Genomic DNA, 55,418 nt, shown 5'->3' on the forward strand with positions numbered 1-55,418 from the left:
GGGGGGGGGGGGGGCCCGGGGGCCCCCCCCCCCCCGGGGGGGGGGGGGGGGGGGGGGGGGGGGGGGGGGCCGGGGGGGGGGGGGGGGGGGGGGGGGGGGGGGGGGGGGGGGGGGGGGGGGGGCCGCGGGGCGCCCCCCCCCGCGACGCCCTCTCCCCCGTGTTCCCGTACGTCGCCTCCGGCGACGGCCTGTACGCCGACGGCTCGTTCATCCAGCACACCTCCGTGCCGTACACCGGCTCCTACGGCTCGGTCATGCTCGGCGGTCTCGGGCTGCTGTTCGCGCTGCTGGCGGGTTCGAGCTGGGAGGTGACGGATCCGAACCGGCAGATCGTGTTCGACGCGGTGGAGCACGCCTGGGCGCCGTTCCTCCACAACGGCCTGGTGATGGACGCCGTTTCGGGCCGGGCGATCAGCCGCGGGCTCTCGGCGGCGGACCCCGAGGGGATCCAGCAGGACGACCATCTGCGCGGCCATCCGATCCTCGGCTCGATCGTGCTGCTCGGGCAGGGAGCGGGCGCGGCCGAGAACGCCCGCTGGCGTGCTCTGGTGAAGGGCTGGATGCAGCGCGACCACTACAGCCCGCCGCTCGCCGACCCGGTGCTGAGCCTGCCACATCTGGCCCGGCTCAAGGGGGTTCACGACGACGCGACGGTGACGGCGGCGGCGGAGCCGGCCGGGCACCGGCTCTTCCCGTCCATGGCCCGCGCCACGCACCGCGGCCCGGGCTGGGCGGCCGCGCTGAGCATGGCCGACCGGCGGATCACGTACTACGAGACCGGCAACGGCGAGAACCTGCGCGGCTGGCACACCGGTTCCGGCATGCTCTACTGGTGGGGCGACACCTTCGGAGGCGGCCAGTACAGCGACGCCTTCTGGCCCACCGTCGACCCCTACCGGCTGCCCGGTACGACCGTCTCGCGCAAGGCACTGGCGGACGAGGCCGGCGGGGACTGGGGCGCGCCCAAGCCGGACGTGAACTGGGTGGGCGGCGCGACGGACGGACGGCGGGCGGCCGTCGGGCAGTACCTCAAGGGCCTGCAGTCGACGCTCGAGGCGAAGAAGTCGTGGTTCTTCCTGGACGACACGGTCGTCTGTCTCGGCGCGGGCATCAGCTGCACCGACGGCACGGCCGTGGAGACCACGGTCGAGAACCGCAACCTCGGCCCCACCGGCGGCGCCCCCTTCACCGTCGACGGCACGGTCCAGCCGGCCTGCTACCCCTGGTCGGCGACGCTCACCGGGGCGAGGTGGGCGCACATCGGCGGGCACGGCGGCTATGTCTTCCCCGGCGGGGCGGCCGTACGGGCCCTGCGCGACGCCCGGGACGGCAGCTGGAGCGCGATCAACAAGGGCGGCTCGACCACCGTCCTGAACCGCAGGTACCTGACGATGTACGTCGACCACGGCACCGACCCGGTGAACGCGTCGTACGCCTATCTTCTGCTGCCGGGCGCCACCGCGGCCCGTACGCGGGCGCGGGCCGCGGACCCCCACTGGCTGACCGTGCTCGGCAATACGAACAGCGGGCAGGGGGTGACTGTCGCCTCGCTCGGGTTCACCGGGGTGAACTTCTGGCTCGGCGGAACGGTCGGGAGGCTCACCGCGAGCGATCCGTGCTCCGTGATGATCAGCGAGAACGACGACGGCACCGCCGTGATCGCGGTGAGCGATCCGATGCGCATGCGCACGAGCCTCACCCTGACCTGGCGGCGGGCCGTCGCCGCGGTGACGTCCGCGCCGGGCACGCTCGCCTCGGCGGCCACCGGCGCCACCCTGACGCTGGCCTTCGGCGATCTGACGGGTACGGCCGGGGTCACCCAGCGGGTCGCCGTCAGGCTGGGCTGAGCACCTCCCGCACTCCCTGCACGAACCGGCCCAGGGACGCCGTGAACGCGGCGACGAAGGCGTCCCTGGCCTCCTCCGGCAGGGCCTCCAGGGACAGATAGGGGTTCAGGTCCTCGAGTTCGACCAGCAGGAGGCCGCCGTCGCGGGTGCGGCAGGCGTCGACGCGCTGGATGCCGTGGCCGAGGTCGTTCCAGTCGATGAAACGCCGGGCGAACTCCAGGTCGGCGGCGGTGGCCGCATAGGGCTTGAGCTCCCAGCGGCGCTGCGGGTCGGGGGCGTGGAGGGCGTACTGGAAGTCGTCGTCGACGAAATAGAAGGACACCTCGTGGACGAAGTCGACGCAGGGCTGGATCAGGACCTGGCCGGTGGCGAGGGCGGCGACCTGGCCGGCGGGCACGATCCTGAGGCCGAGGGAGTCGGCGCCGAGCCTGGGCTTGACGACGTACCGCTCGACCGGCGGCAGCAGGTGCAGTTCCTCGGCGCGGCCGACCGTCGGTATGACCGGGAAGCCCGCGGCGCTCAGGTCGATCAGGTACTGCTTGCCGGCCACGTCCGCCTTGCCGGTGAGCGGGTTGTAGACGCGGGCGCCGGTGGCGAGCCCTCGCGCGCGGAAGGCGTCGTACGCGCGCTGGTAGCCGAGGACGGGCCCGCTGTTGCGGACGACCACGGCGTCGAAGCCGTCCATCAGCGCGGCGGCGTCCAGGGGATGACACAGGGCGAGGTCGAAACGGTCGCGCAGCCGGGAGGTGAGGAGGATGTCCTCGTCGCAGTAGCGACGCCCGCGGGCCTCGTACGCCAGGTCGGTGACGTAGAGCAGGCGGGGGCGGGCGGCGGGCATACGGGGTCTCCTCGGGCGGTGCGGCCCCTTGGGGCGGCGGGGGCACGGCAATGGGTGCAGAAAGGTTACGTCGGAGCATGGACGCGCCGGCCCCCGGCCCGTACTCCGGTCCGTTGCGACTTCCCTCGGGGTCCCGCCGGCCTCAACTCCGCGATGTCCAGGCCCTCAGGGCCCCGGCGCAGGGTCGGGCACGGGCCGGGGCGAGCCGTCCGTGCGGGTCTCAGCGCCGCAGGAGGAGCGGATGCGCAACTCCGGGATGCGATGTTCGGCAACCTGTGCCTACAGCACTCAGTTCCCCGCCACGCCTGCTTGGACTGCACTGAGTGTCACAAGAATGGTCCGGGTGCTACGTTCCCCTTCATGAGCTCCAGCAGCGCGGCGCCGGCCGCGAAGCCGCCGATGCGCGACGCCCTCGTCGCGGCGGCCTTCCAGCTCTTCCTGGAACGCGGGTACGAGCAGACCACCGTGGACGACATCGTGGCCCTGGCCGGGGTCGGCCGGCGTTCGTTCTTCCGTTACTTCCCTTCCAAGGAGGACGTGGTCTTCCCCGACCACGAGCGCTGCCTGGCCGACATGACCGCCTTCCTCGCCGCCAGCGACGAGGAGCACGAACCGGTGCGACGGGTGTGCGACGCGGCCCGGCTGGTGCTGGGGATGTACGCGGAGAACCCGACGTTCTCCGTGCAGCGCTACCGCCTCACCAAGCAGGTGCCGGGCCTGCGGGCCTACGAGCTGTCGGTGGTGTGGCGCTACGAGCGTGCGCTCGCCGAGTACCTGCGCGGGCGGTTCGCGGGCCGCCCGGACGGGACGCTGCGGGCGGACGTCGTCGCGGCCGCGGTGGTCGCCGCGCACAACAACGCCCTGCGCTCCTGGCTGCGTTCGGACGGTCTGGGTGACGCGGGCGCTGCCGTGGACCACGCGCTGGGGTATGTGCAGCGGGCGTTCGGGAACGCCGCCGAGCCCGCCGCGGCACCCGTCCGGATCGGTCCGCTGCCGGCCGGCGAGCCGGCGGGCGGTCCGGACGACGTGGTGGTGCTGGTCTCCCGCCGGGACGCCCCGCTGTGGCGGGTGGTGCAGGAGTTGGAGACGGCGCTCGGTCGCGCCTGACACGCCACACTTTCGCAAAATGGGGGTACGCAGTGCCTTTACGAGTGACACTGAGTGCCATACCCTGTCGGCGTGCACGGTGGCGCAGCTGCCGGGCACGCGTGTGCCCGGTGCGCGCCGGACACGCGGGATTCCGGCCGAGCGCAGGGAGTTGACCAGCGTGTACCACTACTCAGCAAACGTCTCGCATCCGGCGGCCGGCTCCGCGGCGGGTCTTCTCGACCCCGTCTCCGCGGACTCCAGGGACGCCATCGTCTTCCAGCGCTGTACCTGGTGCGGCACCGCGATGTACCACCGGCTGCTCTGTCCGGTGTGCCAGGGCAGCGAGCTGCGCACGGAGCGCAGCGAGGGTGTCGGGACGGTCCGGCACTCCACCGTGGTGCACCGCAACACGCCCGCGGCGCGCAATGTCTCGCTGATCGAGATGGCCGAGGGGTTCGTCGTACGGGGCCGGGTCATGGGCCCGCCGGTCGGCATCCACAGCGGCGACCGGGTCCGGCTGTCCACCGCCCAGGATCCGGTGCGGGGCGAGCCGGTCTTCCAGCTGCTGGACGAGCCGTACCGGGGCGCCTGGACCTGAGGCTGCGCAGCGGGCGCAGGGTGAGCAGTACGCCGCCCGCGTTCGTCGGTCGGCGGGCCGGACCACGACGGCTCGGTGTACGTGGCCGGACCGGGTGGCAGGAGCCGTTCCGGTCGGCCCTCACTCCGCGAGTGTCACCCTGATGCCGACCGTTCCGTCCAGGCCGCGCCGCAGCCGGCTGCCGAACAGGGTGAGGCGGCCGACGATGCCGTACTTGCGGGCGATGAGGTCCCGGTAGCGGGCGGTGGTCGCGGCATCGGTGATCTCCGCGGTGGCCGGCACCTGGTCGCCGGTGGGGTTTCCGCGCAGGTCGCACGGGCCGACGAGGACGTCCGCGCGGCGGCGGATCCGTTTGACCTTGAAGCTGTCGGCGGCCGTCCAGACACCGAGGGTGTCACCGTCCCGGACCACCCACACCGGGGTGGCGACCGTGGTGCCGTTCCTGCGGTGGCTGGTCACGAGCAGGTACTTGCCGGAGCCGAGCCGGTCCAGCCGCGAGTCGTCCATGCACGGCAGTCTAGGAGGCCGCCCCGCCCGGCGGACCGGCTCGGTCACACGCTCGGGAGACCCGCTCGGTCAGAGCAGGGCGGCGGCCATGCGCCGTACTCCCTCGGTGAGGATCTCGGGGGAGGTCGCCAGGTTCAGCCGTACGTGCCCCGCGCCCCCGGTGCCGAAGGCCGGGCCCGGGCTGAGGGCGACCCGGCCGCGGTCGAGGAAGACCTGCGCGGGGTCGTCGCCGAGGCCGAGGGCGCGGCAGTCGAGCCAGGCCAGGCAGGTGGCCTCGGCGGGGTGCAGGCGGATCGCGGGCAGACGCTCGGCGAGCAGACCCGTGAGCAGGCGCCGGTTGGCCTCCAGCCCGGCCAGCAGGGCGTCCAGCCAGCCGGTGGCCTCGCGCAGCGCGGCGGTGTGGGCGATGACGCCGACGTGGCTGGGGCCGTGACTCACCTCCTCGGGCAGCCGGCCGAGGTCGGTGGCGGCCTTGGTCCCCGCGAGGGCGAGGGCCGCCTTGAGACCGGCCAGGTTCCAGCCCTTGGAGGCCGACATCAGGGACAGGCCGCGTCCGGCGCCGGGCACGCTCAGGTACGGCACGAAGGTGACGCCGGGGGCGACGAGCGGGGCGTGGATCTCGTCCGCGACGACCCGGACCCCGTACCGCTCGGCGAGGGCTGCGACCACGGCCAGTTCGTCCGCCGTGTGCACGGTGCCGGTGGGGTTGTGCGGGCTGCACAGCAGGAAGGCGGCGCGGCCGGTCCCGGCGGTCGCCGCCCGGAACGCCTCCTCCAGGACGGCCGGGTCGATGCGCAGGTCAGAGCCGAGCGGGGCCTCCACCACCCTGCGGCCCATGTGGGTGACGAACTGGAAGAACGGCGGATACACCGGAGGGTTGACGATCACCGGATCGCCGGGCCCGGTGACCAGTTTGATCATCTCGACCACACCGAGCATCACGTCCGGAACGATCGCGGTGCGCTCGACGGCGATGCCGTCCCAGTCCCAGCGTTCGGCGGCGAACGCGGCCAGCGCCTCGGCGTAGGCGGTGCCGGCGGGGTACCCCGTGTCGCCGAGGGCCAGCGCGTCGGTCACGGCGCGGACGACGGGTCCGGCCAGGGGTACGTCCATCTCGGCCACCCACAACGGCAGCACGTCCTCGGGGTAGGTGCGCCACTTCATGCTCGTACGCCGGGGCAACTGCTCCAGGCCGAGGGCGCGCAGCGGGTCGGGGTCGCCGGGAGCGGTGTGCGGGATGCGGGTCATGGGGCTCACGATAGGAGCCGCCGCGGGGCGCGGGAACGACCGGAACACCGGGGAGGCGAGCAGAGATCAACTCGGGCGTCTAGATTGCGTCTTGAACGGTGTATCCCTCGTCCGGCAACTCATCCGCACCCAGGAGCTGACCCACGTGACCGACAACCCGGCAGCCACCGACGACGTGGCCGTGTCGCTGCGTGCCCGCATCAACACCGGCCAGCCGCACACCGCCCGGATCTGGAACTACTGGCTCGGCGGCAAGGACAACTACGAGGTCGACCGCGCGGCCGGCGACCAGATACGCCAACTGCACCCCGGCATCGGGGAGTACGCGCGCGCCGACCGGCTGTTCCTGGGCCGTGCGGTGCGGCATCTGGTCGGGGAGGTGGGTATCCGGCAGTTCCTGGACATCGGCACCGGGCTGCCGACCGCGGACAACACGCACGAGGTCGCCCAGCGGATCGCCCCGGAGTCGCGGATCGTGTACGTCGACAACGACCCGCTGGTCCTGGCGCACGCGCGCGCCCTGCTGACGAGCACGCCCGAGGGCCGTACCGACTACCTGGACGAGGACCTGCGCAATGTCGACGCGATCCTCGAGCACGCGGCGAAGACGCTGGACTTCAGCGAGCCGGTGGCGCTGATGCTGCTCGGCGTGGTCATCTTCATCGGCGACGACGAGGACCCGTACGGCCTGGTGCGGCGGTTGACGGACCGGTTGCCGGCCGGCAGCCACCTGGTGCTGTCGCACACCGTCACCCACCCGGCGATGCCGGACGTGGACGAGGCGGTGAAGTTCTGGAACGAGCACGGCACCCCGAAGCTGACCCAGCGCACGCCCGAGGACGTCGCCCGGTTCTTCGACGGTCTGGAGCTGCTGGAGCCCGGTGTCGTGTCCTGCTCGCGCTGGCGCCCGGAGGACGACCATGGGGCCGAGCCGGAGGAGGTCGCGATGTTCGGCGGGGTGGCCCGCAAGAGCTGAGCACCGGGCCGGAGGATCCCACAGGGGCAAGCCCCGCCCGCCCAGGGGCAAGCCCCGCCCGCCGGCCCCACAAAGGGCAAGCCCCGCCTGCCGGCCACACAGAGGGCAAGCCCCGCCCGCCGGCCCCACAAAGGGAAGCCCGGCCGTCGGCCCCGCAAGGGCAAGCCCTGGCCCGCCGGGGGATCCCGCTTGAGCCGGCCCGGCGGGCGGGACCCCACGAGAACCCAGCCCAAAGAAGGGCCACCGCCGCATGACGGAGGGGATCCCGCACGAACCGAGCACGGCCCCGCAGGGGCCGACCATGGTCCGGCGGGGTCCCTCAAGGACCGACCACGGGCCGGCAGGAGACAAGCAGGGGCCCACAGGGGCCAACAGGGACCGACCGTGGTCCGGCGGGGTCCCGCAGGAGCCGAGCAGCGGCCCACACGGTCCCACAGGCGCCGGGCACGGCCCTGAAGGATCCCCCAGGGGCCCAGCAGGGGCCGACAGAGTCCCGCAGGAGCCGAGCACGGGCCCGCAAGAGCCAACCACGGCCCGGAAGGATCCGGAGGAGCCGACCATGGTCCGGCGGGACCCCTCAAGGACCGACCAGGCACCCGCAGGGGCCCACAGGGGCCAACAGGGACCGACCGTGGTCCGGCAGGATCCCGCAGGAGCCGAGCAGCGGCCCACACGGGCCCGTAGGACCGGGCACGGGCCCGCAGGAGCCGGGCGCCGGCCGGTGGGAGCGCGCGACGGCCGAGCGCCGCCGAAAGGGCACCGCAAGAACAGGCACAGGCCGCCGGAATCCCGCGGGAGCCGGGCACGGCCCCGCAGGAAGCCGCGGCGGACGAGCGCGACCGGCGGAGATCGCCGGTGTCGCTGAACGCCCGGGCCGTGGGACGCGTATGGAGGTGCGGGCCCTCGACGACCCGAGGGCTGCGCGCCGCCGCACGGGGCGGCGCGGGTTCGGTTCGGCTTCGGGAGCCCTGCATGCGGCACGCACGACGACGGATCGTCAGGCGGGTGACACGACTGGCGGCGGTCGGCGGACTCCTCCTGGGCGGTGCGATGGTCGCCCAGGAGGCCATGGCGAGCGAGACACCCACGGCCGCCGGCAGACCGTTCGCCGCCGCGTCCGGCGTGTCCGGCGCCACGGACACCGGGGCCGCGCTGGTGGCGCGGCTGGGCACGGCGCGGACGGCGGGAAACTGGATCGGCGCCGACGGGCGGCCGGTCGTGGCGGTGACCGACGAGGCGGCGGCGCGGGACGTGCGGCGCGCGGGCGCCGAGGCGAAGGTCGTGCCGCACAGCATGAACGAGCTCAAGTCGGCGACGGCCACGCTGCGTTCGGCGCCGCGCGTGGCGGGCACCGCGTGGGCGGTGGACTACCGGACCAACCGGGTCCTGGTCAGCGCGGACAGCACGGTGTCCGCGGGCGACTGGTCCAGGATGAGCCAAGTGGCCGCGAGGATAGGGAACTTCGTGCGGATGGAGCGCACGAAGGGCACGTTCACCACGCGGCTGAACGGCGCTCAGCCGATCCTGTCGACCGGCGGCCGCTGCTCGGCGGGGTTCAACGTGACCAACGGGCAGAGCGACTTCATCCTCACCGCCGGTCACTGCGGTCCCGCGGGATCGACCTGGTTCGCCGACAACCAGGGGAACCAGCAGCTCGGCCGGACGGTGAGCAGCACCTTCCCCGGCAATGACTTCTCGCTCGTGCAGTACGCCTCCGGCAAGGCCGGCGACGGCGCCGACGTCGTCGCGATCGGCGGCGGCAACGGGGTGCGGATCACCGGGGTCGCCGATGCGGCGGTGGGTCAGCGGGTGTTCCGCAGCGGCAGCACCAGCGGCCTGCACGACGGGACGGTCACCGCGCTGAACGCGACCGTCAACTACCCGGAGGGGACGGTCACCGGGCTGATTCAGACCACCGTGTGCGCCGAACCCGGCGACAGCGGCGGACCGCTGTTCTCCGACGGGATCGCGCTCGGTGTGACCTCGGGCGGCAACGGTGACTGCACGGCGGGCGGGACGACGTTCTTCCAGCCGGTGACGAGGGCGCTTGCGGCGCTCAACGTCAAGCTGATCGTGTCGGCGCAGAACGCCGGTGGTGCCGCCCGGAGCGCGCCCCCCTCCCCTGCGCCGTCCGCCGCCGCGCAGGGCGCGGTGGCGCCGAGCGCGGCCGCCCCGGGTTCCGCGGCGCCGGTGACGGGCGCGCAGAGCGAGACGCTGCTGGCTCGGCTCACGGACACCCGGAACGTCGGCCCCGGGCTGCTGGTCATCGCCGGCAGTCTGATCGCGCTGGTCGCGACCCGCTACATCCGCGCCGAACAGGATCGCAAGGCCTATCAGCGGTACTACTCCGCGACCTGGGGCTGAAACCCGGGCGACGAGCCGACGCAGACGGCATGCAAAGGGCACCCGTGCGTTCACGGGTGCCCTGGGGGGTTCGGCGCGGTCCGCGCGAGGCCGGTCAGGCGGCCCGCTGCGACCGCGGGGTCGCTGCGGCCCACTCCATCACGAGGCGCTGGTACTCCGCGCGCTGCTCGGTGGTCAGTGTCCCGCCCGACCGGCGCCACAAGGCCCTGATCTCCTCGTTGACCTCCGCGGCCGAGCGCTCGGGGGCGGCTTCAACAGTGGTGGACATGCTGTGAAGCATATGCCGATCGAGGTGAAGGCGCTGTGAGTAAGCCCACCCTATACGGACATTACGGACGTGGTGCTCATCACGTCGATCTGTCAAGCGTGAGGCGGGAGTTCACACCTGGCCCTCACCCAGGACCAGTACCTGGATCGCCGGCACCGCGGCGCCGCGGGCCCAGTCGTGGAAGTCGGAGACCTTCGTCTCCAGGCGGACCGGGTCGGCGAGCGGATGCCGGTGGACACCGATCGTCTCACGGACCGTGTTCCCGGCCACATCCATCAGGCCGACCCCCTCCCCGGCGAGCAGGATCTTCTGCGGCATCGCGAAGTTGGCGATCTGGGCGACGAGGGTGCCGAGGGCCCGGGCCGCCTCGTCGATCACCCGGGAGGCCATGGGCTCGCCCGCGGCGGCATCGGCGAGGATCTCCTCGTAGGTGCTGTCACGGCCGGTGGCGGCGCGGATCTGGTACTCGATGCTGGAGATGGTGAGCAGCGACACGGCGCTGCCGCGGGTGCCGTTCGGCGTGAGCGGGCCGTTCGGGTCGATGATCCAGTGGCGGCCGAAGCCGCGGCCCTCCTCCGCGAACGGCACGCGCCGCCCGCCGAGCACCAGCCCGTAGCCGATGCCGGCGCCGATGGTCAGGACGGCGAAGCGGTCGAGTCCGCGGCCCGCGCCGAACCAGGTCTCGGCCTCGACCAGGGCGGCCACGTCGTTCTCCACGACGACCGGGAGCCCGGTGCGCTCCCGGACCAGTGCGGCGAGCGGCACGTCCCGCCAGCCGAGGAACGGCGACTCGGCGACCACCGCGCGCTCGCGCACCAGCCCGCCCACCCCGACGCCGACACCCGCGGGGGCGGGGCGCCCCTCGGTCAGGGCGGCCGCCATCTCCGCGAGCAGCGTGGCGACGGCGTCCGGGTCGTGCGTGGTGAGTGGCCGGTCGTGCCTTCCGGTCACCTCGCTGCGCAGCGTGGTGACGACGCCGTAGACCATGTCCCCCGTGATCTTGAAGCCGAGGAAGGAACGGGCGTCGGCCACGACGTCCAGCGGCTGCGACGGACGGCCCTGCCGCGCCTGGGCCTGGCCGGCCGCCTCGGGGGCCTCGGCCAGCAGTCCGGACTCCAGGAGCGGCTTGGTCAGCCGGGTGAGACTGCCCTGGGAGAGTCCGAGGCGCCGGGCCAGCTCGGTGCGGGACAGCGGTCCGTGCACGAGCACCTCGATCGCCACGGAACGCTCCGCGGAGCTCAGCGGCAGCCAGCTGGTCATGGACCCGACCCCCCCCTTTTTCTTCTGACTCAGAAATAATCAGGCCCACCTTAACGGAGTGGGGAGCGATCTACACGACTTCCCCGCCCTCTTGACGATCGGATTCTTTCGCGTCAAAAGTAATCGGCATGACTTTTTCTCTCGGCATCGTCGGCGCCGGACAGTTCTCCGGTCAGTTCGCCACGCTGTTCCAGGCCCATCCCGGCGTCCGTGATGTGTACGTCACCGACCTGCTGCCCGAGCGGGCCGAGCGGCTCGTGGCCGCGCAGGGTCTCGCCGGCACCTTCCCGTCGTACGAGGCCATGCTGGAGTCACGGGCGGTCGACGCGGTCGCGATCTTCACCCAGCGCTGGACGCACGGCCCGCTGGTCCTGCGGGGCCTCGGCGCGGGCAAGCACGTCTACTCCGCCGTCCCCATGGCGATCACCACGGAGGAGATAGCCGCGATCATCGACGCGGTACGGGCCACCGGGCTGACGTACATGATGGGTGAGACCAGCCAGTACAACCCGGCGACCGTGCACGCCCGCAACCAGATCGCCGAGGGCGCCTTCGGCCGGCTGTTCTACGCCGAGGGCGACTACGTCCACGACATGGACCTCGGCTTCTACGAGGCGTACCAGTACAGCGGCGGCGAGAACTGGAAGGCGACCGCCAGCTATCCGCCGCTGCTGTACCCGACGCACTCGGTCGGCGGGGTGCTCGGGGCCTGGCGGACCCACGCGGTGAGCGTGTCGGCGATCGGGGTGCGCGACGATCGCGGGGACGGCGTTTTCGATCGTTCGGTCAGCCAGTTCGACAACGACGTGTCCAACGCGACCGCGCTGTTCGAGGTGGCGGGCGGCGGATCGTTCCGTACGAACGAGTTCCGGCGGGTCGGCTATCCCTCGCACATCCGCGAGTCCCGGTTCCGGTTCTTCGGTACGGAGGCCAGCATGGAGCAGCTGGCGACGGTGGCGCTGTGGCAGGACAAGAACGGGGTGAAGGACATCAGCCGGCTGCTGGAGCCCAGGCCGAGCCTGGCCCCCGACGACCCGTCCCTGGCGCACATCGCGCCCGAGCTGCGGGCCGCCTTCACCTCCGGTTCGGCGCCCGTGCACGACCGGTCCGGGCTGCCGCGGGAGTTCGACCAGCTGCACAACGGCCACGAGGGCAGCCACCACTTCCTCGTGGACGACTTCGTCACCGCGGTCAACACCCGCTCGCTGCCCTCGGTGAACGCATGGGTCGCCGCCCGCTACACCCTGCCGGGCATCGTCGCGCACGAGTCCGCGCGGCAGGGCGGCGTACGGCTGGCGATCCCCGACTTCGGGGACGCGCCGGAGGGGTGAGGGTCCGGGCGGCGACGGCTCAGGGCCGCCCGGGTGCTGCTGAGCTGCCGCTCATGCGCTGCTCAGGTGCCCGGCTTGCGGCCGTAGACGAAGACGTCGTCGCCCGTCCTCAGCAGCGACCAGTACGCCTTGGCGTCCTTGGTCGTCATGTTGACGCAGCCGTGCGAGCCCGGCGGGTTCCACATGCTCAGCTCGACCGAGTGGAAGGCCTGGCCACCGTCGAAGAACTGGCTGTAGGGCATCGGCACGTTGTAGACGGTCGAGACGTGGTGGAGGTCCCGCCAGTAGATCTTCTTCAGGCCGGTGCGGGTGACATAGCCCTTGCGGCCGGTGCGGACGGGCACCGGTCCGTAGACGAGCTTCCTGCCGTCCTGGATCCAGCTCAGCTGGAGCGAGAGGTTCACGCAGGCGATCCGGCCCTTGTTCACCGGGCACGCGCCGTCCTTGTTCGGGTTGTTCCCGACGGCCTTCTGCTTGTTCATGAGATCCATCACGCCCCAGGTGACGGGTCCGGCGTAGCCGATGGCGGGCGTGATGCCGTGCCTGTTCTGGAAGGCCTGGATGGCCTGGCAGTCGGCGGCGGACTGCCTGCCGTCGACCGGCCGGCCGAGGAACTTCTCCACCTGCTTCTGGTACGGCCCCGTCTGCATGGTGCAGCTCGCGGCCTGGGCCGGTGCGGCCGTAAGGGCGAGCGTCAGCGGCGCCACCAGTCCCGTGACGCCGAGCGCGACGACCGCTCGTCTGCGAATGTCCCCCATGTGCATCTCCGTCTCCCCTTGTCGCCCAGGGCCTGCCCCGGGTGCCTCCCTGCGCGATTCCCGCGATGTCCGACTGCTAGACCTGTGCGCCGGCGTAGGGGTTGTGGTTCCGGTCAGGCTGTGACGAAACGGTGAACTTCCTCCCCGCGCAGCCGGCCGGCCGGGAGCCTGCGGCCGTACGCGACCAGCAGGAGGTCCTGTCCACGGCCGTACAGGGGCACGCCGGAGCCGAAGGACCAGTCGAGGTCGTCCGCGCACAGCCGTACGCCGCTCAGGTCGGTGCCGAAGACCCGGAAGGCGCGCGGGTCGACGGCGTCCAGCAGGATCCGCAGCCGGTCCTCGGGTACCTCGCGACCCAGCCCGAGGGCGACGGTAACGTCCAGGCCGTGCACGACGTCGTGGCCGAGGGCCGCGGCGAGACCTCCGATCGGGGGCGTCCAGGGGTGATGGGCGTGGGTGCGCAGGAACCCGGCGAGTACGGCGTCCGGGTGGGCGGCCGCGTCGCGGCGGGCGAGCCGGTCGGTCATGCGGTGCAGGCTGCCGCGCGCCCTCACCAGTTCCCTCAGTACCTGCCTGGTCGGGTGACGGAACCCCATCGACATGTGCGCCACGACCTCCCGCACCCGCCAGCCCGCGCACAGGCTGGGCGCGTTCCACTGCTCGGGTGTCAACGCCTCGAAAAGATCGGCCAGTTCTCGACGTTCGGCGGCGATGGCGTCAGCCGTGGCGGCCCTGTCTGCTGCGGTGTGCGCTGCTTTCCCCATGCATCCAGGGTGTGGACGCCGTCGCCGGAAGTCCAAGACATGATCCGTCTCGCATCTAGCATGATCCGTTATGGAGTTGAGGCAGCTGCGGTACTTCGTGACGGTGGTGGAGGAGGCCGGATTCACCCGGGCCGCCGAGCGCCTGCATCTGGCCCAGCCCGGGCTGAGCGCGCAGGTGCGGCAGCTGGAGCGGGAGTTGGGGCAGCCGCTGCTGGACCGCTCGGGCCGTTCGGTGCGGCCGACGGAGGTGGGGGAGGCCGTACTGCCGTATGCGCGGGCCGCGCTCGCGGCCGTCGACGGGGTGCGGCAGACGGTGGAGGAGTACACCGGCCTGTTGCGCGGCCGGGTCGCCGTCGGCCTGCTCCCCGGCACCCTCGCGCACCCCTTCGACCTGGCCGGGCAGCTGGCGGACTTCCATGACGCGCACCCCCAGGTGGAGGTCACGCTCACCGAGGACACCTCGGACCGGATGCTGGCAGCGCTGCGCCGGGGCGAGCTGGACCTCGCGGTGGTCGGTGTCGCCCAGGAGACGCCTCCGCCGGGCATCGCCCACCACGTGGTGATCGACGAGCCGCTGGTCGTGGCGGCCGTCCCCGGACACCCCCTGCTCGCCGAGTACGGCGGCCGCGGTGCGGTTCCGCCGGCGGCTCTGCGCGGGCACCGGCTGATCGGCCTGCCGCGCGGCACCGGGATGCGGGGTGTGGTGGAACGGCTGTGCGCCGAGGCGGGTTTCCGGCCGCACATCGCGTTCGAGGCGGCGACGCCGGATGGGGTGTGCCGGCTGGCGGCTCGGGGACTCGGGGTTGCCGTCCTGCCCGGTCCCGGCCCCCGGCCCGGTCTCGCCGTGCTGCCGTTGCACGACCCACGGGCACGTGGCCGGGTGGCCCTGGCGTGGCGGGCGGAGGGGCCGATGCCGCCGGCGGCGCGGGAGCTTCTGGGGCGGTTGTCGGTGGGGATGGGCGGGGACGGGTGAGCGCAGCGGGAGGTTCCGACCATGGCCGGGTGCGGGTGCGTGGTGGGTTGCTCGTGCCCGCGCGGCGGAGCACTCCAGTCCAGTCCAGTTTCCCCGAATTGGACCGGGCCCACGGCTCACCCTCCCCTCTACGCTGCGGCACATGCACCCCACCCTCGCCGACGACCTCTCCCGGCTCCCCGAACTGCTCCAGTCCGCCCGTGACTTCGCGGCTGATACAACGGCGGCGCTGGCCGAGCGGCCGGTCGCGGTGGACGGAGCGGCGCCCGCCCGGGCACCGCTCCCGGAAGACGGCGCGGGCGCACACGCGGCGCTCACGCGGTTCTCCGAGCGCTGGGCGCCCGGCTTCTCCGGTTCCGCCGGCCCCCGCTATCTGGGCTTCGTCACCGGCGGCGCGACCCCCGCGTCGGTCGCCGGGGACTGGCTGACGTCCGCGTTCGACCAGAACATCTCGGGGGCGGGCGGTTCCTGGGCGGCGGAGCTGGAGCGGGAGACGGTGGCCTGGCTGCGGGAGCTGTTCGGGCTGGGCGAGGCGCACAGCGGCGCGTTCGTGACGGGGGCGACGGCCTCCAACACGGTCGGTCTGGCCATCGGCCGGGAGTGGCTCGGGGAGCGGCTCGGTGTGGACGTGTCCCGGGAGGGCGCGGCGGCGCTCGGCCCGGTCGACGTGCTGTCCGGCAGCCCGCACTCCAGCGTGCAGAAGGCGATGTCGGTGCTGGGCCTCGGCCGGGACCGGCTGCGCCGGGTGCCGCTGGTGCCCGGCAACCGGGAGGCGGTGGACGTGGCCGCGCTGGAGTCGGCCCTCGCGGCGCTCGGCGGCCGGCCGGCGATCGTCGTGGCGAACGCGGGCACCGTGAACACCGTCGACTTCGACGATCTGCGGGCGATCGCCGCGATGAGGGAGCGCTACGACTTCTGGCTGCACGTCGATGCCGCCTTCGGCGGTTTCGCGGCGCTCTCCCCCGAGTACGCCGCGCTGGTCGACGGTCTGGACGCGGCCGACTCGGTCTGCGTGGACCTGCACAAGTGGCTCAACGTCCCCTATGACGCGGCCGTGCAGTTCACCCGCCGGCGTGACCTTCAGGTGCGGGTGTTCCACAACGCCTCCCCCTATCTGGGCCTGCCCGCCGGCGACCCCGACTTCCTCCATCTCACCCCGGAGAACTCCCGGCGGCTGCGCGCCCTGCCCGCGTGGTTCTCGCTGGTGGCCTACGGGCGTGCCGGACACCGGGAGATCGTCGAGCGGAACGTGGCCCTGGCGCGCCGGCTCGGGGCCGGCATCGACGCGCTGCAGGGCCTGCGGCTGCTGGCGCCGGTCCGGCTGAACGTCGTCTGCTTCACCCTGGCCGGGGACGCCACGCAGGAGCGGGTCGATGCGCTGGCCCGGTCGGTCGCCGCGTCCGGGGAGGCGTATCTGACGCCGACCGTGTACGACGGGGTGCCCGGGCTGCGGGCCGCGTTCAGCAACTGGCGCACCACCGAGACCGACACCGAGCGGGTGCTTCGGGTGCTGGCGGCGGCGTCCGGCACACCGCGTCAGGGATGACGTACGGCCGTGTGGAAGCCGGTGTTCACCGCGGTGAGTCCGCCGTCGACGATCAGGGTGGTGCCGGTGATCCAGGCGGCGTCGCGGGAGGCGAGGAAGGCGACCGCGGCGGCGATGTCCTCGGGCTCGCCGACCCGGCCGAGGGGGTACAGCCGCCGGATCGCGTCGAGTTCGTCCTCGCGCCCCTCCCACGCCGAGGTGCGGACCGTGCCGGGCACCACGAGGTTCACCCGCACGCCCCGGCCCGCCGCGTGCCCGGCGAGGGTGCGGGTGAGCGAACCGAGGCCGGCCTTGGCGGCGCTGTAGGCGTGGTTGCCGAAGTCCTGCAGGCCGTTGACGGAGCCGATGCCGACGATCGCGCCGCGTCCGGAGGCGGCGAGGTGGGGCAGGGCGGCGCGGCAGCAGCGGTAGCTGCCGGTGAGGGTGATGTCGAGGTCCAGGGCCCAGGCCTCGTCCGGGTCGTCCTCGAAGAGCGGGACGTCGGGGGTGCAGTGGGCGGCGCAGTTGACCAGCACGTCGAGCGAGCCGAACGCGGCGACGGCGTGGGCGACGGCCGCCTCCACCGCGTCGCGGTCGGCGGTGTCGCACGCCAACGCCTCGGCGGCGAGGCCCTGTTGGCGCAGGGCGGCGGCGGTCCGCTCGGCCTCGGGCAGGTCCCGGTCGGTGACCAGGACCCGCCCGCCCTCCTCGGCGAGCCTTCGTGCGACGGCGGCGCCGATGCCGCGGGCCGCGCCGGTGACGAGAACTCCGTGTCCCGCGAAGCGGGTGCGATCGGTCATGCGGTGACCGAACGGCCCCGCGGGCGTGCGGTCAGCGGTATCCGGTGACGTCGGCCGGCTTGCCCGCGTCCTGGACCTCGACCAGATACCGCCAGCCGTCGGGCCGGCTGCCGTCGAGGTCGGTGAAGCCGTACACCTCGGCGAGTGCGCCGCTGGAGAGCGACTGCCCGTTGAAGCGGGCCACGTCGGGGTCGGCGGCCAGGGCGGCGACGGCGCGGCCGACATAGCGCGGGGTTTCGGAGATGGCGAAGTGCGGTTCGCGGGCGAGGGCGTCGCGCCAGTTGTCCTCGCGGACGCCGTACAGGTCGAGCATCAGCTCCGAGCGCAGCCAGCCCGGGGTCAGGGCGACGGCGGTGGCGCCGCGCGGGCCCAGTTCGTGGCCGAGGGCGAAGGCCATGCGCAGTACGGAGGCCTTGGCGAGGTCGTAGAAGAGGTTCACGCGGTAGGTGTCGCGGTTGTAGTCGGCGGTGCCGTCGGTCATCTCCACGACCAGGCCGCCGGGATGGCGCAGCAGCAGCGGCAGCGCGAAGTGGTTGGTGATCGCGTGTGTCTCGACGCCGAGCCGGAGGAGCCTGAGCCCGCCCGCGAGGTCGTGCTCCCAGACCGGTGTGTCCCACTCGAAGAGTTTCTCGCCGCCCCAGATGTCGTTGACGAGGACGTCGAGGCGGCCCTGTTCGGCGTCGACGCGTTCCACCAGGGCGCGTACGGCGGAGGCGTCCAGGTGGTCGGCGGCGACGGCGATGCCGTGTCCGCCGGCGGCGGTGACGAGGTCGGCGGTGTCCTCGATGGTCTCGGGGCGGTCGTACTCCGAGCGGCGCTCGCGGGTGCTGCGGCCGGTGACGTAGACGGTGGCGCCGGCCGCGCCGAGTTCCACGGCGATGCCGCGTCCGGCGCCCCGGGTCGCCCCCGCGACCAGCGCCACTTTGTCCTTGAGCGGTCCTGACATGTCCGGCCTCCCGTTGCTGTGACTGCTGTCGCCGTCCACTGTCACGGGAAAGCCGGACACCTTCTGTCGGTATTGCCGGCGCGGTCTCAGTGTCCGCGCTTGATCCACTCGTCCAGGTGCGGTGCCTCGGCGCCGATGGTGGTGGGGTCGCCGTGGCCGGTGAGGACCTTGGTCTCCGGCGGGAGGGTGAGGAGCCTGTCGCGGATGGAGTCGATGATCGTCGGGAAGTGGGAGTAGGAGCGTCCGGTGGCGCCCGGACCGCCCTGGAACAGGGTGTCGCCGGTGAAGACGACGCCGAGGGCGGGGTCGTGGAGACAGACGGCTCCGGGGGCGTGGCCCGGGGTGTGGAGCACGGTCAGGTCGGCGCCGGCCGCCTCGATGACCTGGCCGTCCAGGAGGTGCCGGTCGGGCTCGCGGTGCGGGTGGGTCGTCCTCCACAGCGGCAGGTCGTCGGGGTGCAGCCAGATGGTGGCGCCGGTGCGGTCGGCGAGCGCCGGTGCGGCGTTGACGTGGTCGTTGTGGGCGTGCGTGCACACGACGGCGATCAGGCGCCGGTCGTCCACGGCACGGGCGATGGCCTCGGCGTCGTGGGCGGCGTCGATCACGATCACCTCGCGCTCGTCGCCGACGATCCACACGTTGTTCTCGACGTCCCAGGTGCCGCCGTCGAGGGTGAACTTCCCGGAGGTGACGAGGCGTTCGATGCGTACGGTCATCAGAACACCACCACGGAACGCAGCACGTCTCCATGGTGCATCCGCTCGAACGCCTTCTCCACCTCGTCCAGGTGGACGGTCTCGCTGACGAACGCGTCCAGCGGCAGCCGGCCCTGGAGGTGCAGGTCGATCAGCATGGGGAAGTCGCGGGAGGGCAGGCAGTCGCCGTACCAGCTCGACTTGAGGGCGCCGCCGCGGCCGAAGACGTCCAGCAGGGGCAGTTCGAGCTTCATCTCGGGGGTGGGGACGCCGACGAGGACGACGGTGCCGGCGAGGTCGCGGGCGTAGAAGGCCTGCCGGTACGTCTCCGGGCGGCCGACGGCCTCGATGACGACGTCGGCGCCGAAGCCGCCGGTGAGCTCGCGGATCGCCTCGACCGGGTCGGTCTCCTCGGAGTTGACGGTGTGGGTGGCGCCCAGGGTGCGCGCCTTGTGGAGCTTGCGGCCGTCGATGTCCACCGCGATGATCTTCGCGGCGCCGGCGAGGTTCGCCCCGGCGACGGCCGCGTCGCCGACGCCGCCGCACCCGATGACGGCGACGGAGTCGCCCCGCCCGACACCGCCCGTGTTGATGGCGGCGCCGATACCGGCCATGACCCCGCAGCCCAGCAGGCCGGCGACCGCCGGGGAGACGGCCGGGTCGACCTTGGTGCACTGGCCGGCGGCGACGAGGGTCTTCTCGGTGAACGCGCCGATGCCGAGGGCCGGGGACAGTTCCTGACCGGTCGCCGCCAGAGTCATCCTCTGCTCAGCGTTGTGCGTGTCGAAGCAGTACCAGGGCCGGCCGCGCAGACAGGCCCGGCAGTTGCCGCACACGGCGCGCCAGTTGAGGACGACGAAGTCGCCGGGCGCCACATCCCTCACGCCGTCGCCGACCGACTCCACGACACCGGCGGCCTCATGGCCGAGGAGGAAGGGGAAGTCGTCCGAGATGCCGCCCTGCTTGTAGTGCAGGTCGGTGTGGCAGACACCGCAGGCCTGGACGCGCACCACGGCTTCGCCGGGGCCCGGGTCCGGCACCACGATCGTCTCGACCCGTACGGGCTCGTCCTTCCCCGGTGCGATCACGCCGCGCACTTCCTGCGCCATGGTCTGGCCCCTTCCTCGAATGCGTTCGCCGCCGACCCTACGCGCGCCCGATCGGTAGCGGCGCGGACCACGGCGGTGGGCGTGGATCTTTCCGGCCGCCGGGCGAAATGGGCCACCGCGGGCACGCCCCGTGCGAACCGCGGCGCCCATTCGTAGGAAATGATCCGCCGCCCGGTAAGAATATGACCGAATAACGACATTCCATGATGACAATCTTTTTGCAGGGTGCATGAGTTCGCCTGGTGTGTGCATCGGTCCGGGCGTGCCTCAATGGGGGCATGCCCATCGCAGCCCGCAAAGGACGGATCGCATTCCTTTTCTCGGCCGCCACAGCGCCGCGGCCCGGAACGGGACGGGAACTGCGGGATGCCTTCCCGGTGTTCGCCGATGCGCTGGACGACCTCTGCGGGCGCCTCGATCCCTATCTCGAACTCCCTCTGAAATCCGTGCTGTTCGCGGACGACGGCACCCGAATGGCCGCGCTGCTGGAGCGGGAGTCGTTCGCCGGGCCCGCGGTCTTCGCGCTGCAGGTGGCGCAGTACCGGTTGCTGCGCAGTTGGGGCGTCCTGCCGGACGTGGTGTTCGGACAGGCGGCCGGGCGGATGGCGGCCGCGTATGCCGCGGGCGTCTTCTCGCTGGCGGACGCCTGCCACGCGGTCGGCACCCTGGCCCGGCTCCTGGGCGGCCCGGCGGGCCCGGAGCCGCACTCGGCAGGCACCGTACGCCTGGACGGCGTCCTCGACGCCTATGGCCGCACCCTCGCCACGCTCCACCCGTGCGCACCGCGCCTCCCCCTGGTTTCCGACATCACCGCCCGTCCAGTGGGCACGGAGACCGCCGAGCCGGAGTTCTGGGTGCGGCGCGCGCCCCTTCGGTTCGCGGAGGCGGCGGGCCTGCTGCACCGCGACGGAGTGCGCACCTGGCTGGAGCTGGGCCCGGGCGACCGGCTCACCCGCCTGCTCCCGGAGTGTCTCCCGGACTTCCGCCCGGGCGGTACGGCCTCGGCCTTCGCGCTGTCCCGCGACTGGGCGGTGCTGCGGTCGGGACCGGCCGCGGGCTCGTCACAGGCGCACCCCTGAGGCGGCGGCCGCCGTCTGCGCTTGCCGTGGCCGCCGGGCCGGAGGAGTCTCGAAGGGTGGGCGTCCGTGCGGTCCGCGCCCCGCCGGGTCGCGGGCGCCCGAAGGAGGTCACCCATGGGCACCGGGACAGGTTCCGCCTTCGACGTCGAGACACTGCGCCGGGGCATAGAAGGGAACACGGGGAACACCCTTCTGTCGCTCTACGCCGACGACGCGGAGATCCGTATCGTCGACCGCAACAACCAGCCCAGCCATCCCACCGTCCTGCGCGGGCGGGGTCAGATCGCCGAACTGCTGGACGATGTCTACAGCCGCGACATGACACACAAGCTGGACCGGTGCGTCGTGCAGGGCGATCACGCCGCGTTCAGCGAGTCCTGCCAGTACGGGGACGGCACCCGCGTCCTCGCCGAGTCGATGGTCACGTTGCGCGACGGCAAGATTGCCGACCAGTTGATCATCCAGGCCTGGGACGAGTAGGCACACCCCGGTATGGCGGGCGCCGGCAGGTGGGCGAGGGTCCGGGTCACCTCCCGGCTGACCTGGACCTTCTCGGCGAGGGCGAGCCTGGGCCGGACGCCTCGGGCTCGCCCTCGACGGCAAGGACCAGCTTGCGCAGCAGGTCTGCCAGTGTGCGCCGCTCTGTTTCGGTCAGCGCTGAGAGCAGCGCGCCTTCGCCCGCGTCCTCCGCGGCCGCGTGTGCCTCGAACGCGGCGTGGCCGGCCTCGGTGAGCCGGACCCGCACGCGCCGGCGGTCACCGGTCTCGTGGGTACGGGTGATCAGCCCCGCCTCCTCGATCGGCCCCAGCCGGGCCGAGAGCGCGCCCCGGGTCAGGCCCAGCCGCTCGGCCAGCCCCGAGGGACTGCACTCGTACGGCGGCCCGGACCTGCGCAGGTGCAACAGCACCTTGTACTGCCAGTGCTTCAGGCCGTCGGCGTCCAGAACCGCCCGGCGGGCCTGGGAGCTGTGCCGGGCGAGGATCATCAGCCGGGCGGCGATGGCCTCCCGCACCGGGTCCAGCCACTCCAGTTCCCGCGCCCACACGGCCACGTGCCGGTCCACCGAGTCCTGCATCCTCTGCCTCCCGAAGTAGTTTTCTTGTGGATAATTTTTCACGTAACTAGTTTGCCGTGCATGACACACGCCGCACACACTCTCGTTGACTTGGATCAACTCATCGATGCTGTCAAGGAGTTGAGCACCGCAGGCCGCTGGGAGCGCGCCGCGCTGCTGCTCGACTCGGTCACCGCCGACGATCCCGCCGACCGCGCGCGGATCGTCCGGACCCATGCCGAAGTCGCCCTGGACCGGGACTGGTTCGCCGGTACGGACACCGCGGCCGTACGGATCCAGGCGGCCGAACGGGAGTTCCCGGACGGCGACTGGGACACCGGCTTCCTCAGGCTCCGGCACGACTACGCCCGGCTGCTCCATGGCGCCGGCACCCTGCGCATCGGCCCGGCGGGCAAGGACCCCGAGGCGCTCGCCGCCCTGCGCGACCGGGCGCGGGACCTGCACGGCGAGGCCCCCGACGAGGTGCGGCGGGGCTGGGCGGCGATGTACCGGGGGCTGATCGCGGACAACCACTTCGCCGACCGCACGGACGCCGCCGGGCACTTCGCGCGGGCGCTGCGCGCCGGACAGGACGGCGCGGACGATCTGCTGGCCCGCGAGGCGCTGCGGCATCTCGGGGACCTGGACCGGGACGCCGGCAACCTGGAGCGGGCCACGGAGCGCTGGCGCCGGGCCACCGCGCTGGGAGAACGGGCCGGCGCGGTCCCCGGCACGCTCTCCCAGCAACTGCTGCTGGCGGTGCTGGCCCGCGACGCCGGTGACGAGGCGGCCGCCACGGCGCTGGCCACGGAGTTGGCCCGCTGGGCCGAGGCCATCGGCGCCGGGCGGTTGCGGGCGGGGGCGCTCGCGTTCCTGCGCGGGGCGGACCCCACCGCACCGGGCCCGACGGCACCGGAGGGGGATGCGGCAGCGCCGGAGCCGACCGCCGAGGACGCGACCGCTTCCGGCCGGGCGGCCCCCGCCGGGATGGCGCCCGCCCCGGGCGCTCCGGTCTGACGGCACCGAAAGCCACCGTGCCGGGACGCACCGCACCGGCCCCGAGGCACCGGTCCCGACAGGCCGGGGGCCGGGAGCCGTACGGGTGCTCGGTTACGCTGTACCCGGGCCGTGACTGGCGCTGAGGTGGAGTAGGCCCACAGCTCGGCCTGAGTGCCGTTGGTGATGGTGTTGTCGTAGACGTCGGCGCACCGGCCGGACTGGGTGCCGACGAGCAGGGTGCCGTCGGTTCCGGGTATCGGGTGGACGGTGATGCCGCCCAGGGCCGGACCACCGGTGAAGGTGAGGGAGTTGGCGGATCCCTTGGTGAGCTGTGCCTGGACCGAGACCGTGCCCTGGGCGGAGCCGGTGGGAGGGAAGGAGACCGTCGTCGGGGTCTGGCCGTTGACCTTCAGGGTCGCGGTGACGGGCGTGGCGGCCGTGTTGGTGTAGGCGATGTCGACCACACCCAGGCCGGTGTTCGCCGCGCTCACGCCCGTGTACGTGCCGGTGGACGCGGCGCTGTAGCCGCTGCTCGCCGCCTCGGTGCCGCTCACCTTGAGCAGCACCGGGCCACCCGCGGGAACGGCGGTGGTGTAACTCGTGGCGAGCGGGCGGGGTGGGGGGTACACCGGCACCTCCGCGTGCGGAACGGACTTCACACTGCTCGATATTTCGTACATGGAACGGTGAACCGAACAGTTTGTGGGCCGACGGTAGGGGCCTCGCGAAGGTGACGTCAACGGCTGCGACAGGCGTCAACCCTGGGCCGGAACCGGGCCATTGAGCCCACGCGAGGCGCGAACCAGGCCATACTGGGCGTCGTGCGCGTTGCGATCATGACAGCGGGATCCCGGGGCGATGTGGCCCCGTACACCGGACTGGGACACCGTCTCGCCCTGGCCGGACACGAGGTCACCCTGGTCACCCACGCCCGCTTCGAGCCGCTGGTGGCGGGCTCCGGCGTGCGGTTCCACGCGTTGCCGGTCGATCCCCGGGCGGAGCTGGAGTCCCCGCGCGGCCGGGGTCTGCACCGCAGCGCCAGCGGCGCCGGGAAGCTGCTGCGGGTGGTGGACCTGGCGAGGCGGCTGGTCGGGCGGATGACCGAGGATCTGCTCACGGCGGCCCGGGACGCCGAGGTCCTGCTGCTGTCCGCCTCGCTGGCTCCGCTCGGGCACGCGATCGCCGAGGGACTGCGGATGCCGAGCCTGGGCGTCTATCTGCAACCCCTCGCCGCCACTGGGGAGTTCGCGCCTGCCGTGCTCGGCGGCGGTCACTGGGGCGCCGCGGCCAACCGGCTCTGCGGACACGGCGTGAGCGTGGCCGTGGAGCACGTCTTCTCGGCCGCCGTCCCCGGGGTGCGCGCCCGGCTCGGACTGCCCCTCATGCGCACCGGCACGGCGCGGCGGGCCCGCGAGCGGCGGCTCTGGCCGGTGTACCACGGCTTCAGCCCCCTGGTGGTGCCCAGGCCCCGGGACTGGCGGACCGGCCTCTCGGTGAGCGGCTACTGGTGGCCGTACGACACCGAGGCCCAACTCCCCGGCCCAGTACGGGAGTTCCTCGATGCCGGCCCGGCGCCGGTCTTCGTCGGCCTGGGCAGCGCCACCGTGCCGGACCCGGCCCGGCTCAGCGCCCAGGTGGTGGCGGCGCTGCGGCGGGCCGGGCTGCGCGGGGTGGTCCAGCGCGGCTGGGGCGGGCTCGCGGCCGCCGGCGACGACATGCTGACCATCGACGACGTGCCGCACGCGCTGCTCTTCCCGCGGATGGCCGCGGTGGTCCACCACGCCGGCGCGGGGACGACGGCGGCGGGGCTGCGGGCCGGAGCGCCGGCCGTGCCGGTCCCCGTCCAGTTCGACGCGGGTTTCTGGTCCGGCCGGCTGGTCGCACTGGGGGTCGCCCCGGACGTCGTACCGCTGCGCCGCCTCACCGTGGAGACGCTGTCCGCGGCCCTGGTGCGGGCCACCCGGGAGCCGCAGTACCGGGACCGGGCGCGCCGCCTGGGCGCCCGCGTCCGCGACGAGGACGGCGCCGCCCCGGTACTCGCGGCACTGGACCGGCTCGGCCGCTGACGGGCCGGGCGGCGGTCACCCGGGGGCCCGGAGTCAGCCGTTGCTGATCACCATTCGGAAGCGGGCGCCACCGGAGAGCATCTTCCGGTACGCCGCGTCCGCGTCCTGGAGGGACACGGTCTCGGTCATCGGACGGATGCCGTGCAGGGCGCTGAACTCCATGGTGTCCGCGACGTCCTGCGCGGTGCCGGACGGGTGGCCGCGGACGACGCGGGCCGCCATGAGCAGCTGGGCGGGATTGATGCCCATCGGTGCGTTGTCGGCTCCGATGACCACCAGCTCACCGCGGTGCGCGAGCCCGTCCACGGTGGCCGTGATGGCGTCGGAGTTCCCGGCGGTGGCCAGGACGGCCTTGGCGCCGCCGAGGGACTGCAGCGCCTCGGCGACGGGGGTGCCGGAGGTGCTGTCGATGTAGTGGTGGGCGCCCAGCCGCTTGGCGAAGTCGGCCTTCTCGGCGCCCCGCGCGATCCCCACGGTCTCGAAGCCCATGGCGACGGCGTACTGCACCCCGAGGTGCCCCAGACCGCCGAGGCCGAGCACGGCGACCAGGTCTCCCGGCCGGGCCGAGCTGCGCCGCAGCCCGTTGAACGTGGTCACGCCCGCGCAGGCCATGGGTCCCGCATCGACCGCCGACAGGCCCTCCGGGATCCGGGCGAGGGCGTCGGCGGGCGCGACCACCTTCTCGCCGAAGCCGCCGTCGTAGGCCCACCCCGGGACCTTCAGGTTCGGACACACGATGAAGTCGCCCTGCCGGCACGGCTTGCAGTGCCCACAGCTGCCGCCGAACCAGCCGACCGCCACCCGGTCACCGACCTTGAACCCCCGTTCCAGCACGCCCTGGCCGAGCTCCTCGATGTGCCCGGCGATCTCGTGCCCGGGCACCTCGGGGAAGGTCACGCCCGGTAGTGCGCCGCTCACGAAGAGGGCGTCGCTGTGGCAGATCCCGCACGCCTCCACGGCGATCCGCACCTGGCCGGGCCCGGGCTGCGGCACCTCTCGTTCGACCAGCTCGAACGTGCCGTTCGGGGCGGTCACCTGCGCGACTCGGTACGTACTCATGCGCTTCTCCGGAAAACGGGTACGACGGCCCCCAGGTCCAGCACACCAGTTCCGGACCGATCGCGCGCGTCGAGCCCCGGCACCCACGCCGACCGCCCACGACGACCTCGCCCGCCGGGGCCGGCGACGGCCCGCGGCCCGGGCGTCCGTCCTCCCGGGGTCAGAGTCCTTGTCCCCGGATCCGTCCGGCGCCCCATTCCCCGGCCACGGGGACCGCGCCCCGGGAGCAGCCGGCCCATCGGCCGGGCGGCCGCGGTCACCCGCTCGCGGGGCGCCAGCCGGCCGGCCGCAGGATGCCGAGCAGCTGGCGGACCAGTTCGTCGACGACCTCGTCCAGGCTCGCGGCGACCCAGCCCGCGCTCCAGTCGTGCAGCAGGCCGTTGACGCTGCCGATGAACGCCGCGGCCGCCAGGCGGTAGTCGCGCGGCGCCGCCTCGCCGCGGGCCACGGCGGCGTCGGCCTCGGCGCGGATGAGGTCGACCCAGCGGGCCCGGCGGGCCAGTCGCTGCTCCTCCAGGCGGGGGCTGACACCGACGATCTCCACGAAGGTGATGCGCATGCGGCGCGGGTCGGAGGTGACGTCGCGGGCGTAGGCCCGGAAGAGCACTCCGGCCCGCTCGGCCAGCGGCAGCCCGTCCGCCGCCGCGAGGGCCTCCAGCACCGCCTGCTCGGCCCAGTCGTTGACCTGGAGGTGCAGCGCGGCGAGGACGTCCTCCAGGGTGCGGAACTCCTCGTAGAACTGCCGGGTCGACAGGCCGGCGGCCTGGCTCAGCGCGGCGACCGTCGTGCCCCGGTAACCGGGTGCGCCGCCGAACAGTTCCAGGGCCGCGTCCAGGAAGCGCCGGCGCCGCTCGGCCTGCCGTTCCTCGGCGGATCGGCCGCCGTAGCGGCGCGTGGGCGCCTTGAGCCTGCCCGTCACCTGTCCCCCTCCGTCCGTCGGCCGGTCACCCAATCTTGTCGTGCACACATCTTGTCGCGAAGGCCGTTCGTTCCTTACTTTTCAGTAAGTTCACTGTGAATGCGCCCGTGTTCAGATTCCCTGCACACTCTCCCCGAGGAAAGAGAGCAGTCATGCCTGCCTCCAGAACCAGGCACCTGTGCTCCGTGGCCGCCGCCCTCGCCCTGACCGTGGCCGGCCCGGCGACCACCGCCTCCGCCGCGAGCGGCAGCTCCGCAGGTCTGCGCGAGGTGCTGTTCGTCGGCAACAACTGGGACGGCACCGCCGATGTCATCAACTCCTCCGGCGACTTCGCGAGGATCGGCCGGATCGACGTCGTCCCCGACAAGGCGGAGCGGCTGGCCGAGATCAACGCCGACCCGGTCAAGTGGATCTACTACACGTCCATCCGCAACCAGGTCGGCGAGGGACACGACCAGTACGTGGACGACATGTACTCCACGCCCGACGGGAAGTCCGTGGTCGTCTCCCGGCCCAGCTTCGCCGACGTCGTCTCCATCGACCTGGCCACCGACAGGATCAACTGGCGCTTCCCGGTGGCCGGTTACCGCGCCGACCACATGGCGGTCTCACCGGACGGCACCCGCGTCGCGGTCTCGGCGTCCACCGCGAACAAGGTGCAGGTGCTGGACATCGACACGGGGAAGGAACTGGGCGAGTTCGACACCGGTGACAAGCCGCACGAGAACTTCTTCACGAACGGCGGCAGGTACATCTGGAACATGTCCATCGGCGAGGTGACCACCTCCCTCGACGACCCCGGCTGGGACTGGACCAAGGGCGACCGGCACATCACGATCGTCGACGCGAGCACCTTCAAGCAGGTCAGGACCATCGACATGCGGCAGCGGCTGGACGCGATCGGGCTGAAGGACTTCTCCGACGCGGTCCGGCCCGCCGCCTTCACGCCCGACTGGTCCAAGCTGTACTTCCAGGTGTCGTTCTTCAACGGCTTCCTGGAGTACGACGTCGCCGCCGACAAGATCACCCGGGTGAAGACGCTGCCGGAGAACCCGGCGACCAACCCGGACCGCACCACCTGGCTGCTGGACTCGCGCCACCACGGCATCTCGATGAACCCCGCGGGCACCAAGCTGTGCGTCGCGGGGACCATGGACAACTACGCCACCGTGGTCGACCGGGCCTCCTTCGACGTCGGCCCGCTGATCACCGCGTCCACACCCTACTGGGCGACCGTGAGCGGCGACGGCAAGGACTGCGTCATCTCCGAGGCCGGCGCCGACCGGGTCACGGCCATAGACTTCGCGACCGGCCAGAAGGTGCTGTCCGTGCCGGTCGGCGACCATCCGCAGCGCGTCCGGCTGGGGCACGTCGCGGCCGACTGGACCGGCCCGTCGGGGAGTTGAGCGCCGTACGGCCTCCGGGGTGACCCCACTCCTCCCGGGGGCCGTACGGCTCCTGCTCACCAGGCCTCAGAAGTGCGCCGCCACCCACGCGGCCAGCTCGGACTTCGCCGCGTCCAGCAGGTCCGCCGAGGGCGCCGTGGCCCCGTCGGTCACGAGCGCGTAGTGCAGGGCACCGGAGTCCGTGTCGGTGAGCAGCAGCCGGCGACTGCCGGTGCCGCCGGGTTCGGGGGCCACGGCGACGGGGGTGGAGGCGCCGGTGTAGGGGGGCGGGGCGCAGGCCGTACCCAGGTCGGAGACGACGGTGGTGGACGCGGTGGGGAAGGACGCCGGCAGATGCAGTTCGGTGGGCGCGCTGCCGTCGCCGGAGCGCCACACCAGCAGCCCGTACCGGCCGGAGCCGACCAGCTCGGCCACGTTCGGCAGCGAGGACGGCACCGGGTTCCAGGTGAGGGTCGTGGAGCCGTCGCGGGAGCGGTCCTCGTAGGTGAAGGCGAGGGCCGTACCGGCCGTGGCGCTCGGGTAGAGGCGGTCCAGCAGGCGGGCGTCCTGGCGCAGGGTGACGTTCCCGGAGTCGTCCAGGTGTACGGCGGAGAGGTCCTCGTCGTTCCAGGCGTCGCCGGAGGTGAGCACCTTGTCGGGGTTGCCGTTCATCAGCTCGTGGTGCCTGCCGTTGTAGAGGTCCCACTGCCACTGGGTGCCGGAGAGCACCGGCCCCGAGGCGGCGGGGTCCGTCCACCAGCTCGCGCCCGGGACACGGGAGTCGAGGGCCTGGTACATGGCCTTCAGAACGGTCGGCGCCTTGTCGGAGACCGTGCCGGACAACGGGTGGCCGAACTCGCTGACCACGGCCGCGGTGCCGGCGGCCGCGGCGCGGTCACGCACGGCGGCGAGGTCGGAGGCGTACTGGCCGTCGGCCGCCTTGCCCCACATGAGGATGCCGGAGATGGCCTTCTGGTCGTAGAAGTGGGTGTTGAAGACGTATCGCGGGCCCAGCGTGCCCGCGTCCAGCAGGCCGCCCTCCTGCTTCTGGGCGGAGATGTTGGCGTTCCAGAAGAGGTTGGGTTCCACGAAGGCCGGCTTGTCCTGCCAGCCGGCCGCGTCCATGCGGGCGCGGAACCTCACGTAGAACGGCCACAGCAGGTCCTTCTCCCAGGTGCGGGAGGTCTGCCCGGAGTCGTAGGTGCCCGCGTAGGGCTCGTTGTACGGGTCGAAGCCGACGATGTCCGCGAACTCGGGGCCGCCGAGGTGCTGTCGGAGGTAGGTCATGGTCGTCTGCGCGGTGGCGAGGAAGGCGTCCTGGAGGCCGTAGGAGTTGTGCCAGAAGTCGTGCTGCGCCTTCTGCACGGCGGCGTTCTGGGTGATGTTCTGGCCCCAGAAGAGGCAGATGCCGCAGGACTCGGCCGGGTAACTCCCCGCTTCCACAGCCCACTTGGGGGCGCCGTCGCCGGTGTACCAGCTGCCGCTGTTGAACAGGTGACGGGAGTACAGGTCCTGGTGGAAGTCCGGGAAGACGCGGATGCCCGCGTCCAGGAAGGCGCGCATCTGCGCGGTGACGGCGGCCAGGTAGCCGGTGTCCACCTGGCCGCGCACGGGTTCGGCGTGGGCCCAGGAGAGCAGGAAGCGGACGGTGTTCGCGCCGCCGAGGGCGCGCAGCGCGGTCGCGGACTTCTCGGCGTCGGCGACCGAGGCGAAGGGCAGGCCGCCGTTCTCCTCCAGCTTGGTCTCGCCGGAGACGTTGTAGCCGCGCAGGACGATCTCGCGTCCCTGGCCGTCGGTGAAGCGGCCGCCCTGCACGGTGAGCGGGGCGCCGTCGAACCAGAGGGAGTCGGCCGGGACGGAGGCGGTGGCGGCGGTGGCGGCGGGCGGGAGGCCCGCCACCGTCAGGAATCCACTGAGGACGACCAGAACAACCAGCAGACGCACCCGGATATTCGGCATGTCCACCACAGTCCGATGCGCTCCGGACGGCGTCAATACCTCCTGACTCTCAAGTAAGTTGACCAACAGTCAGCTCAGTGCCTCAATCCCCCACCCGACGCGTCACGTTGAGCAGGTACTCCTTCCGGTTCAGCGGGTTGTGGTCGGTGCGCGGCCGCTCCGGCACCGTGCCACGGGCGACCGGCGCATAGTGGTCGAAGGCCGTCTCCAGCTCCCCCTCGCCCCGGGTGAGCCCGGGCAGGCGCTGTTCCAGCTCGTGCACCCGGGCGGCCGGCACCGTACCCTCCAGCACACAGACCGCGCCCGCCGCGCCGGTGGTCTCCGGTACGGCGCCCAGCCGGGCCAGCACCGGGAGCAGCGCGCCGAGCGCGTCCACCGGGGCCTGCAGCCGGAAGCGGTGCACCGGCTCGTGCACCCGGGTGCCGGCCCGGCGCAGCGCCTCGGCCAGGACCAGCGGGGTCAGGCACCGGAAGTCGTATCCGGTGCTCGACATGCTCTTGTCGAAGCCCTGGTGGGCGTGGCTCTGGCGGGGCGAGTAGCCGGAGTGGGTCATGGTGACCGTGCAGTCGGGGATCCGCCAGCCGTGCAGCCCCTGGCCGAGCGTCTCGCGGACGGTGTCCTCGACGGCCTTGAAGAAGGCGTACGGCATCGAGCCCAGCTCCACCTCCAGCCGGAACCGCACACCGGATCCGGGCGGTGCGGGCTGGATACGCAGACCGACGGTGGCGAGGAAGGGATTGGCGTCCTTCTTGTTGAACTCCACGGCGTGACCGGTGCCGACCGGCCGTTCGATGCACAGGGTCGTCGTCTCGCGGAAGCCGACGTCCAGGCCGTACTCCTCGGCGAGGGTCGCCTGGATCACCTCCTTCTGCACCTCGCCGTAGAGGGACACGGAGGTCTCCCCGCGCAGCTCGTCGTGCCGGACCCCGATGAGCGGATCCTGTTCGGCGAGCTGGGTGAGCGCGAGGTGCAGCGAGCGCCGGTCCGCTCCGGGACCGGGGACGACGACGGTCTCCAGGGTGGGCGGCGCGAAGTGGTGGGTGTACGCCCTGCCCGGTTGCCCGAGCGCGTCACCGATCCGGACACCGCCGAGTCCCCACACCTTGACGATCCGTCCCGCACCGGCACTGTCCCGCCGGAGATCGGTGCCGTTCTCGAACACACTCAGCCCGGTGACACGGCCCTCCGGGCGGCGCCGGGCAGCCCGGCCCGCCGCGTGACCGTCGGGGCCGGCTCCCTCCACCGCGACGTCGGCACCCCGAACCGCCACCGGACCACCGTCACGGCCGTGGGTCACCCGGCCCGCATCCCGGACGTCGGAGGGCCGCCCCTCCACCCGGCCTTCGGCGGACGCACCGCGCAGCCCGCCATCGGTGCCCCGGCCGTCGGGCCCGGCGTCCTCCCCTCCTCCGTCCCCCTCGCCCCCGAACGGGACCCGGTCACGGACGCGCAACGTGCCGGAGAAGATCCGCGCGTAGGCCACCTTCTCCCCCGCCGGACCGCGTTCGACCTTGAAGACGGTGGCCGAGAACGGGCCGGCCGGGTCGCCGTCGGCGGGGGGCAGCAGGCGCTCGATGCCGGCGTTCAGCTCGGGTACACCCGCTCCGGTGAGGGCGGAGCCGAAGTACACCGGATGGACGAGCGTACGCCGGGTCTGGGCGGCGAGGGCGGTGCGCACGCGGGCGCTGGAGAGGCCGCCGTCGAGGTGGGCGGCGAGCAGGTCGTCGTCGTGGTCGGCGAGCACGTCCAGCGCGGCCGGGCCGAGGCCGGGGACGAAACGGGCGGTGGGCACGCCGAGTGCGACGGCCTCCCCCGTCGGGACCAGCGGCACGGACAGGCTGCGGCCCATCTGGGCGAGCACGGCGTCGCCGTCCGCACCCGGCCGGTCGATCTTGTTCACGAAGATCAGCGTGGGGATCCGCAGCCGGCGCAGGGTGCGCATCAGCACCCGCGTCTGCGCCTGGACCCCCTCGACGGCCGAGACGACCAGCACGGCACCGTCGAGAACGCCGAGCACCCGCTCGACCTCCGCGATGAAGTCCGGGTGACCGGGGGTGTCGATGAGGTTGACGGTGACGCCGTCGAGCGGAAAGGAGACGACGGCGGACTTGATGGTGATGCCGCGCTGCCGCTCCAGCGCGAGGGTGTCGGTGGTGGTGCTGCCGGCGTCGACGCTGCCGATCTCGTCGATCACTCCGGCGGTGTGCAGCAGGCGTTCGGTCAGGCTGGTCTTACCGGCGTCGACATGGGCGAGGATCCCGAGACTGAGCAGATGCACTGAGCGTGATGTCCTTCGGCACGGGGCGGATTCCTTCCTTGGCGGACATGCACGCAGCGCGCATCGCTGGTCCTCTCTGTGTGACGACGGTCACCGCGCAGTGCAGCAGACGCCGGCGCCCTGGAGCAATGGATTAACGCTCAACAAATGCCCGTCCCCGCACTCGCCGCGACCAGACCGTGGCCGTAGGGTGACGTACATCACGCCAGGTGGCTGAAATCCCCTCTCCGCACGGTCTGGAGGGCCCATGACCCACATCTCGGTGAACGTGGACGGCGCGACGTACGAGGACGAGGTGGAACCCCGTCTCCTCCTGGCCCACTACCTGCGCGACCGCCTCGGCCTCACCGGCACCCCGATCGGCTGCGACACCTCCAACTGCGGTGCCTGCACGGTGGACCTGGACGGCATGACCGTGAAGAGCTGCTCGGTGCTCGCCGTGCAGGCGGACGGCTGTGCGGTGACCACGATCCAGGGGCTCGCCGAGGACGGCGAGTGGACGGCGCTGCAGCGGGCCTTCCACGAACAGCACGGTCTCCAGTGCGGCTACTGCACCCCCGGCATGATCATGGCCGCCCGCGATCTCCTGCGCGAGAACCCGCGCCCCGGCCCGGACGAGATCCGACAGGGCCTCGAGGGCAACCTCTGCCGCTGCACCGGCTACCAGAACATCGTCCGCGCGGTGCTCGCCGCGTCCGGGCAACCGGCTTCCGAGGTCGCCGAGGAGGTCACGGCATGACCGACCAGGCGGTCGAACGCGAGGTCGGGCGCCGCCGGCTGCGCAAGGAGGACGCCCGGCTGATCACCGGCCAGACCAACTGGACCGACAACATCCAGGTGGCCGGACTGCTGCACCTGGCCATCCTGCGCAGCCCGATGGCCCATGCCCGCGTCACCCGCGTCGACGTCTCCCCGGCCCTCGAACGCCCCGGTGTCGTCGCGGCGTTCAGCGGCGCCGACCTCGCCGAGGGGCTGGGGTCGCTGCCCTGCGCCTGGCCGGTGACCGAGGACATCGTGCTGCCCGACCATCCCCCGGTCGCCGTCGACGAGGTCCGCCACGCGGGCGACCCGGTGGCGGTCGTGGTGGCCCGCGACCGGTACACGGCCGCCGACGCCCTGGAGGCGATCGAGGTCGACTACGACCCGCTGCCCCCGGTCCTCGACCTGGAGGCCGCACTGGCGGAGGGCGCGCCGCTGGTCCACGCCGACAAGGGCACCAACCGCTGCTACACCTGGCCGCTCGCCGCCGGGGAGAGCTTCGCGGCGGTACGGGACCGCGCCGACGTCACGCTCCGGCGCCGCTACCACCAGCAGCGGCTGATCCCCAACGCGATGGAGCCGCGCGCGGTCGTCGTCACCCCGATCGCCGCATCCGGCGAGTACACCGTGTACTCGGCGACCCAGATCCCGCACATCCTGCGCATCATGCTCGCGACGGTCACCGGGATCCCCGAGCACAGGCTCCGCGTGATCGCCCCGGACGTGGGCGGCGGCTTCGGCTCCAAGCTCCAGGTGTACGGCGAGGAGGCCGTCGCGCTCGCCGTCGCCCGGAAGCTCGGCCGGCCGGTGAAGTGGACCGAGTCCCGCTCGGAGGGGGCGCTCGCCACCCACCACGGCCGCGGCATGATCCAGGACGTCGAGATCGCCGCTAACCGCGACGGCAGGCTGCTCGGCCTCAAGGTCGACCTGCTCGCCGACATGGGCGCCTACCTGATGCTCGTCACCCCGGGCATCCCGATCCTGGGCGCCTTCATGTACCCGGCGATCTACAAGATGGACGCCTACGCGTTCACCTGCACCGGCGTCTTCACCACCCGTACCCCCACCGACGCCTACCGCGGCGCCGGACGCCCCGAGGCGACCTTCGCCATCGAGCGGATCATGGACGAGCTCGCGGCCGAACTCGGCCTGGATCCGGTGGAGTTGCGGCGCCGGAACTGGATCCGGCACGAGGAGTTCCCGTACACCACGATCGCCGGGCTGACGTACGACAGCGGCAACTACGAGGCGGCCACCGACAAGGCTCTCGCGCTGTTCGGCTACGACGACCTGCGCGCCGAGCAGCGAAAGCGCACCGAGCGCGGCGACCCGGTACGGCTGGGCATCGGCGTGTCGACGTACACCGAGATGTGCGGGCTCGCGCCGAGCCGGGTGCTGCGCGACCTCAGGTACGGCGCCGGCGGCTGGGAGGCCGCGAGCATCCGGATGCTGCCCACCGGCAAGGTCGAGGTGGTCACCGGCACCAGCCCGCACGGGCAGGGCCACGAGACCTGCTGGAGCCAGATCGCGGCGGACGTGCTCGGCGTGCCCTTCGAGGACGTCGAGGTCGTGCACGGCGACACCAGGGCGGCCCCGCAGGGCATGGACACCTACGGCTCCCGGTCGCTGGCCGTCGGCGGCGAGGCCGTGCACCGGGCCGCGAAGTCGGTCGTGGCCAAGGCCCGGAAGGTCGCCGCGCATCTGCTGGAGGCGAGCGAGCAGGACCTGGAGTTCAGCGACGGCGTGTTCTCCGTCAAGGGCTCGCCGGAGGCGCGCAGGACCATCCAGGAGATCGCCTTCGAGACGTTCACCAACCACGACCTGCCCGACGGCGTCGAGCCCACCATCAACGCAGAGCACGTCGTGGACCCGGAGAACTTCTCCTACCCGCACGGCACCCACCTGTGCGCGGTCGAGGTGGACACCGAGACCGGGCGGACGCGCATCAGGTCGTACGTGTGCGTCGACGACGTCGGCCGGGTCGTCAATCCGATGATCGTCGAGGGCCAGGTGCACGGCGGACTCGCGCAGGGCATCGCGCAGGCACTGTACGAGGAGGCCGTGTACGACGACGACGGCAACCTGCTGTCCGGCACCCTGGCCGACTACCTGGTGCCGTCGGCGGCCGACCTGCCGCACTTCGTCACCGACCGGACGGAGACACCGGCGGCCTCGAACGCCCTCGGGGTGAAGGGAGTGGGCGAGGCGGGGACGATCGCGTCGACACCCGCCGTGGTCAACGCCGTCGTGGACGCGCTCAGGCCGCTCGGGGTACGGGACGTACGGATGCCGTGTTCACCGCACCGGGTGTGGCAGGCGATCCAGGAGGCACGGTCCGGTGAGCTGGGACACGGTCAGCCGGGTGAGGAGGGTGCCGAATGATTCCCCCCGCGTTCGAGTACACCCGTCCCGACAGCGTGGACGACGCCGTGCACGCGCTCGCCGGCGCGGGCGAGGAGGCGAAGGTGCTGGCCGGCGGGCAGAGCCTGGTGCCGCTGCTGCGTCTGCGGCTGGCCTTCCCGGAACTGCTCGTGGACGTCGGCCGGATCCCCGAGCTGCGCGGGGTCCGCGAGGACGGCGACACGCTGGTCATCGGCGCGATGACCACGCACCACGAGGTACAGCGCGACCCGCTGGTGCGCCGGTACGCCGGGCTGCTCGCGCAGGCGACGGCCACGGTGGCCGACCCGGCCGTCCGGCACCGGGGCACCCTCGGCGGCTCGCTCGCCCACGCCGACCCCGCCGGTGACCTGCCCGCCGTGGCGCTGGCCCTGGACGCCGAACTGGTCGTGGCCGGACCGGCGGGGCGCCGCACCATCGCCGCGCGCGAGTTCTTCGTGGACTACCTGCAGTCGGCGCTCGCCGCCGACGACCTGCTGCTCCAGGTGCGGATCCCGAAGACGGACGGCTGGGACTTCCACTACGAGAAGTTCCACCCGGTCGCCCAGTCCTGGGCCGTCGTCGGCGTCGCCGCACTGGTGCGGCGCGCCGAGGGGCGGATCGCCGAGGCCCGCGTCGGGCTGACCAACATGGGCGCGACCCCGCTCCGGGCGACCGCGGCCGAGCGGGCGCTGGCGGGTGCCGACGGCCCGCGGGCCGTGGCCCGGGCCGCCGAAGCGGCGGCGGACGGGACCCGGCCGACGCGGGATCTCTCCGCCTCGCCCGAGTACCGGCAGCACCTCGCACGGGTGCTGACCAGGCGGGCGGTGCTGACCGCCACCGGAATGGGGTGAGCGCCGATCACCACGATGGACGACCCGGAGCAGGTGCGGGCCCGCCTCGAGGAGACGGGGTACCTCGTCGACGAAGGGCTGGCCGTCACCTGCTTCCTGGCCCTGAGGCTGCACCGGCCGCTGTTCTGCGAGGGCGACGCGGGCGTGGGCAAGACCGCGCTCGCCGCCGCCCTCGCCGAGGCGCTCGGCGCGCCGCTGATCCGGCTGCAGTGCCACGAGGGCATCGACGCCTCGCAAGCCCTGTACGACTGGGACTTCCCGCGCCAGCTGCTGCACCTGCGGGCCGCCGAGGCGGCCGGGGTCACGGACGCGGACCGCCTGGAGAGCGAGCTGTACGACCGCCGCTTCCTCGTCGCCCGGCCGCTGCTGCAGGCCCTGCAGACCCGGCCGGCGGTGCTGCTGGTCGACGAGATCGACCGGGCCGACGACGAGTTCGAGGCGTTCCTGCTGGAGCTGCTGTCCGAGTACTCGGTGACCATCCCGGAGCTGGGCACCTTGCGCGCCGAGGATCCGCCGGTCGTCGTCCTGACCTCGAACCGGACCAGGGAGGTGCACGACGCGCTGAAGCGGCGGTGCCTCTACCACTGGTTCGACCATCCGTCCTTCGCCCGTGAACTGGCCATCGTGCGGCGCCGGTTGCCCCGGGTGTCGGCGCGGCTCGCCGAGCAGGTCACGGCGTTGGTGCAGGCGCTGCGGGGCGCGGACCTCCTCAAGCCGCCCGGAGTGGCCGAGACCCTGGACTGGGCCGAGGCCCTGGACGCGCTGGGGGCGAGCGAGGTGGACACGGAGCTGGCGCTGGCGACGCTGGGCTCGGTGCTGAAGTACCGCGAGGACACGGACCGGGCGCGGGGGCTCGACCTCACGGCGCTCCTCGCGTCCCGGGGCGGGTGACAGCGGTGGACAGGACCGGGAACGGAACGGGCCGCCCGCCGGCTGCGGGGGCCGTACGGCAGGACGGGGCCACCGGACACCTCGGCGCGGATGCCGTGCTGGTCGGCTTCGTGAGGGCGTTGCGGGCGGCCGGCGTCGACGCGAGCACCGAGCGGCTGCACGCCTTCCTGCGGGCCGTGGCCGTACTGCGGCCGGAGGCGCGGGCGGACGTGTACTGGGCGGGGCGGGCGACGCTGTGCGGCGGGCACGACGATCTGGAGCGCTACGAGCGGGTGTTCGCCGCGTACTTCGGTCCCTCCGGTGAACAGGCCCGTCGTCCGGTGCCCGCCGCTCCCCCACCCCGGCTGCGGCTCGTCACCCGGGAGACGCCCACGGGACCCCGTACGCCGGGTGAGGGCGAACCGCCGGGACCGCCCGTCGCCGCGCTCGCCGGCTCGGCCGAGGTGTTGCGGCACCGCGACTTCGCCGCGCTGGACCCCGCCGAACGGGTCCAGGTGCACCGGCTGCTCGCCGCGTTCGCCCTCGCGGGGCAGACACGGCGCTCGGCGCGGCGCAGGCCCGCCCGGCGCGGCGAGGTCGATCCGCGGCGCACCGTACGGGAGTTGCTGCGGCGGGGCGGGGAACCGGCCCGGCTGCGGCGGCACGCCCGCGTGGCGCGGCCCCGCCGAGTGGTGCTGCTCGTCGACGTGAGCGGCTCGATGGCCCCGTACGCCGACGCACTGGTGCGGTTCGCGCACGCGGCGGTGCGCGCGGGCCGCACGGAGGTGTTCACCATCGGCACCCGGCTGACCCGCGTGACCCGGGAACTCTCGCACCGGGACCCCGACCTGGCGATGGCGGCCGTGGCGGCGGCGGTGCCCGACTGGCGGGGCGGCACCCGGCTGGGCGAGCTGCTGCGCGAGTTCCTGAACCGCTGGGGGCAGCGCGGGATGGCGCGTGGCGCGATCGTCGTCCTGCTCTCGGACGGCTGGGAGCGCGGCGATCCGGAGCTGCTGGGTCGGCAGATGCGCCGGCTGCACGCCCTGGCCCACCAGGTGGTGTGGGCGAACCCCCGCAAGGCGTTGCCCGGTTACGCGCCGCTCGCGGCCGGAATGGCGGCGGCGCTGCCCAGCGTGGACGCCTTCGTCGCGGGGCACAGCCTGGCGGCGCTGGAGCGGCTGGCGGCGGTGGTGCGCGGCACCGAGAGCGCCGCGGCCCCGGTGAGAGGAGCGCATGGTGCGTGAGATCCTGCCGGCGCTGGCGCAGTGGCACGCGGCCGGGATCCCGTTCGGGCTGGCCACGGTCGTCGCGGTCAGCCGCAGCGCGCCGCGCGGCCCCGGTGCCGCGATGGCGGTGGGTCCGGACGACGAGGTCGTGGGAAGCGTGTCCGGCGGCTGTGTGGAGGGCGCGGTGTTCGAGCTCGCCCAGGAGGTGGTGGCGAGCGGCGAGGCGCGCCTCGCCACCTTCGGCTACAGCGACGAGGACGCGTTCGCGGTCGGGCTGACCTGCGGCGGCGAGATCACCCTGCTGGTACGACCGGTGACGCCCGGGTCGGACCCGGCCTTCGGCGCGGTCGCGGCGTCGGTCGCCGGGGGCGAACCGGTGACCGTGGCCACGGTGGTGGACGGACCGGCGCCGCGCGGGGCCACGCTCGTGGTCTGGCCGGACCGGGCGGCGGGCACGCTCGGCGCGAACGGCCTCGATGTCGCCGTCACCGCCGACGCGCGCGGCGAACTCGCGCTCGGCGCCTCGGTGTTGCGCCACTACGGGCCGCACGGGGAGCGCCGCGAGGACGCCGTCACCGTGTTCCTGCAGTCGTTCGCACCGCCGCCGCGCATGCTGGTCTTCGGCGCGATCGACTACGCGGCCGCCGTGGCGCGGATCGGCGACTTCCTCGGCTACCGGGTCACCGTGTGCGACGCGCGTCCGGTCTTCGCCACGCCCAAACGGTTCCCGGCGGCCGTCGAGGTCGTGGTCGACTGGCCGCACCGCTATCTCGCCGGCGCGGACACCGACGACCGCACCGTGATCTGCGTCCTCACCCACGACCCGAAGTTCGACGTGCCCCTGCTGCGGGAGGCCCTGCGCCGCCCGGCCGCCTACATCGGCGCGATGGGCAGCCGGAAGACCCACGAGGAGCGGCTCGCGCGCCTGAAGGAGGCCGGCCTGACGCAGGCCGAACTGTCCAGGCTGCGCTCGCCTCTCGGGCTCGATCTCGGGGCCCGTACGCCCGAGGAGGTCGCCGTGTCCGTCGCCGCCGAGATCGTCGCGCTGCGCTGGGGCGGCAGCGGCGCGCCGCTGACCACCACCGCCGGGGCCATCCACCCGCCCGCCGCCTGAGGATTCCGCCTGACAACCTACGGAGCCCGTCATGGAACTGCACCACGAGTTCACCGTCCCCGTCCCGGTCGACGACGCCTGGCACGCACTGCTCGACATCGAGCGGGTCGCACCGTGTCTGCCGGGCGCGGTGGTGGAGGACTACGACGGCAGGACGGTGACCGGCTCGGTGAAGGTCAGGGTCGGCCCGGTCACCGTCGCCTACCGGGGCACGGCGGTCTTCGAGGAGCAGGACGAGGCGGCACACCGGATGGTGCTCGCGGCGAACGGCCGGGAGACCCGGGGACAGGGCACGGCCAGGGCGACGGTCACCGCCACCCTGGCCGGCCACGACGGCGGCACCGCGGTGTCGGTACACACCGACCTCACGGTGACCGGCCGCCCCGCGCAGTTCGGGCGGGGCGTGCTGGCCGAGGTCGGCGACCGCCTGGTGGGCCGGTTCGCGGACTGCCTGGCGACCCGGCTGACCACGAGTCCCGAGCCCGCCACCGAGGACGACGAAGAGGAGGAGCCCCGACCACTCGACCTCCTGCGCACGGCCGGGGCGCCGTTGGCCAGGCGGGCGGGCCTCGTCGCGGCGGCGCTGGCCGCACTGGCGTACACGGCGGCACGGCTGCTGCGAGGGAGACGAAAGTGCCGCACCCGTCGGCGCCGGTGACGGCAACCCCCTGGGCACCCCCGGCCGGCACCTACTCCGCGTCGCCCGCCACGCGCGCGTGCAGATGCTGGTCGTGCCAGCCGTCGCTGTGCAGGAGAGCGCTGCGCTGGGTGCCCTCGTAGGTGTATCCGGCCTTCTCGGCGACCCGGCAGGACGCCGGGTTGGCGACCGAGTGGCACAGGCGCAGGCGGTGCAGGCCCAGGTCGTCGAAGGCCCATTGGGTGAGCCTGCGGGTGGCCTCGACGGCGATGCCGCCGCCGCGCGCCTCGGGCAGGAGCCAGTAGAGGATCTCGGCGCTGCCGCCGTGCAGGTCGAAGTCGCCCCATCCGCAGAGTCCGACGGCCGGGCCACCGGGCCTGGCGATGGCCCATATCGCGGCGATCTCGGCCTGCCAGCGTGCGTGCATGCGCTCGATCCTGGCGAGCGCCTCCTCACGGCTGCCGACGGTGAACCGGTTCCACTTGCGGATCGCGGGATCCTGGCCGGCGGTCAGCAGCGTGCCGGCGTCGTCTGCGTGCCAGGGCCGTAGCTCGAATCCGCCGGGCAGAGCGAGTACGGGCTGCTCGCTTCCGGCCATGCGACCTGCCGGAACGACGTCACCCGGTATGTCCGTGTCAGAGATCATCTCGGCATCCTGGCACAGGACGTCACCGCTGCGGCAGGCGGTGCAGGGTCACGTCGGTGAGCGCACCGTCGGCGAGCACGGCGGTCATGTACGTGCAGTGGGGCTGGCGGCGGCGGTCGGTCGGTGAGCCGGGGTTGAGCAGGCGCAGGCCGGTCGGTGCGGTGGTGTCCCAGGGGATGTGGCTGTGGCCGAAGACCAGGACGTCGAGGTCGGGGAAGCGGGCGGCGCAGCGGGCCGCACGGCCCTGCGCGGGGCCGGTCTCGTGGACGACGCCGAAGCGCAGGCCGTCCAGTTCGGCGTACGCCACCTCGGGGAGCCGGGCCCGTAGGTCCGGGCCGTCGTTGTTGCCGTGGACCCCGACGAGCCGGCGGCTGCGGCTCTCCAGCAGGTCCAGGGTGGCGGTGTCGACCCAGTCCCCGGCGTGGAACACGACGTCCGCGCACGGGAGTTCGGCGAGCAGCGGCTCGGGGAGCCGTTTGGCGCGCTGGGGCAGATGGGTGTCGGACATGAGCAGGAGGCGCACGGCCTCAAGCCTATGCGGACCCGGAGGTCAGCCGGCGGATGCCGCTGACCGCGCCGACTACGGCGGCGCCGGTGCCGAGGGCGGTGGCGGCGGGGTGCCGGGCCAGGGTCTGCTGCCAGGAGCGCGGGTGGGCGCTGTCGTCGAAGGAGCCGTGGGAGCCCTGGTCCGCGGCGGGGTCCTGGTCCACGGGCGCGAAGAGGTTGTCCAGTCCGGCGGGCGGGATCCGGTCGGTCTGCTGGGCGTCGAAGCCGGTGCGGGCGAGATAGCGGTCGAGCAGGGCCGGGGCGAGCCGGTTGGCCCAGATCGTGGCCGCGGCGCCGGCGCCGACGTAGTACTGCTTGCGGCGCGGGTGGTCGGCCGCGTACAGCACGGCCCGGGCGGCGACCTCCGGCTGGTAGATCGGCGGCACCGGCATGGGGTGCTTCGAGAGCCGGGAGCGGACCCATTCGAACTGGGGGGTGTTGACCGCGGGCATCTGGACCACGGTGACGTGGACGCCGCTGCCGCGGTGCAGCAGTTCCGTGCGCAGGGCGGAGGTGAAGCCGTTGATGGCGTGCTTGGCGCCGCAGTACGCGGACTGCAGCGGGATCGACCGCTCCCCGAGCGCCGAGCCGACCTGCACGATCGTGCCCCGGTCGCGCGGGAGCATGCGCCTGAGGGCCGAGCGGGTGCCGTTGACGAAGCCGAGGTAGGTGACGTCGGTGATCCGCCGGAACTCCTCGGGGGTGATCTCGTCGAACGGCGCGAACACGGTCGCGAAGGCGCAGTTGATCCATACGTCGACCGGGCCGAACTCCTCCTCCGCGGCCTCGGCGACGGCCTCGACCCGGGCCTGGTCCGCCATGTCGGCAATCTGCACGAGGGGGTGTCCGCCGAGGGCCGCGACCTCGTCCGCCGCCGCCCGCAGGCCACCCTCGCCGCGCGCGACCAGGACGACGTTCGCGCCGCGCCGGCCGTACAGACGGGCGGTGGCGCGCCCGATCCCGGCGCTGGCACCGGTGATGACGACGGTCGATGGCATGATCAACTCCCTTTCCCGTGCGGTGACTTCACTGCACCCGGTACGGATCGGCCCGTTCCGCCACGAGGCTCAGCCCCAGCCCGGGTGCCCCGTCGGCACCCGGCGTGATGCTGCCGCCGCCGGGGTCGAGGACGCCGTCGAAGAGGAGCCGCTCGATGCGGACGTGGTCGTGGAACCACTCCAGGTGGCGCAGATTGGGTACGGCCGCGGCGGCGTGCGCGTGGGCGTGCGGGGCGCAGTGGCCGGAGATGTCGATCCCCCGCGCGTGGGCGAGCGCGGCGGCGCGCAGCCAGACGGTGATGCCGCAGCACCGGGTGGCATCGGCCTGGAGACAGTCGACCGCCCCGGCGGCCAGCATGTGCTCGAAGTAGGGCAGGGTGTAGCCGTACTCGCCGGCGGTGACGTCCATCGGGAGGCGGCCGCGGAGGTCCGCGAGCAGCGTCAGGTGGTCGGAGGACACCGGTTCCTCGAACCAGGTGACGCCCCGGTCCGCGAGCGCGCCGCCGACGCGCGCGGCCTGCCCGCCGGTGTAGCCCCCGTTGGCGTCGACGTACAGCTCGACCGCGTCGCCGACGCTCGCCCGCGCCCGGTCGACCCGTTCGAGGTCGCGGCGCTCCTGACCGCCCCACGACTCGCCGATCTTGATCTTGACCCGGGGGATGCCCTCGTCCTCGGCCCAGCCGCGCAGTTGGCGGTGCTGGCGCTCGGCGTCGTAGGTGGTGAAGCCGCCGCTGCCGTAGACGGGCACGTCGTCGCGGGCGGCGCCGAGCAGGGCGACGAGGGGCAGGCCGAGCAGGCGGGCCTTGAGGTCCCACAGGGCGATGTCGACGGCGGCGGTCGCCTGGGCGGCCACACCGGGCAGTCCGGCGTTGCGTACCGCCCGGCACATCCGCTCGTTGGCGCGCGGCACATCGAGCGCCGGGAGCCCGGTGACGGTGCCGGCGAGGAGTTCGCGGACGACGTGGGCGGTGGCTGCCGGTGCGTAGGTGTAGCCGAGGCCGGTGGTGGTGCCCGAGCGGGCGGTGACCAGGACGAGGGTGGTCCTGTCCCAGGCCAGGGTGCCGTCGGCCTCGGGGCCGTCGGTGGGCACGGTGTAGACGGCGGTGTCGACGTCGTCGACGGCCGGTCGGTCGGTCACGCCCGCCTCCTGAGCCGGCCCAGTCCGTACGCGGCGCCCGCGCCCAACGCGGCGGCGGAGGCGGTCGTCGCCCAACGGGCCGCCGGCGAGGGCTCGGGCGGGCGGTCGGCCAGGCGTTCCGGGTGGTCGCTGGGCAGGTTGCCGTCGAGGGCGAGCGCCAGGGCCTCGGCCAGGTGCAGGGCGCGGCGGCCGGTGCCGCCCTCCTCGATCTGGGTGCGGCAGCTGAAGCCGTCGGCGAGGACCAGGCTGTCCGGTGCTGCGGCGCGCACGGAGGGCAGGACGCCCAGTTCGGCGACGGCCATGGAGACCTCGTGGTGGCCGCGTTCGAAGCCGAAGTTGCCGGCGAGCCCGCAGCAGCCCTCGTCGAGGACGTCGGCGTCCAGGTGGGCGCGGCGCATCAGTTCCTCGTCGGCGTCGAACTTCATGACGGCGTGCTGGTGGCAGTGGGTCTGCACGGTGGCTTGCCGGGCGAGCTGCGGCGGGCGCCAGTCGCCGGGGGCGTGGTGGACGAGCTGTTCGGCGAAGGTGCGGACCTGTCCGGCCAGTCGCCGCACGTCCTGGTCCGCGGGCATCAGTTCGGGGGCGTCGGCGCGGAAGACGGCCGTGCAGGAGGGTTCCAGGCCGATGACCGGTGTGCCCGCCTCAAGGTACGGGCGCAGCACCGCGAAGGTGCGGGCCAACACCTTCTTGGCCGCGGGGAGTTGACCGGTGGAGATCCAGGTCAGGCCGCAGCACACCGGCTCGGTGGGCACGGCGACGCGGAAGCCCGCGTCCTCCAGGACGCGTACGGCCGACGCCGCGATCGCGGGGTGGAAGTAGTTGGTGAAGGTGTCGGGCCACAGCACCACGGTGCGCGGGTCGGCCGGGTCCGGCTGCTCCCGGCCCTGGGCCCGCCATGCCTGGACGAAGGACTTCCCGGCGAACACCGGTGCCGAGCGGGCGCCGTCCACACCGGCCAGCCGTTTGCCCGCGCGGGCCAGACCGGGCGCGTGCAGCGCGGAGTTGACCAGGGAGGGGGCCAGGCGGGACAGGCGCGCCCACACCGGGAGCCGGCCCAGGGCGTAGTGCGCGGCCGGACGCATGCGGCCCTCGTAGTGGTGGGCGAGGAACTCGGCCTTGAGGGTGGCCATGTCGACGCCGGTCGGGCAGTCGGACTTGCAGCCCTTGCAGGCCAGGCACAGGTCGAGCGCGTCACGTACGGCGGTGGAGCGCCAGCCGTCCTTGATCGCGGAGTCGGCATGGCCGTCGAGCATCTCGAACAGCAGCCGGGCCCGGCCGCGGGTGGAGTGCTCCTCCTCCATCGTGGCCCGGTAGGACGGGCACATCACGCCGCCGGAGTGACTGCGGCAGTTGCCGATGCCGACGCAGCGCATGACCGCGCGGTTGAAGGAGTGCTCGTCCTCGGGGAAGTCGAAGTGGGTCGCGGGGGTGACCGGCCGCCAGCCGGGGCCGAGCCGGAGCTGTCCGTCGACGGGGTTGGGGCGGACGATCTTGCCGGGGTTCATCCGGTCGCGGGGGTCGAAGAGTGCCTTGAGCTCGCCGAAGGCGGTCACCAGCCGTTCGCCGAACATGCGGGTGAGGAGTTCGCCGCGGGACTGTCCGTCGCCGTGCTCGCCCGACAGGGAGCCGCCGTAGGAGGCGACGAGGTCGGCGGCGCGCTCCACGAAACGACGGAAGTGGGCCACGCCGTCGGCGGTCCTGAGGTCGAAGGGGATGCGGGTGTGGACGCAGCCCTGCCCGAAGTGGCCGTACAGGGACGGGTGGTCGTAGTCGAACTCGTCGAAGAGGTGCTTCAGGTCCCGCAGATAGTCGCCGAGCCTTTCCGGCGGTACGGCGGAGTCCTCCCAGCCCTCCCAGGTCTCGCGGTCGTCGGGCGGGCGCGCGGTGACGCCGAGGCCGGCCTCGCGGGCCTTGAGCATCTTCTGCTCGCGTTCGGGGTCGTCGGAGAAGGCGACGGCACTCTCCTTCTCGTCGCGGCCGACGGCGCGCAGCAGGGCGTGGGCCTGCTCGTCCACGTCCTCCTGAGTGTCTCCGCTGTACTGCACCAACAGCCAGCTGCGGCCCTCGGGCAGTGCGTCGAGCGAGTCGAGGTAGGCGCCCTCCTCGCGCATCAGCTGCGCCATGCGGTCGTCCAGCGCCTCCAGCTGGCTGGGCGAGCAGTGCTCCAGCAGGCGGGGCACGTCATCGGCGGCGGCGCAGATGTCGTCGTAGCCGAGGACCAGCAGCGACTGGTACGGCGGCACCGGGACGAGGTCGAGTTCGGCGCGCAGGACGGTGACCAGGGTGCCCTCGCTGCCGACGAGCGCCCTGGCCACGTCGAAGCCGTTCTCGGGCAGCAGGGAGTCGAGGTTGTAGCCGGAGACGCGGCGCGGGATCTTCGGGTAACCGCGGCGGATGTCGGCGAGGTACTCGGTGGCGATGCGGTCGAGGCCGGCGTAGATCTCGGCGAGCCGGCCGCCGCCCGAGATGATCCGGGCGCGCTCGTCGGGCGGGGTGGGGCCGACCCAGGCACGCTGTCCGTCGTAGGTGCGGATCTCCAGCCGCCGGACGTTGTCGACGGTCTTGCCGTAGGCCTGCGCGGAGGCGCCGCAGGAGTTGTTGCCGATCATGCCGCCGAGTGCGCAGTGGCTGTGGGTGGAGGGTTTCGGCCCGAACTGGAGCTTGTGCGAGGCGAGTTGGCGGTTCAGCTCGTCCAGGACGATGCCGGGCTCGACCACACAGGTGCGCCGCACGGGATCGACGGAGATCAGCCGGGTGCAGTACTTGCTCCAGTCGATCACGACGGCCGTGTTGGTCGACTGTCCGGCCAGGCTGGTGCCACCGCCCCGGGAGAGGACGGGGGCGTCGAAGCGTGCGCACGCCGACAGCGCCCGGGCGCCCTCCTCGACGGTGCGGGGGACGACGACGCCCAGGGGGACCTGCCGGTAGTTGGAACCGTCCGTGGCGTAGGCACCGCGGCTGCCGGCGTCGAAGCGGACCTCGCCGTCCACCTCGGCGCGAAGAGCCGCCTCCAGGCCGGACGTGTCCGGAGGGGTCATCTGCGCTCCTTGTGTTCACCGACGTACTGCGTTCACCGACGTGCTGCGCTGTCCGAGGACGGGCGAGTACCCGGCATTCATTCAGGCAAAACTGAACAGCCCAGACTGGACAGTTTCGGCTGTCGGTCCTAGGGTGGGCGGCATGGCTGACATCTCCGACTCCGCCGCACGTGCCGCGCGCGATCTGCGCGTGGTCTTCAGCCGGCTGCGGCGCCGTATCCGCGAGGTCGCGCAGGACACCGACCTCAGCCCCTCCCAGGAGTCGGCGCTCACCCTGGTCGGCAAGCACGGCGCCGCCACGGCCAGCGCACTCGCCGCCGCCGAGGGCGTACGCCCGCAGTCGATGGCGACCACACTCGCCGCACTGGACCAGCACGGTCTGATCCGGCGCGCCCCCGATCCCGACGACGGCCGCCGCCAGCTGGTCACCCTGACCGACGCGGGGAGGGCCCGGACAGAGGGCAACCGCCAGGTCCGCGAGGAGTGGCTGGCCCGCGCCTTCCAGGACCGCTACACGGAGGAGGAACGGCAGACGGTCCTGACGGCACTGGAGCTGGTGGAACGGCTGTCGCAGCCGTGATACCGAGGCTCGCCGGACGCACCGGGAAGGTCACCCGCCCCGCCCCTGCGGGATTCGAGCGCCGGCCGACCCCGCCGATGCCGTTCGGTCCGTGTGGGCTCCACCTCGCCCGTACGGCCCTGGTCGGCGTCGCCAGGCTGCTCGGCGGGCTCGCGCCCTCGCTGGGCGCACCGATCGCGGCGCGGGTCCCACGGGACTTCGGGACCTCGGCGGCGCACCCGGCGGCCCTGCGGCCGACCCGCAGCGAGGCGGAACGCACCGGAGGGGACAGCCCCTCGGAGGTGCTCGCCGCGCCGGCCACCGCCAACCCGGACGCGCACCCGTTGTCCGCCGCGGTCGACCGGGCCCACGGGCCCGCCCGGACCCGGGCGCTGCTCGGCGTCCCGCAGGTCCTCATCGGCCCGGCCGCGCAGAACATCCTGCACCGGCAGGCCGATCCGGAGCGGATCGCCTCCGCGGCCGGGCCGCTGCGGATCTCCATGTACCTCGGCGCGCCGGGCGCGTCCGCCGCGACCGCGGCGTTTCACGCGTCCCGCGCCGACACTGCCGGGCTGCACGGCCTGGCCCCGTTCATGCTCGCCGGCACCGCGCCACTGCCCGGCGACGGCCCTGCCGGACCGCTCGCTCGGCCGGCTCACCCCCACCACCCACCGAACCACCGGAAAGGCCCGACCGACTCATGTCGCTCACCACGCTCGACCCCCGTACCGCCCTCGTCGCGATCGACCTGCAGAACGGGATCGTGGGCATGCCCGTCCAGCCGCACGCGGCCGCGGACGTCGTCTCCCGCACCGCCGAACTGGCGGACGCCTTCCGCTCCCGGAACCTGCCCGTCGTTCTCGTCCGCGTCTCCTTCGCGCCCGACTGGGCCGACGCCGTCCCCGGCCGCACCGAGCAGCAGGCGCGCGGGCTCGCCTTCCCCGAGGGCTGGGACGTCCTCGTCGAGGAACTGACCGGCCACCCCGGCGACATCCGCGTCACCAAGCACAACTGGAGCGCCTTCCACGGCACCGACCTGGACGTCCAGCTGCGCCGCCGGGGTATCACCCAGATCGTGCTGACCGGCATCGCGACCAGCATCGGCGTGGAGTCCACCGCCCGCGACGCCTACGCCCACGGCTACCACGTCACCCTCGCCACCGACGCGATGGCCGACGCCGTCCCCGAGGCGCACGCCAACAGTGTCGAGCGGATCTTCCCGCGGCTCGGCGAGAGCGGCACGACCGCCGAGGTCCTGGAGCTCCTCGCCAAGACCCACGCCTGACCGCCGGGCCCGGCCCCTTGCCGCGGAGCGGGGTGACACGCATCCGCGGCAAGGGGCCGGGTTAGCATGCGGCCACGCTCACCGCGCCAAGGAGGCAACGGGGAGCGAACAAAGGGGGCTTGGAGCCGGATGCCGGTCAAGGTCAGCGTCATCGTCCCCGTGTACAACCCGGGGCCGGACATCGACGCGTACGAACTGCTCTTCGTGGACGACCGCTCCGCCGACGCCACCCCGCCCCGTCTGGACGCGCTCGGCGACGAGGCCCTGGAGCGGATGTACGACTACGGAGTGGCGAACACGGCCGATGTGATCGTCGGCAAGACGGCCGGAAGGGGCCGGCCCGTGCCGGTGGAGCTGTTCCGCCGCAACCACCCGCACGCCACGGTCGAGAACGCGCCCCTGATCGACAGCCTCGCCCCGCACAAGATGCTCCGGCGCGCCTTCCTGGACCGGCCCGGACTGCGCCGACGGCGTCCACGCGCTGCTGGCGGCCGATCTGCCGCTGCGCGAGCTGCGCAGCGCCCTGTGGCGCACCGAACCGCGCCCGACCGGCGGACGGATCCTGAGGCTGCCCCTGCTGCTGCGGGTGGTCCGCCCGGCGCCGCCCGGTATGCTGCGCCGGCTGCTGCGCGGGGCACGGCGCCTGCTCGGCGGCGTACGGGGAACGGGGACGACCACCACGACACGGAAGGCATGACGGCGTGCGGCAACTGGGGGTAGGTGACGCCTGGGTGCTGGAGCCCCGGGTGTTCCCGGACGAGCGGGGCAGCTTCCACGAATGGTACCGGGGCGCGGAGTTCCGCGAGGCCACCGGCTACGACCTGGACCTCGCCCAGGCCAACTGCTCGGTGTCCCGGCGAGGCGTGCTGCGCGGCGTCCACTTCGCCGACGTGCCGCCCGGCCAGGCCAAGTACGTCACGTGCGTGCGCGGTGCCGTCCTCGACGTGGTCGTGGACATCCGCGTCGGCTCCCCCACCTTCGCACAGTGGGAGGCCGTACGGCTGGACGAGGACACCCGGCGTGCGGTGTTCCTCGCCGAAGGCCTCGGGCACGCCTTCATGGCGCTCACCGACGACGCCACGGTGGTGTACCTGTGCTCGGCCGGGTACGCGCCGAAGCACGAGCACGGGCTGCACCCGCTCGACCCGGCGCTGGGCATCGCCTGGCCGCAGGGCATCGAGCCGCTGCTGTCGCCGAAGGACGCCGAGGCGCCGTCCCTGGCCGAGGCGGAGCGGTCCGGGCTGCTGCCCACGTACGCGGACTGCTCCGCCCACTACCAGCGGCTGCGCTCGGGGGAGTTCAGCGGCTGACGGCACACGGCGAGCGCTCCCGGCCGCCGAACTCCGCGATGATGCCGCGGGTCGACACCGAAGTTCCCGCCGTGCCCGCCGTACAGCCGGGCAGTGCGCAACACGCCCCACAGCATCACGAAATCGTCGTCGCCGAGGAAGTGCCGTGCGACGAGCACGGCGTGCGCGAGGCCGAGGGGGCGTTCCCGGGTGCCGGACCGGCCGGAGGGCACCAGCTCCCTCAGTCCTCGCCCCGCACGATGTGGTCCTCGGCGACGGCGCCCTGCCGTTGCGCGGGACCGCGGTCCGCGACGGCGGGAAGACATGTGCGCACTCCCCGGTCCCGGCGTCGGCGGGCCTTGGCCCAGCCGGTCTCGGCGTAGGGGAGGTCGGTTTTGTCACTGGGATGCGCGGGCGCGGTCACGTCGTCCATCTTCCTTCTGCGTCGTGCGCCGGGCGGGGCCGGTCCACCGGCCCCGCGCGGTCCGTGTGCGATCCGTGTGCGATCTGTGCCCCACCGGGTCCCCGTGCCGCCGTGTCCGCAAACGCGGCGGCCGATCAGGTCCGGCCGCCGCCTCCGCCGCCGAAGGATCCGCTGGAGCCGGGCGACCAGCGCGGGCGGCGCTGGTCGTCGGCGCGCCGGGAGCGGACGGTGCCGACCTGGTAGGGGGTGAGCCGCTCGCTGTCGCCCGCGGCCCGGGGCACCTCGTCCGGTTCACGCATCTCGAAGGTCTCGCGGACCGGGCCGGACGCCGGCATCCGGGGATGCTCGTCGGGGCGCGGCGGGGCCGGTTCGCGCCGGCGCACCTGGAAGCCGAGCCGGAAGGCCCAGAGCAGTCCGGCGACGCAGGCGACCCCGGCGAGCAGGATAAGGACGTACCCGAACACCTGGGTGCTCGTGGCGGCTGTGTGCATGGCGGAGTTCATGGCCACCGGGTACCCGGCCGAGCGGCGGATACGACCCCGGGCGGGAGGGCGTGGCGCGCGGCAGGCCGCCGGTCACGGGGAGTAGCGTCGACCGCGATGACGGAACTACCGGAAATGTCGGATACTCGCGAGGTCGTCGCGCGCTACACGGCGCCCGCCCCGCGCCCCGGCCGGGCCCTGCTGCGCTGGGCCTCCACGGCCGACCACAAGGTGATCGGCCGGCTCTACATGGTCACGGCGTTCTGTTTCTTCCTGCTCGCCGGACTGCTCGCCCTCGGGATGCGCGCGGAACTGGCCCGGCCGGGTCTGCAGTTCCTGAGCCAGCACGGCTACAACCAGTTCTTCACGATCCACGGCACGATCATGATGCTGCTGTTCGCGACCCCGATGTTCGCCGGGTTCGCCAACGCTGTGATGCCGCTGCAGATCGGCGCGCCGGACCTGGCCTTCCCGCGGCTGAACGCGCTGTCGTACTGGATGTTCCTGTTCGGCGGCCTGATGGTGGTCTCCGGCTTTCTGGTGCCCGGCGGGGCGGCGGCGTTCGGCTGGTTCGCCTACGCGCCGCTGAACAGCGCCTACTTCTCCCCCGGCGCGGGCGGCGACCTGTGGGCGATGGGGCTGGTGGTCGCGGGTGTGTCGACGACGCTGACCGCGGTGAACTTCATCGCCACGATCCTGTGCCTGCGCGCCCCGGGCCTGACGATGTTCCGGATGCCCATCTTCACCTGGAACGTGCTGTTCACCTCGATCCTGATCCTGCCCGCGTTCCCGGTGCTCACGGCGGCACTGCTGGCGCTTGAGGCCGGCCGGAAGTTCGGGGCGCACGTCTTCGACGCGGCGAACGGCGGAGCCCTGCTGTGGCAGCACCTGTTCTGGTTCTTCGGGCATCCCGAGGTCTACATCGTGGCGCTGCCGTTCTTCGGGATCATCTCGGAGATCATCCCGGTGTTCTCCCGCAAGCCGCTGTTCGGCTATCTGCCGATGATCGGGGCGACGATCGCGATCACCATGCTGTCGGCGGTGGTGTGGGCGCACCACATGTTCGCCACCGGCGCCGTGTTGCTGCCGTTCTTCTCGATCATGTCGTTCCTGATCGCGGTGCCCACGGGCATCAAGTTCTTCGCGTGGATCGGCACGATGTGGCACGGCTCGGTGTCGTTCGAGACCCCGATGCTGTGGTCGATGGGCTTTCTGGTGTCGTTCCTGCTGGGCGGGCTGAGCGGGGTGCTGATCGCCTCGCCGCCCCTGGACTTCCATCTCACCGACACCTACTTCATCGTGGCGCACCTGCACTATGTGCTGTTCGGCACGGTGGTGTTCGCGATGTTCGCGGGCTTCTACTTCTGGTGGCCGAAGTTCACCGGCAAGATGCTGGACGAGCGGCTCGGCAAGGTGCACTTCTGGCTGCTGTTCCCGGCCTTCCAGCTGACCTTCCTGGTGCAGCACTGGCTGGGCGAGGCCGGCATGCCCCGCCGGTACGCGGACTACCTGCCCGAGGACGGCTTCACGCTGCTCAACACCCTCTCGTCCACGGGTGCGTTCCTGCTGGGCGTCTCCACCCTGCCCTTCCTCTACAACGTCTGGCGCACCGCCACGAAGGGCGAGCGGGTCACCGTGGACGATCCATGGGGATGGGGGCGCGGCCTGGAGTGGGCGACGTCCTGCCCGCCGCCGCGGCACAACTTCGTCGCGCTGCCCCGCATCCGCTCGGAATCCCCGGCGTTCGACCTGCACCATCCGGAGATCGAGAGCCCGGCCGGGGAGGAGCTGGCGCGATGAAGGCGGAGGCGATGCTGTTCGGCGGGGTCGCGGCGTTCTTCGGCGGGTCCGCGGCGCTGTACGGGATGTGGTCGCAGGACGAGACGGGCACGACCGCACTGGTCGTTGCGTGCGGGATGGCCGGACTGGTCGCGTTCTTCTGCCTGGTCCAGTACCGGCGCCGGGGCACGCGGGCGCAGGACCGCACCGAGGCGGAAGTGGCGGACGGGGCCGGGCCGGTGGCCTTCTTCCCCGATGAGAGCCTGTTCCCGATCGTCACCGCACTGGGTTTCGCGCTGACGGCGACCGGCGTGGTGTACGGCCTGTGGCTGTTCCTCATCGGCCTGGGCGTTCTGGCGCGGGGGGTGTTCGGGATGGTGTTCCAGTACGCGCACCGGTGAGCGGTCTGCGCGGGGCGCCGGGCCGGTGCCCCGCGACGGGTTCGTGATCGGTCTCGTAGCCGCCGGTGACGCTCTGCCGGATGTCGCCCGTGGGCACGCCCTCGGCCAGCCGCTCGTTCTCGGCCGCCGTCAGGGCCCGGCACAGCCACCGGGTGACCAGGAAGGCGAGGACCGGGGCCACGACGAAGGCGACGCGCAGCACCCAGGTGATGGCGTTGACGGAGACGTGGAAGGTCTGGGCGATGACGTCGTTGCCGCCGGCCAGCAGCAGTACGCCGTAGAACACCGTGCCCGCCACGCCGAGGCCGGTGCGCACCGGCCGCTCGCGGGGCCGGTCGCACAGGTGCCGCTCGGCCCACCACTCCCCCGTCAGCCGCTGTTCCACGAACGGATAGGCGTACAGGACGGCGAACAGCAGGCCGGGCAGGACGACCGCGGGAAGCAGGACGTTCCACATCAGGGTGTGCCCCGCGAGGTTCGTCTCCCACGCCGGGACCAGCCGCAGCGCGCCCTCCAGGAAGCCGACGTACCAGTCGGGCTGGGAGGCGGTGGAGACCTGGTCGGGGCGGTAGGGGCCGTAGTTCCAGACCGGGTTGACCTGGGCGATGCCCGCCAGCAGTACCAGCACGCCGGCGACGATGACGGCCAGGCCGCCGGAGGAGCCGGTGAACTGCGGGAGGAACGGCTTGCCGACGGCGTTGCGGTGGGTGTGGCCCGGGCCGCGCCACTGGGTGTGCTTGAGCTGCACCACCAGGATCAGGTGTGCGGCGACCAGGGCGAGCAGGAGGCCCGGGAGCAGCAGGACGTGCACGGGATACAGGCGGGTGACGATGTCGTGGGCCGGGTACTGGCCGCCGAAGGCGAAGAACGCCACGTACGTGCCGACGACCGGGATCGACAGCATGATGCCCTGCGCGATGCGCAGCCCGGTGCCGGAGAGCAGGTCGTCGGGGAGCGAGTAGCCGGCGAAGCCCTCGGCGAGCGAGAGAGCGAACAGGGTCACGCCGATCGTCCAGTTCAGCTCGCGCGGCCGGCGGAAGGCGCCGGTGAAGAAGATCCGCAGCAGGTGCGCGCCGATCGCGGCGACGAAGACCAGCGCGGCCCAGTGGTGGGTCTGCCGCATCAGCAGTCCGCCGCGCACGTCGAAGCTGATGTGCAGGGTGGAGTCGAAGGCGGCCGACATGCGCACTCCCTGCAGCGGCACGTAGGAGCCCGTGTAGACGACCTCGCGCATCTCCGGCTGGAAGAACAGGGTCAGCCAGACCCCGGTCAGGACCAGCACCAGCAGGCTGTACAGGGCGAGTTCGCCGAGCAGGAAGGACCAGTGGTCGGGGAACGCCTTGCGCAGCAGGGGGCCGCCCTCGTACACGGGCAGCCGGGCGTCCGCGGCGTCCGCCAACCGCTCCGCGCGGCGGCCGGTTCTGCTCATGCGTCCTCGGGCTCCGCCGCCGCGCGGGCCACCTCCGCCTCCACCTCGGGGCGCGGCCGGCCCGTGTCCCTCGCGAACTCGCTCAGCGCGGTCTGCACGTCCCGGGCCAGGTCCCGCCAGGCACGCAGGGCGGTCTCGTAGGTGCCCGACTGGGCGCCGGTCATCCCCCGCTCGGCCGGCGGGCCGTAGGCGTCCCGCAGTTCCTCGACCGTGGCCTGGGCCGCGTCGGCCGCGCGCTGCTTCTGCACGAGTTCGTCGAAGGTGTGCACCACACCTATCGACCCTAGGCACGCCTTCCCGGATACGCCTCCCCAGGCCCCACCAACCTCCGGAAACGCACCCGTGTGGCGGTCAGCCGCCCAGGCCGGAGCCGGCACCCGCGGTCAGCAGCCACAGGTGGGGGCGGTCGTGGTGGTCAGTGGAGAGGTACGAGGTCCGCCCATACCTGTTTGCCGCCGCTGACCGGGACCGTCCCCCAGGCCGCCGACACCGCTTCCACGAGCAGGATGCCCCGGCCGCCGGTGGCCTCCCAGCCGAGGCTGGTGGGCTTGACGGGGCTGCGCGGGGAGGAGTCGGCGACGGCGAGGCGGAGGCGGTGGTTGACCAGGGAGAGGTCGAGGCGGACCTGGCCGTCGGTGTGCACCAGGGCGTTGGTGACGAGTTCGGAGACCACCAGCAGGGCCGCGTCCAGGGTGTCCTGCGAGACACCCCAGACGCGCAGCGTACGCCGGGTGAAGCGGCGGGCGTGCCGCACCGCCTCCGGCACCCGCCACACCGTCCAGCTCTCCCGCAGCGGACGGACGGCCATCCCGTCGTAGCGCATCAGCAGCAGGGCGACGTCGTCGCCGCGGTGGGCGCCGGTGAGGAGCAC

51 protein-coding genes and 3 pseudogenes (1 of these 54 running past the window's edge) are annotated in these 55,418 nt (G+C 72.9%); 26 read left to right on the forward strand and 28 right to left on the reverse strand.

The features are described from left to right. Positions 1-131 precede the first annotated feature (131 nt). Positions 132-1,847 (forward strand): annotated as a pseudogene (locus ACFYZB_RS31390) (polysaccharide lyase 8 family protein); the annotation flags it as partial. Here the strand turns inward: ACFYZB_RS31390 and ACFYZB_RS31395 are convergent. Continuing rightward, positions 1,834-2,685, reverse strand: a complete 852-nt coding sequence (locus ACFYZB_RS31395) for a hypothetical protein (protein WP_388764322.1) — start codon at positions 2,683-2,685, stop codon at positions 1,834-1,836. The pseudogene ACFYZB_RS31390 and the gene ACFYZB_RS31395 sit on opposite strands and share 14 nt — an antisense overlap. Positions 2,686-3,045: 360 nt before the next feature. Between ACFYZB_RS31395 and ACFYZB_RS31400 the strand changes: the two genes are divergently transcribed. Further along, positions 3,046-3,792 carry a TetR family transcriptional regulator gene (locus ACFYZB_RS31400; protein ID WP_388764323.1) on the forward strand — a complete coding sequence of 249 codons (747 nt, stop codon included), beginning with the start codon at positions 3,046-3,048 and terminating at the stop codon, positions 3,790-3,792. Between the two features lie 160 nt (positions 3,793-3,952). Next, positions 3,953-4,372 carry a zinc ribbon domain-containing protein gene (locus ACFYZB_RS31405; RefSeq protein WP_351211952.1) on the forward strand — a complete coding sequence of 140 codons (420 nt, stop codon included), beginning with the start codon at positions 3,953-3,955 and terminating at the stop codon, positions 4,370-4,372. Between the two features lie 120 nt (positions 4,373-4,492). On the opposite strand, the gene ACFYZB_RS31410 is transcribed toward ACFYZB_RS31405, so the two are convergent. Together ACFYZB_RS31410 and ACFYZB_RS31415 are read right to left on the reverse strand one after the other, a co-directional pair. Next, on the reverse strand, positions 4,493-4,879 hold the full coding sequence (locus tag ACFYZB_RS31410; protein WP_351211721.1) for a PPOX class F420-dependent oxidoreductase: 387 nt from the start codon (positions 4,877-4,879) through the stop codon (positions 4,493-4,495). Positions 4,880-4,948: 69 nt separating this feature from the next. Continuing rightward, positions 4,949-6,127 (reverse strand): MalY/PatB family protein, encoded by a 1,179-nt coding sequence (locus ACFYZB_RS31415; protein ID WP_388764325.1) that lies wholly within the window; start codon positions 6,125-6,127, stop codon positions 4,949-4,951. 145 nt (positions 6,128-6,272) lie between these two features. Between ACFYZB_RS31415 and ACFYZB_RS31420 the strand changes: the two genes are divergently transcribed. Both ACFYZB_RS31420 and ACFYZB_RS31425 read left to right on the forward strand, forming a co-directional pair. Further along, positions 6,273-7,103 carry an SAM-dependent methyltransferase gene (locus ACFYZB_RS31420; RefSeq protein WP_351211954.1) on the forward strand — a complete coding sequence of 277 codons (831 nt, stop codon included), beginning with the start codon at positions 6,273-6,275 and terminating at the stop codon, positions 7,101-7,103. A gap of 972 nt (positions 7,104-8,075) precedes the next feature. Further along, a complete protein-coding gene (locus tag ACFYZB_RS31425) occupies positions 8,076-9,467 on the forward strand; it encodes a S1 family peptidase (RefSeq protein WP_388764327.1) in 1,392 nt (463 codons plus the stop codon). 94 nt (positions 9,468-9,561) lie between these two features. Here the strand turns inward: ACFYZB_RS31425 and ACFYZB_RS31430 are convergent, their stop codons facing one another. After that, complete coding sequence (locus ACFYZB_RS31430; protein ID WP_153537178.1) at positions 9,562-9,747, reverse strand: hypothetical protein; 186 nt, start codon at positions 9,745-9,747, stop codon at positions 9,562-9,564. A 99-nt stretch (positions 9,748-9,846) separates the two neighbouring features. Then, entirely contained in the window at positions 9,847-10,995 is a 1,149-nt protein-coding gene (locus tag ACFYZB_RS31435; RefSeq protein WP_388764328.1) for an ROK family protein, read from the reverse strand. Between the two features lie 128 nt (positions 10,996-11,123). Between ACFYZB_RS31435 and ACFYZB_RS31440 the strand changes: the two genes are divergently transcribed. Continuing rightward, positions 11,124-12,326, forward strand: coding sequence for a Gfo/Idh/MocA family protein (locus tag ACFYZB_RS31440; protein WP_388764330.1), 1,203 nt, complete (start codon positions 11,124-11,126; stop codon positions 12,324-12,326). Positions 12,327-12,388: 62 nt separating this feature from the next. Here the strand turns inward: ACFYZB_RS31440 and ACFYZB_RS31445 are convergent, their stop codons facing one another. Next, positions 12,389-13,084, reverse strand: a complete 696-nt coding sequence (locus ACFYZB_RS31445) for a L,D-transpeptidase family protein (RefSeq protein ID WP_388764332.1) — start codon at positions 13,082-13,084, stop codon at positions 12,389-12,391. A gap of 113 nt (positions 13,085-13,197) precedes the next feature. Continuing rightward, on the reverse strand, positions 13,198-13,848 hold the full coding sequence (locus ACFYZB_RS31450) for a maleylpyruvate isomerase family mycothiol-dependent enzyme (RefSeq protein WP_388764334.1): 651 nt from the start codon (positions 13,846-13,848) through the stop codon (positions 13,198-13,200). Between the two features lie 70 nt (positions 13,849-13,918). Here ACFYZB_RS31450 and ACFYZB_RS31455 point away from each other — a divergent pair, with 70 nt between their 5' ends. Both ACFYZB_RS31455 and ACFYZB_RS31460 read left to right on the forward strand, forming a co-directional pair. Further along, on the forward strand, positions 13,919-14,821 hold the full coding sequence (locus tag ACFYZB_RS31455) for a LysR family transcriptional regulator (RefSeq protein ID WP_388764335.1): 903 nt from the start codon (positions 13,919-13,921) through the stop codon (positions 14,819-14,821). A gap of 142 nt (positions 14,822-14,963) precedes the next feature. Further along, positions 14,964-16,367 carry a pyridoxal phosphate-dependent decarboxylase family protein gene (locus ACFYZB_RS31460; RefSeq protein WP_388764337.1) on the forward strand — a complete coding sequence of 468 codons (1,404 nt, stop codon included), beginning with the start codon at positions 14,964-14,966 and terminating at the stop codon, positions 16,365-16,367. Here ACFYZB_RS31460 and ACFYZB_RS31465 read toward each other — a convergent pair. The 4 genes from ACFYZB_RS31465 to ACFYZB_RS31480 form a co-directional block, all read right to left on the reverse strand. Beyond that, entirely contained in the window at positions 16,358-17,146 is a 789-nt protein-coding gene (locus ACFYZB_RS31465; protein ID WP_388764338.1) for an SDR family NAD(P)-dependent oxidoreductase, read from the reverse strand. The genes ACFYZB_RS31460 and ACFYZB_RS31465 overlap by 10 nt on opposite strands. A 31-nt stretch (positions 17,147-17,177) precedes the next feature. Beyond that, positions 17,178-18,092, reverse strand: a complete 915-nt coding sequence (locus ACFYZB_RS31470) for an SDR family oxidoreductase (RefSeq protein WP_388764341.1) — start codon at positions 18,090-18,092, stop codon at positions 17,178-17,180. Between the two features lie 86 nt (positions 18,093-18,178). Continuing rightward, entirely contained in the window at positions 18,179-18,808 is a 630-nt protein-coding gene (locus ACFYZB_RS31475) for an MBL fold metallo-hydrolase (RefSeq protein ID WP_388764342.1), read from the reverse strand. Further along, positions 18,808-19,896, reverse strand: coding sequence for an S-(hydroxymethyl)mycothiol dehydrogenase (locus ACFYZB_RS31480; RefSeq protein ID WP_388764344.1), 1,089 nt, complete (start codon positions 19,894-19,896; stop codon positions 18,808-18,810). The genes ACFYZB_RS31475 and ACFYZB_RS31480 overlap by 1 nt, the downstream gene beginning before the upstream one ends. A gap of 278 nt (positions 19,897-20,174) precedes the next feature. Between ACFYZB_RS31480 and ACFYZB_RS31485 the strand changes: the two genes are divergently transcribed. Together ACFYZB_RS31485 and ACFYZB_RS31490 are read left to right on the forward strand one after the other, a co-directional pair. Beyond that, positions 20,175-20,975, forward strand: coding sequence for an acyltransferase domain-containing protein (locus ACFYZB_RS31485; RefSeq protein ID WP_388764346.1), 801 nt, complete (start codon positions 20,175-20,177; stop codon positions 20,973-20,975). Positions 20,976-21,089: 114 nt separating this feature from the next. Then, positions 21,090-21,455, forward strand: coding sequence for a nuclear transport factor 2 family protein (locus ACFYZB_RS31490; protein ID WP_351211749.1), 366 nt, complete (start codon positions 21,090-21,092; stop codon positions 21,453-21,455). 46 nt (positions 21,456-21,501) lie between these two features. On the opposite strand, the gene ACFYZB_RS31495 is transcribed toward ACFYZB_RS31490, so the two are convergent. Further along, positions 21,502-22,050, reverse strand: a complete 549-nt coding sequence (locus tag ACFYZB_RS31495) for a MarR family winged helix-turn-helix transcriptional regulator (RefSeq protein ID WP_388764348.1) — start codon at positions 22,048-22,050, stop codon at positions 21,502-21,504. 120 nt (positions 22,051-22,170) lie between these two features. On the opposite strand from ACFYZB_RS31495, the gene ACFYZB_RS31500 reads away from it, so the two are divergent. Continuing rightward, entirely contained in the window at positions 22,171-23,046 is an 876-nt protein-coding gene (locus ACFYZB_RS31500; RefSeq protein WP_388764349.1) for a hypothetical protein, read from the forward strand. A 137-nt stretch (positions 23,047-23,183) separates the two neighbouring features. Here ACFYZB_RS31500 and ACFYZB_RS31505 read toward each other — a convergent pair. Continuing rightward, positions 23,184-23,633 (reverse strand): annotated as a pseudogene (locus ACFYZB_RS31505) (alpha-galactosidase); the annotation flags it as partial. 231 nt (positions 23,634-23,864) lie between these two features. Here ACFYZB_RS31505 and ACFYZB_RS31510 point away from each other — a divergent pair. After that, on the forward strand, positions 23,865-25,094 hold the full coding sequence (locus tag ACFYZB_RS31510; RefSeq protein WP_388764500.1) for a glycosyltransferase: 1,230 nt from the start codon (positions 23,865-23,867) through the stop codon (positions 25,092-25,094). Between the two features lie 33 nt (positions 25,095-25,127). Here ACFYZB_RS31510 and ACFYZB_RS31515 read toward each other — a convergent pair whose 3' ends face one another. Together ACFYZB_RS31515 and ACFYZB_RS31520 are read right to left on the reverse strand one after the other, a co-directional pair. Next, positions 25,128-26,153: an alcohol dehydrogenase catalytic domain-containing protein gene (locus ACFYZB_RS31515; protein WP_351211759.1), complete on the reverse strand. Its 1,026-nt coding sequence runs from the start codon at positions 26,151-26,153 to the stop codon at positions 25,128-25,130. Between the two features lie 256 nt (positions 26,154-26,409). Next, positions 26,410-27,072 (reverse strand): TetR/AcrR family transcriptional regulator, encoded by a 663-nt coding sequence (locus ACFYZB_RS31520; RefSeq protein WP_388764352.1) that lies wholly within the window; start codon positions 27,070-27,072, stop codon positions 26,410-26,412. A 152-nt stretch (positions 27,073-27,224) separates the two neighbouring features. Between ACFYZB_RS31520 and ACFYZB_RS31525 the strand changes: the two genes are divergently transcribed. Further along, positions 27,225-28,478: a YncE family protein gene (locus ACFYZB_RS31525; protein ID WP_388764354.1), complete on the forward strand. Its 1,254-nt coding sequence runs from the start codon at positions 27,225-27,227 to the stop codon at positions 28,476-28,478. Positions 28,479-28,544: 66 nt separating this feature from the next. On the opposite strand, the gene ACFYZB_RS31530 is transcribed toward ACFYZB_RS31525, so the two are convergent. Next, a complete protein-coding gene (locus tag ACFYZB_RS31530) occupies positions 28,545-30,416 on the reverse strand; it encodes a cellulase family glycosylhydrolase (protein ID WP_388764356.1) in 1,872 nt (623 codons plus the stop codon). Positions 30,417-30,498: 82 nt separating this feature from the next. Beyond that, positions 30,499-32,694 carry a GTP-binding protein gene (locus tag ACFYZB_RS31535; RefSeq protein ID WP_388764358.1) on the reverse strand — a complete coding sequence of 732 codons (2,196 nt, stop codon included), beginning with the start codon at positions 32,692-32,694 and terminating at the stop codon, positions 30,499-30,501. Positions 32,695-32,941: 247 nt separating this feature from the next. Between ACFYZB_RS31535 and ACFYZB_RS31540 the strand changes: the two genes are divergently transcribed. From ACFYZB_RS31540 to ACFYZB_RS31570, 7 genes are read left to right on the forward strand one after another with little or no spacing between them, the layout of a single operon-like run. Then, positions 32,942-33,433 (forward strand): (2Fe-2S)-binding protein, encoded by a 492-nt coding sequence (locus ACFYZB_RS31540; protein WP_388764360.1) that lies wholly within the window; start codon positions 32,942-32,944, stop codon positions 33,431-33,433. Next, the gene (locus ACFYZB_RS31545) at positions 33,430-35,835 is read left to right on the forward strand and encodes a xanthine dehydrogenase family protein molybdopterin-binding subunit (RefSeq protein WP_388764362.1); all 2,406 of its coding nucleotides are present in this window, start codon (positions 33,430-33,432) and stop codon (positions 35,833-35,835) included. Before ACFYZB_RS31540 ends, ACFYZB_RS31545 begins: the two co-directional genes overlap by 4 nt. Beyond that, on the forward strand, positions 35,832-36,686 hold the full coding sequence (locus tag ACFYZB_RS31550; RefSeq protein ID WP_351211773.1) for a xanthine dehydrogenase family protein subunit M: 855 nt from the start codon (positions 35,832-35,834) through the stop codon (positions 36,684-36,686). Before ACFYZB_RS31545 ends, ACFYZB_RS31550 begins: the two co-directional genes overlap by 4 nt. Before the next feature lie 15 nt (positions 36,687-36,701). After that, a complete protein-coding gene (locus ACFYZB_RS31555) occupies positions 36,702-37,577 on the forward strand; it encodes an AAA family ATPase (protein ID WP_388764364.1) in 876 nt (291 codons plus the stop codon). Between the two features lie 5 nt (positions 37,578-37,582). Then, positions 37,583-38,800, forward strand: a complete 1,218-nt coding sequence (locus ACFYZB_RS31560) for a VWA domain-containing protein (RefSeq protein ID WP_388764366.1) — start codon at positions 37,583-37,585, stop codon at positions 38,798-38,800. Next, positions 38,793-39,896 (forward strand): XdhC family protein, encoded by a 1,104-nt coding sequence (locus tag ACFYZB_RS31565; protein ID WP_388764502.1) that lies wholly within the window; start codon positions 38,793-38,795, stop codon positions 39,894-39,896. The genes ACFYZB_RS31560 and ACFYZB_RS31565 overlap by 8 nt, the downstream gene beginning before the upstream one ends. A gap of 31 nt (positions 39,897-39,927) precedes the next feature. Next, positions 39,928-40,554, forward strand: coding sequence for an SRPBCC family protein (locus ACFYZB_RS31570; protein ID WP_388764368.1), 627 nt, complete (start codon positions 39,928-39,930; stop codon positions 40,552-40,554). A 31-nt stretch (positions 40,555-40,585) separates the two neighbouring features. Here the strand turns inward: ACFYZB_RS31570 and ACFYZB_RS31575 are convergent, their stop codons facing one another. Genes ACFYZB_RS31575 through ACFYZB_RS31595 form a run of 5 tightly spaced genes read right to left on the reverse strand, consistent with a single transcriptional unit; the run spans position 40,586 to position 46,899 of the window. Continuing rightward, on the reverse strand, positions 40,586-41,179 hold the full coding sequence (locus ACFYZB_RS31575; protein WP_388764369.1) for a GNAT family N-acetyltransferase: 594 nt from the start codon (positions 41,177-41,179) through the stop codon (positions 40,586-40,588). A gap of 22 nt (positions 41,180-41,201) precedes the next feature. After that, entirely contained in the window at positions 41,202-41,702 is a 501-nt protein-coding gene (locus tag ACFYZB_RS31580; protein WP_388764371.1) for a metallophosphoesterase family protein, read from the reverse strand. 10 nt (positions 41,703-41,712) lie between these two features. After that, on the reverse strand, positions 41,713-42,723 hold the full coding sequence (locus ACFYZB_RS31585; RefSeq protein WP_388764373.1) for an SDR family oxidoreductase: 1,011 nt from the start codon (positions 42,721-42,723) through the stop codon (positions 41,713-41,715). Positions 42,724-42,751: 28 nt separating this feature from the next. After that, positions 42,752-43,861, reverse strand: coding sequence for an enolase C-terminal domain-like protein (locus tag ACFYZB_RS31590; protein WP_388764375.1), 1,110 nt, complete (start codon positions 43,859-43,861; stop codon positions 42,752-42,754). After that, complete coding sequence (locus ACFYZB_RS31595; protein ID WP_388764377.1) at positions 43,858-46,899, reverse strand: FAD-binding and (Fe-S)-binding domain-containing protein; 3,042 nt, start codon at positions 46,897-46,899, stop codon at positions 43,858-43,860. Before ACFYZB_RS31595 ends, ACFYZB_RS31590 begins: the two co-directional genes overlap by 4 nt. 142 nt (positions 46,900-47,041) lie before the next feature. On the opposite strand from ACFYZB_RS31595, the gene ACFYZB_RS31600 reads away from it, so the two are divergent. The 4 genes and pseudogenes from ACFYZB_RS31600 (at position 47,042) to rfbC (ending at position 50,053) form a co-directional block, all read left to right on the forward strand. Next, on the forward strand, positions 47,042-47,479 hold the full coding sequence (locus tag ACFYZB_RS31600; protein ID WP_388764379.1) for a MarR family winged helix-turn-helix transcriptional regulator: 438 nt from the start codon (positions 47,042-47,044) through the stop codon (positions 47,477-47,479). A 679-nt stretch (positions 47,480-48,158) separates the two neighbouring features. Continuing rightward, positions 48,159-48,743: a hydrolase gene (locus ACFYZB_RS31605; RefSeq protein ID WP_388764381.1), complete on the forward strand. Its 585-nt coding sequence runs from the start codon at positions 48,159-48,161 to the stop codon at positions 48,741-48,743. Between the two features lie 129 nt (positions 48,744-48,872). Then, positions 48,873-49,208: pseudogene (locus tag ACFYZB_RS31610) on the forward strand (glycosyltransferase family 2 protein); the annotation flags it as partial. A gap of 236 nt (positions 49,209-49,444) precedes the next feature. Beyond that, positions 49,445-50,053: a dTDP-4-dehydrorhamnose 3,5-epimerase gene (gene rfbC, locus ACFYZB_RS31615; RefSeq protein WP_388764383.1), complete on the forward strand. Its 609-nt coding sequence runs from the start codon at positions 49,445-49,447 to the stop codon at positions 50,051-50,053. Here the strand turns inward: rfbC and ACFYZB_RS31620 are convergent. The 3 genes from ACFYZB_RS31620 to ACFYZB_RS31630 form a co-directional block, all read right to left on the reverse strand. Further along, on the reverse strand, positions 50,017-50,265 hold the full coding sequence (locus ACFYZB_RS31620) for a hypothetical protein (protein ID WP_388764517.1): 249 nt from the start codon (positions 50,263-50,265) through the stop codon (positions 50,017-50,019). The genes rfbC and ACFYZB_RS31620 overlap by 37 nt on opposite strands. Before the next feature lie 8 nt (positions 50,266-50,273). Beyond that, the gene (locus ACFYZB_RS31625) at positions 50,274-50,465 is read right to left on the reverse strand and encodes a hypothetical protein (protein ID WP_388764385.1); all 192 of its coding nucleotides are present in this window, start codon (positions 50,463-50,465) and stop codon (positions 50,274-50,276) included. Positions 50,466-50,590: 125 nt separating this feature from the next. Beyond that, on the reverse strand, positions 50,591-50,959 hold the full coding sequence (locus ACFYZB_RS31630) for a DUF6479 family protein (RefSeq protein ID WP_351211797.1): 369 nt from the start codon (positions 50,957-50,959) through the stop codon (positions 50,591-50,593). Positions 50,960-51,073: 114 nt separating this feature from the next. Between ACFYZB_RS31630 and ctaD the strand changes: the two genes are divergently transcribed. Next, positions 51,074-52,738: a cytochrome c oxidase subunit I gene (gene ctaD, locus ACFYZB_RS31635; protein WP_351211799.1), complete on the forward strand. Its 1,665-nt coding sequence runs from the start codon at positions 51,074-51,076 to the stop codon at positions 52,736-52,738. Further along, positions 52,735-53,118, forward strand: a complete 384-nt coding sequence (locus tag ACFYZB_RS31640) for a cytochrome c oxidase subunit 4 (RefSeq protein ID WP_351211801.1) — start codon at positions 52,735-52,737, stop codon at positions 53,116-53,118. The genes ctaD and ACFYZB_RS31640 overlap by 4 nt, the downstream gene beginning before the upstream one ends. Here ACFYZB_RS31640 and ACFYZB_RS31645 read toward each other — a convergent pair. The 3 genes from ACFYZB_RS31645 to ACFYZB_RS31655 form a co-directional block, all read right to left on the reverse strand. After that, the gene (locus tag ACFYZB_RS31645) at positions 53,054-54,547 is read right to left on the reverse strand and encodes a cytochrome bc complex cytochrome b subunit (protein WP_388764387.1); all 1,494 of its coding nucleotides are present in this window, start codon (positions 54,545-54,547) and stop codon (positions 53,054-53,056) included. The genes ACFYZB_RS31640 and ACFYZB_RS31645 overlap by 65 nt on opposite strands. Next, the gene (locus ACFYZB_RS31650) at positions 54,544-54,819 is read right to left on the reverse strand and encodes a hypothetical protein (protein ID WP_351211805.1); all 276 of its coding nucleotides are present in this window, start codon (positions 54,817-54,819) and stop codon (positions 54,544-54,546) included. Before ACFYZB_RS31650 ends, ACFYZB_RS31645 begins: the two co-directional genes overlap by 4 nt. 143 nt (positions 54,820-54,962) lie before the next feature. After that, positions 54,963-55,418, reverse strand: the end of a protein-coding gene (locus ACFYZB_RS31655; protein ID WP_388764503.1) for a SpoIIE family protein phosphatase. Its footprint extends 1,992 nt past the window's final position; 456 of the gene's 2,448 nt are visible here — the last part of the coding sequence; the start codon falls outside the window, past its right edge; it ends in the stop codon at positions 54,963-54,965.

The sequence above is a fragment of the Streptomyces sp. NPDC001852 genome (genome assembly GCF_042891825.1).
Taxonomy (GTDB): Bacteria; Actinomycetota; Actinomycetes; order Streptomycetales; family Streptomycetaceae; genus Streptomyces.

Excerpts from the sequence above, each read along its gene's own strand:
- ACFYZB_RS31445 (WP_388764332.1), bottom strand. The coding sequence starts at position 13,084 with ATGGGGGACATTCGCAGACGAGCGGTCGTCGCGCTCGGCGTCACGGGA.
- ACFYZB_RS31440 (WP_388764330.1), top strand. The coding sequence starts at position 11,124 with ATGACTTTTTCTCTCGGCATCGTCGGCGCCGGACAGTTCTCCGGTCAG.
- ctaD (WP_351211799.1), top strand. The coding sequence starts at position 51,074 with ATGTCGGATACTCGCGAGGTCGTCGCGCGCTACACGGCGCCCGCCCCG.
- ACFYZB_RS31585 (WP_388764373.1), bottom strand. The coding sequence starts at position 42,723 with ATGCCATCGACCGTCGTCATCACCGGTGCCAGCGCCGGGATCGGGCGC.
- ACFYZB_RS31630 (WP_351211797.1), bottom strand. The coding sequence starts at position 50,959 with ATGAACTCCGCCATGCACACAGCCGCCACGAGCACCCAGGTGTTCGGG.
- ACFYZB_RS31470 (WP_388764341.1), bottom strand. The coding sequence starts at position 18,092 with ATGTCAGGACCGCTCAAGGACAAAGTGGCGCTGGTCGCGGGGGCGACC.
- ACFYZB_RS31530 (WP_388764356.1), bottom strand. The coding sequence starts at position 30,416 with ATGCCGAATATCCGGGTGCGTCTGCTGGTTGTTCTGGTCGTCCTCAGT.
- ACFYZB_RS31400 (WP_388764323.1), top strand. The coding sequence starts at position 3,046 with ATGAGCTCCAGCAGCGCGGCGCCGGCCGCGAAGCCGCCGATGCGCGAC.
- ACFYZB_RS31395 (WP_388764322.1), bottom strand. The coding sequence starts at position 2,685 with ATGCCCGCCGCCCGCCCCCGCCTGCTCTACGTCACCGACCTGGCGTAC.
- ACFYZB_RS31525 (WP_388764354.1), top strand. The coding sequence starts at position 27,225 with ATGCCTGCCTCCAGAACCAGGCACCTGTGCTCCGTGGCCGCCGCCCTC.
- ACFYZB_RS31480 (WP_388764344.1), bottom strand. The coding sequence starts at position 19,896 with ATGGCGCAGGAAGTGCGCGGCGTGATCGCACCGGGGAAGGACGAGCCC.
- ACFYZB_RS31645 (WP_388764387.1), bottom strand. The coding sequence starts at position 54,547 with ATGAGCAGAACCGGCCGCCGCGCGGAGCGGTTGGCGGACGCCGCGGAC.
- ACFYZB_RS31575 (WP_388764369.1), bottom strand. The coding sequence starts at position 41,179 with ATGATCTCTGACACGGACATACCGGGTGACGTCGTTCCGGCAGGTCGC.
- ACFYZB_RS31625 (WP_388764385.1), bottom strand. The coding sequence starts at position 50,465 with ATGGACGACGTGACCGCGCCCGCGCATCCCAGTGACAAAACCGACCTC.
- ACFYZB_RS31515 (WP_351211759.1), bottom strand. The coding sequence starts at position 26,153 with ATGAGTACGTACCGAGTCGCGCAGGTGACCGCCCCGAACGGCACGTTC.
- ACFYZB_RS31540 (WP_388764360.1), top strand. The coding sequence starts at position 32,942 with ATGACCCACATCTCGGTGAACGTGGACGGCGCGACGTACGAGGACGAG.
- ACFYZB_RS31495 (WP_388764348.1), bottom strand. The coding sequence starts at position 22,050 with ATGCAGGACTCGGTGGACCGGCACGTGGCCGTGTGGGCGCGGGAACTG.
- ACFYZB_RS31485 (WP_388764346.1), top strand. The coding sequence starts at position 20,175 with ATGCCCATCGCAGCCCGCAAAGGACGGATCGCATTCCTTTTCTCGGCC.
- ACFYZB_RS31475 (WP_388764342.1), bottom strand. The coding sequence starts at position 18,808 with ATGACCGTACGCATCGAACGCCTCGTCACCTCCGGGAAGTTCACCCTC.
- ACFYZB_RS31490 (WP_351211749.1), top strand. The coding sequence starts at position 21,090 with ATGGGCACCGGGACAGGTTCCGCCTTCGACGTCGAGACACTGCGCCGG.
- ACFYZB_RS31435 (WP_388764328.1), bottom strand. The coding sequence starts at position 10,995 with ATGACCAGCTGGCTGCCGCTGAGCTCCGCGGAGCGTTCCGTGGCGATC.
- ACFYZB_RS31600 (WP_388764379.1), top strand. The coding sequence starts at position 47,042 with ATGGCTGACATCTCCGACTCCGCCGCACGTGCCGCGCGCGATCTGCGC.
- ACFYZB_RS31510 (WP_388764500.1), top strand. The coding sequence starts at position 23,865 with ATGACAGCGGGATCCCGGGGCGATGTGGCCCCGTACACCGGACTGGGA.
- ACFYZB_RS31545 (WP_388764362.1), top strand. The coding sequence starts at position 33,430 with ATGACCGACCAGGCGGTCGAACGCGAGGTCGGGCGCCGCCGGCTGCGC.
- ACFYZB_RS31415 (WP_388764325.1), bottom strand. The coding sequence starts at position 6,127 with ATGACCCGCATCCCGCACACCGCTCCCGGCGACCCCGACCCGCTGCGC.
- ACFYZB_RS31460 (WP_388764337.1), top strand. The coding sequence starts at position 14,964 with ATGCACCCCACCCTCGCCGACGACCTCTCCCGGCTCCCCGAACTGCTC.
- ACFYZB_RS31605 (WP_388764381.1), top strand. The coding sequence starts at position 48,159 with ATGTCGCTCACCACGCTCGACCCCCGTACCGCCCTCGTCGCGATCGAC.
- ACFYZB_RS31450 (WP_388764334.1), bottom strand. The coding sequence starts at position 13,848 with ATGGGGAAAGCAGCGCACACCGCAGCAGACAGGGCCGCCACGGCTGAC.
- ACFYZB_RS31595 (WP_388764377.1), bottom strand. The coding sequence starts at position 46,899 with ATGACCCCTCCGGACACGTCCGGCCTGGAGGCGGCTCTTCGCGCCGAG.
- ACFYZB_RS31640 (WP_351211801.1), top strand. The coding sequence starts at position 52,735 with ATGAAGGCGGAGGCGATGCTGTTCGGCGGGGTCGCGGCGTTCTTCGGC.
- ACFYZB_RS31410 (WP_351211721.1), bottom strand. The coding sequence starts at position 4,879 with ATGGACGACTCGCGGCTGGACCGGCTCGGCTCCGGCAAGTACCTGCTC.
- ACFYZB_RS31425 (WP_388764327.1), top strand. The coding sequence starts at position 8,076 with ATGCGGCACGCACGACGACGGATCGTCAGGCGGGTGACACGACTGGCG.
- ACFYZB_RS31430 (WP_153537178.1), bottom strand. The coding sequence starts at position 9,747 with ATGCTTCACAGCATGTCCACCACTGTTGAAGCCGCCCCCGAGCGCTCG.
- ACFYZB_RS31550 (WP_351211773.1), top strand. The coding sequence starts at position 35,832 with ATGATTCCCCCCGCGTTCGAGTACACCCGTCCCGACAGCGTGGACGAC.
- ACFYZB_RS31455 (WP_388764335.1), top strand. The coding sequence starts at position 13,919 with ATGGAGTTGAGGCAGCTGCGGTACTTCGTGACGGTGGTGGAGGAGGCC.
- ACFYZB_RS31555 (WP_388764364.1), top strand. The coding sequence starts at position 36,702 with ATGGACGACCCGGAGCAGGTGCGGGCCCGCCTCGAGGAGACGGGGTAC.
- ACFYZB_RS31570 (WP_388764368.1), top strand. The coding sequence starts at position 39,928 with ATGGAACTGCACCACGAGTTCACCGTCCCCGTCCCGGTCGACGACGCC.
- ACFYZB_RS31465 (WP_388764338.1), bottom strand. The coding sequence starts at position 17,146 with ATGACCGATCGCACCCGCTTCGCGGGACACGGAGTTCTCGTCACCGGC.